Source organism: Mesorhizobium sp. LSHC420B00 (assembly GCF_000503055.1).
GTDB lineage: Bacteria > Pseudomonadota > Alphaproteobacteria > Rhizobiales > Rhizobiaceae > Mesorhizobium.
The window spans coordinates 53,501-110,225 of record NZ_AYVY01000012.1 but is presented as its reverse complement, the minus strand read 5'-3'; the positions used below and the strand labels follow the sequence as shown (position 1 = coordinate 110,225).

The 56,725-nt window shown below is 62.7% G+C and carries 56 protein-coding genes and 2 pseudogenes (2 of these 58 cut by a window edge); 29 read left to right on the top strand and 29 right to left on the bottom strand.

From position 1 onward, the window contains the following. Positions 1-536 carry the 5' portion of a TIGR00730 family Rossman fold protein gene (locus X760_RS57945; protein WP_023719853.1) on the bottom strand. The gene continues 76 nt to the left of window position 1, outside the view, so the window shows 536 of its 612 coding nt (coding positions 1-536); it begins with the start codon at positions 534-536; the stop codon falls past the left edge of the window. A gap of 114 nt (positions 537-650) precedes the next feature. Between X760_RS57945 and X760_RS57940 the strand changes: the two genes are divergently transcribed. From X760_RS57940 to X760_RS57925, 4 genes are all read left to right on the top strand, one after another. Continuing rightward, positions 651-2,150: a LysM peptidoglycan-binding domain-containing protein gene (locus X760_RS57940; protein ID WP_023719852.1), complete on the top strand. Its 1,500-nt coding sequence runs from the start codon at positions 651-653 to the stop codon at positions 2,148-2,150. Between the two features lie 60 nt (positions 2,151-2,210). Beyond that, on the top strand, positions 2,211-2,570 hold the full coding sequence (locus X760_RS57935; RefSeq protein WP_023719851.1) for a metalloregulator ArsR/SmtB family transcription factor: 360 nt from the start codon (positions 2,211-2,213) through the stop codon (positions 2,568-2,570). A 21-nt stretch (positions 2,571-2,591) separates the two neighbouring features. Continuing rightward, positions 2,592-4,478: an ABC transporter ATP-binding protein/permease gene (locus tag X760_RS57930; RefSeq protein ID WP_023719850.1), complete on the top strand. Its 1,887-nt coding sequence runs from the start codon at positions 2,592-2,594 to the stop codon at positions 4,476-4,478. Between the two features lie 88 nt (positions 4,479-4,566). Then, the gene (locus X760_RS57925) at positions 4,567-4,914 is read left to right on the top strand and encodes a hypothetical protein (protein ID WP_023719849.1); all 348 of its coding nucleotides are present in this window, start codon (positions 4,567-4,569) and stop codon (positions 4,912-4,914) included. A 5-nt stretch (positions 4,915-4,919) separates the two neighbouring features. On the opposite strand, the gene X760_RS57920 is transcribed toward X760_RS57925, so the two are convergent. Further along, the gene (locus tag X760_RS57920; RefSeq protein WP_023719848.1) at positions 4,920-5,786 is read right to left on the bottom strand and encodes an SMP-30/gluconolactonase/LRE family protein; all 867 of its coding nucleotides are present in this window, start codon (positions 5,784-5,786) and stop codon (positions 4,920-4,922) included. A gap of 265 nt (positions 5,787-6,051) precedes the next feature. On the opposite strand from X760_RS57920, the gene X760_RS57915 reads away from it, so the two are divergent. The 3 genes from X760_RS57915 (at position 6,052) to X760_RS57905 (ending at position 8,007) form a co-directional block, all read left to right on the top strand. Next, a complete protein-coding gene (locus tag X760_RS57915; RefSeq protein WP_023719847.1) occupies positions 6,052-6,750 on the top strand; it encodes a phosphatidylserine decarboxylase in 699 nt (232 codons plus the stop codon). 3 nt (positions 6,751-6,753) lie between these two features. Beyond that, on the top strand, positions 6,754-7,569 hold the full coding sequence (locus X760_RS57910; protein ID WP_023719846.1) for a phosphatidylcholine/phosphatidylserine synthase: 816 nt from the start codon (positions 6,754-6,756) through the stop codon (positions 7,567-7,569). A 174-nt stretch (positions 7,570-7,743) separates the two neighbouring features. Next, positions 7,744-8,007 (top strand): hypothetical protein, encoded by a 264-nt coding sequence (locus X760_RS57905; protein WP_023719845.1) that lies wholly within the window; start codon positions 7,744-7,746, stop codon positions 8,005-8,007. Between the two features lie 24 nt (positions 8,008-8,031). Here the strand turns inward: X760_RS57905 and X760_RS57900 are convergent, their stop codons facing one another. Beyond that, a complete protein-coding gene (locus tag X760_RS57900; protein WP_023719844.1) occupies positions 8,032-10,254 on the bottom strand; it encodes an AMP-binding protein in 2,223 nt (740 codons plus the stop codon). Between the two features lie 149 nt (positions 10,255-10,403). Then, positions 10,404-10,811 (bottom strand): 4-oxalocrotonate tautomerase family protein, encoded by a 408-nt coding sequence (locus X760_RS57895; RefSeq protein WP_023719843.1) that lies wholly within the window; start codon positions 10,809-10,811, stop codon positions 10,404-10,406. Between the two features lie 114 nt (positions 10,812-10,925). Between X760_RS57895 and X760_RS57890 the strand changes: the two are divergent. Further along, positions 10,926-11,779: pseudogene (locus X760_RS57890) on the top strand (LysR substrate-binding domain-containing protein). 201 nt (positions 11,780-11,980) lie between these two features. Here the strand turns inward: X760_RS57890 and X760_RS57885 are convergent. Next, a complete protein-coding gene (locus X760_RS57885; protein WP_023719842.1) occupies positions 11,981-12,889 on the bottom strand; it encodes a DMT family transporter in 909 nt (302 codons plus the stop codon). 324 nt (positions 12,890-13,213) lie between these two features. Here X760_RS57885 and X760_RS57880 point away from each other — a divergent pair, with 324 nt between their 5' ends. Continuing rightward, positions 13,214-13,720, top strand: a complete 507-nt coding sequence (locus X760_RS57880) for an OsmC family protein (protein WP_023719841.1) — start codon at positions 13,214-13,216, stop codon at positions 13,718-13,720. Between the two features lie 39 nt (positions 13,721-13,759). Here X760_RS57880 and X760_RS57875 read toward each other — a convergent pair whose 3' ends face one another. From X760_RS57875 to rpsF, 13 genes are all read right to left on the bottom strand, one after another. Further along, positions 13,760-13,981, bottom strand: coding sequence for a hypothetical protein (locus X760_RS57875; protein WP_023719840.1), 222 nt, complete (start codon positions 13,979-13,981; stop codon positions 13,760-13,762). A 125-nt stretch (positions 13,982-14,106) separates the two neighbouring features. After that, entirely contained in the window at positions 14,107-14,847 is a 741-nt protein-coding gene (locus tag X760_RS57870; RefSeq protein WP_023719839.1) for an SDR family NAD(P)-dependent oxidoreductase, read from the bottom strand. A gap of 220 nt (positions 14,848-15,067) precedes the next feature. Beyond that, positions 15,068-16,537 carry an amidophosphoribosyltransferase gene (gene purF / locus X760_RS57865; protein ID WP_023719838.1) on the bottom strand — a complete coding sequence of 490 codons (1,470 nt, stop codon included), beginning with the start codon at positions 16,535-16,537 and terminating at the stop codon, positions 15,068-15,070. Positions 16,538-16,663: 126 nt separating this feature from the next. Further along, positions 16,664-17,335, bottom strand: coding sequence for a CvpA family protein (locus X760_RS57860; protein ID WP_023719837.1), 672 nt, complete (start codon positions 17,333-17,335; stop codon positions 16,664-16,666). 47 nt (positions 17,336-17,382) lie between these two features. Continuing rightward, on the bottom strand, positions 17,383-18,801 hold the full coding sequence (radA, locus tag X760_RS57855; protein ID WP_023719836.1) for a DNA repair protein RadA: 1,419 nt from the start codon (positions 18,799-18,801) through the stop codon (positions 17,383-17,385). Next, positions 18,801-19,406: a hypothetical protein gene (locus tag X760_RS57850; RefSeq protein ID WP_023719835.1), complete on the bottom strand. Its 606-nt coding sequence runs from the start codon at positions 19,404-19,406 to the stop codon at positions 18,801-18,803. Before X760_RS57850 ends, radA begins: the two co-directional genes overlap by 1 nt. Positions 19,407-19,427: 21 nt before the next feature. Then, positions 19,428-20,918: a replicative DNA helicase gene (locus X760_RS57845; protein ID WP_023677714.1), complete on the bottom strand. Its 1,491-nt coding sequence runs from the start codon at positions 20,916-20,918 to the stop codon at positions 19,428-19,430. Positions 20,919-21,124: 206 nt separating this feature from the next. Continuing rightward, positions 21,125-22,093, bottom strand: coding sequence for a small ribosomal subunit Rsm22 family protein (locus X760_RS57840; RefSeq protein ID WP_023719834.1), 969 nt, complete (start codon positions 22,091-22,093; stop codon positions 21,125-21,127). Between the two features lie 3 nt (positions 22,094-22,096). Further along, positions 22,097-22,420 (bottom strand): YnfA family protein, encoded by a 324-nt coding sequence (locus tag X760_RS57835; RefSeq protein WP_023719833.1) that lies wholly within the window; start codon positions 22,418-22,420, stop codon positions 22,097-22,099. Between the two features lie 82 nt (positions 22,421-22,502). Further along, on the bottom strand, positions 22,503-23,792 hold the full coding sequence (locus X760_RS57830; RefSeq protein WP_023719832.1) for a cyclopropane-fatty-acyl-phospholipid synthase family protein: 1,290 nt from the start codon (positions 23,790-23,792) through the stop codon (positions 22,503-22,505). A gap of 152 nt (positions 23,793-23,944) precedes the next feature. Further along, entirely contained in the window at positions 23,945-24,529 is a 585-nt protein-coding gene (rplI, locus tag X760_RS57825; RefSeq protein WP_023719831.1) for a 50S ribosomal protein L9, read from the bottom strand. A 275-nt stretch (positions 24,530-24,804) separates the two neighbouring features. After that, positions 24,805-25,053, bottom strand: coding sequence for a 30S ribosomal protein S18 (gene rpsR, locus X760_RS57820; protein ID WP_006203718.1), 249 nt, complete (start codon positions 25,051-25,053; stop codon positions 24,805-24,807). Next, complete coding sequence (rpsF, locus tag X760_RS57815) at positions 25,053-25,553, bottom strand: 30S ribosomal protein S6 (RefSeq protein ID WP_023719830.1); 501 nt, start codon at positions 25,551-25,553, stop codon at positions 25,053-25,055. Before rpsF ends, rpsR begins: the two co-directional genes overlap by 1 nt. Before the next feature lie 463 nt (positions 25,554-26,016). On the opposite strand from rpsF, the gene X760_RS57810 reads away from it, so the two are divergent. Then, complete coding sequence (locus X760_RS57810; RefSeq protein ID WP_023719829.1) at positions 26,017-27,561, top strand: pilus assembly protein; 1,545 nt, start codon at positions 26,017-26,019, stop codon at positions 27,559-27,561. Positions 27,562-27,600: 39 nt separating this feature from the next. Here X760_RS57810 and X760_RS57805 read toward each other — a convergent pair whose 3' ends face one another. Continuing rightward, positions 27,601-29,526: an LTA synthase family protein gene (locus tag X760_RS57805; protein WP_023719828.1), complete on the bottom strand. Its 1,926-nt coding sequence runs from the start codon at positions 29,524-29,526 to the stop codon at positions 27,601-27,603. A 246-nt stretch (positions 29,527-29,772) separates the two neighbouring features. Between X760_RS57805 and fabD the strand changes: the two genes are divergently transcribed. From fabD to X760_RS57765, 8 genes and pseudogenes are all read left to right on the top strand, one after another. Further along, complete coding sequence (gene fabD / locus X760_RS57800; RefSeq protein ID WP_023719827.1) at positions 29,773-30,738, top strand: ACP S-malonyltransferase; 966 nt, start codon at positions 29,773-29,775, stop codon at positions 30,736-30,738. A gap of 60 nt (positions 30,739-30,798) precedes the next feature. Continuing rightward, positions 30,799-31,536, top strand: a complete 738-nt coding sequence (fabG, locus tag X760_RS57795) for a 3-oxoacyl-[acyl-carrier-protein] reductase (protein WP_023719826.1) — start codon at positions 30,799-30,801, stop codon at positions 31,534-31,536. A gap of 187 nt (positions 31,537-31,723) precedes the next feature. Then, entirely contained in the window at positions 31,724-31,960 is a 237-nt protein-coding gene (locus X760_RS57790) for an acyl carrier protein (RefSeq protein ID WP_006203723.1), read from the top strand. Positions 31,961-31,994: 34 nt separating this feature from the next. Further along, a complete protein-coding gene (fabF, locus tag X760_RS57785) occupies positions 31,995-33,257 on the top strand; it encodes a beta-ketoacyl-ACP synthase II (RefSeq protein ID WP_023719825.1) in 1,263 nt (420 codons plus the stop codon). Between the two features lie 93 nt (positions 33,258-33,350). Further along, a complete protein-coding gene (mltG, locus tag X760_RS57780) occupies positions 33,351-34,571 on the top strand; it encodes an endolytic transglycosylase MltG (RefSeq protein ID WP_023719824.1) in 1,221 nt (406 codons plus the stop codon). A 137-nt stretch (positions 34,572-34,708) separates the two neighbouring features. Further along, the gene (locus X760_RS57775) at positions 34,709-35,599 is read left to right on the top strand and encodes a YicC/YloC family endoribonuclease (RefSeq protein WP_023719823.1); all 891 of its coding nucleotides are present in this window, start codon (positions 34,709-34,711) and stop codon (positions 35,597-35,599) included. 33 nt (positions 35,600-35,632) lie between these two features. Beyond that, positions 35,633-36,289 (top strand): guanylate kinase, encoded by a 657-nt coding sequence (gmk, locus tag X760_RS57770; RefSeq protein ID WP_023719822.1) that lies wholly within the window; start codon positions 35,633-35,635, stop codon positions 36,287-36,289. Positions 36,290-36,464: 175 nt separating this feature from the next. Then, positions 36,465-37,026: pseudogene (locus X760_RS57765) on the top strand (glutathione S-transferase N-terminal domain-containing protein). Positions 37,027-37,055: 29 nt separating this feature from the next. On the opposite strand, the gene X760_RS0138195 reads toward X760_RS57765, so the two are convergent. The 7 genes from X760_RS0138195 to lptF form a co-directional block, all read right to left on the bottom strand. Further along, positions 37,056-37,553 carry a GFA family protein gene (locus tag X760_RS0138195; RefSeq protein WP_348633227.1) on the bottom strand — a complete coding sequence of 166 codons (498 nt, stop codon included), beginning with the start codon at positions 37,551-37,553 and terminating at the stop codon, positions 37,056-37,058. Between the two features lie 397 nt (positions 37,554-37,950). Then, complete coding sequence (rsmA, locus tag X760_RS57755) at positions 37,951-38,790, bottom strand: 16S rRNA (adenine(1518)-N(6)/adenine(1519)-N(6))-dimethyltransferase RsmA (protein ID WP_023719819.1); 840 nt, start codon at positions 38,788-38,790, stop codon at positions 37,951-37,953. A gap of 52 nt (positions 38,791-38,842) precedes the next feature. Further along, on the bottom strand, positions 38,843-39,871 hold the full coding sequence (pdxA, locus tag X760_RS57750) for a 4-hydroxythreonine-4-phosphate dehydrogenase PdxA (RefSeq protein ID WP_023719818.1): 1,029 nt from the start codon (positions 39,869-39,871) through the stop codon (positions 38,843-38,845). 13 nt (positions 39,872-39,884) lie between these two features. Continuing rightward, on the bottom strand, positions 39,885-40,811 hold the full coding sequence (locus tag X760_RS57745; RefSeq protein WP_023719817.1) for a peptidylprolyl isomerase: 927 nt from the start codon (positions 40,809-40,811) through the stop codon (positions 39,885-39,887). A 119-nt stretch (positions 40,812-40,930) separates the two neighbouring features. Further along, positions 40,931-43,348 (bottom strand): LPS-assembly protein LptD, encoded by a 2,418-nt coding sequence (locus tag X760_RS57740; protein WP_023719816.1) that lies wholly within the window; start codon positions 43,346-43,348, stop codon positions 40,931-40,933. Beyond that, positions 43,348-44,433: an LPS export ABC transporter permease LptG gene (lptG, locus tag X760_RS57735; protein WP_023719815.1), complete on the bottom strand. Its 1,086-nt coding sequence runs from the start codon at positions 44,431-44,433 to the stop codon at positions 43,348-43,350. Before lptG ends, X760_RS57740 begins: the two co-directional genes overlap by 1 nt. Then, a complete protein-coding gene (gene lptF, locus X760_RS57730; protein ID WP_023719814.1) occupies positions 44,430-45,632 on the bottom strand; it encodes an LPS export ABC transporter permease LptF in 1,203 nt (400 codons plus the stop codon). Before lptF ends, lptG begins: the two co-directional genes overlap by 4 nt. 354 nt (positions 45,633-45,986) lie before the next feature. On the opposite strand from lptF, the gene X760_RS57725 reads away from it, so the two are divergent. From X760_RS57725 to X760_RS57685, 9 genes are all read left to right on the top strand, one after another. Beyond that, positions 45,987-47,153 carry an NAD(P)/FAD-dependent oxidoreductase gene (locus X760_RS57725; protein WP_023719813.1) on the top strand — a complete coding sequence of 389 codons (1,167 nt, stop codon included), beginning with the start codon at positions 45,987-45,989 and terminating at the stop codon, positions 47,151-47,153. A 73-nt stretch (positions 47,154-47,226) separates the two neighbouring features. Next, positions 47,227-47,610 (top strand): VOC family protein, encoded by a 384-nt coding sequence (locus tag X760_RS57720; protein WP_031194238.1) that lies wholly within the window; start codon positions 47,227-47,229, stop codon positions 47,608-47,610. 86 nt (positions 47,611-47,696) lie between these two features. Continuing rightward, a complete protein-coding gene (locus tag X760_RS57715; protein ID WP_023719811.1) occupies positions 47,697-49,193 on the top strand; it encodes a leucyl aminopeptidase in 1,497 nt (498 codons plus the stop codon). Between the two features lie 30 nt (positions 49,194-49,223). Continuing rightward, a complete protein-coding gene (locus X760_RS57710) occupies positions 49,224-49,673 on the top strand; it encodes a DNA polymerase III subunit chi (protein ID WP_023719810.1) in 450 nt (149 codons plus the stop codon). Positions 49,674-49,691: 18 nt separating this feature from the next. Further along, positions 49,692-50,594 carry an aminoglycoside phosphotransferase family protein gene (locus X760_RS57705; RefSeq protein WP_031194236.1) on the top strand — a complete coding sequence of 301 codons (903 nt, stop codon included), beginning with the start codon at positions 49,692-49,694 and terminating at the stop codon, positions 50,592-50,594. Positions 50,595-50,991: 397 nt separating this feature from the next. Then, positions 50,992-51,651, top strand: a complete 660-nt coding sequence (locus X760_RS57700; RefSeq protein ID WP_023719808.1) for a TetR/AcrR family transcriptional regulator — start codon at positions 50,992-50,994, stop codon at positions 51,649-51,651. A 24-nt stretch (positions 51,652-51,675) separates the two neighbouring features. Next, positions 51,676-52,287 (top strand): hypothetical protein, encoded by a 612-nt coding sequence (locus tag X760_RS57695; RefSeq protein WP_023719807.1) that lies wholly within the window; start codon positions 51,676-51,678, stop codon positions 52,285-52,287. Next, positions 52,284-53,132 carry a 23S rRNA (adenine(2030)-N(6))-methyltransferase RlmJ gene (locus X760_RS57690; RefSeq protein WP_023719806.1) on the top strand — a complete coding sequence of 283 codons (849 nt, stop codon included), beginning with the start codon at positions 52,284-52,286 and terminating at the stop codon, positions 53,130-53,132. Before X760_RS57695 ends, X760_RS57690 begins: the two co-directional genes overlap by 4 nt. Before the next feature lie 125 nt (positions 53,133-53,257). After that, positions 53,258-53,710: a hypothetical protein gene (locus X760_RS57685; protein ID WP_023719805.1), complete on the top strand. Its 453-nt coding sequence runs from the start codon at positions 53,258-53,260 to the stop codon at positions 53,708-53,710. A gap of 88 nt (positions 53,711-53,798) precedes the next feature. On the opposite strand, the gene X760_RS57680 is transcribed toward X760_RS57685, so the two are convergent. Next, on the bottom strand, positions 53,799-54,101 hold the full coding sequence (locus tag X760_RS57680) for a VOC family protein (protein WP_031194234.1): 303 nt from the start codon (positions 54,099-54,101) through the stop codon (positions 53,799-53,801). Positions 54,102-54,236: 135 nt separating this feature from the next. Here X760_RS57680 and X760_RS57675 point away from each other — a divergent pair, with 135 nt between their 5' ends. Continuing rightward, positions 54,237-54,989, top strand: a complete 753-nt coding sequence (locus tag X760_RS57675) for a sulfite exporter TauE/SafE family protein (RefSeq protein WP_023719803.1) — start codon at positions 54,237-54,239, stop codon at positions 54,987-54,989. Between the two features lie 41 nt (positions 54,990-55,030). Here the strand turns inward: X760_RS57675 and X760_RS57670 are convergent, their stop codons facing one another. After that, on the bottom strand, positions 55,031-55,633 hold the full coding sequence (locus X760_RS57670; protein ID WP_023719802.1) for a TetR/AcrR family transcriptional regulator: 603 nt from the start codon (positions 55,631-55,633) through the stop codon (positions 55,031-55,033). A gap of 95 nt (positions 55,634-55,728) precedes the next feature. Between X760_RS57670 and X760_RS57665 the strand changes: the two genes are divergently transcribed. Beyond that, positions 55,729-56,259, top strand: a complete 531-nt coding sequence (locus X760_RS57665; protein ID WP_031194232.1) for a DinB family protein — start codon at positions 55,729-55,731, stop codon at positions 56,257-56,259. 457 nt (positions 56,260-56,716) lie between these two features. Here X760_RS57665 and X760_RS77250 read toward each other — a convergent pair whose 3' ends face one another. Continuing rightward, on the bottom strand, positions 56,717-56,725 hold the 3' end of the coding sequence (locus tag X760_RS77250) for a hypothetical protein (RefSeq protein ID WP_210164499.1). Its footprint extends 414 nt past the window's final position; the window shows 9 of its 423 coding nt (coding positions 415-423); its start codon lies off the right edge, out of view; it ends in the stop codon at positions 56,717-56,719.

Below are 56,725 nucleotides of genomic sequence, written 5' to 3'. Positions count from 1 at the left end.
ACGATCGCTTCCGGGTCCTCGACCACCAGCGGCTTGACCCGCTGCGCGGTGTGGATGAAGCCTTCCGTTGCCATGTGGTCGAGCAGCGCCAGCATCGGATCCCAGAACCCTCCGACGTTGCCGAAGACGATCGGCTTACGATGATGTCCGAGCTGCGCCCAAGTCATGATCTCGACGATCTCCTCGACGGTGCCGATGCCGCCGGGCAACGCCACAAAGGCGTCGGATTTCTCGAACATCCTGTGTTTGCGCTCGTGCATGTTGTCGGTGATGACGAGCTCGTCGAGCCGGTCAAGCGCGGTTTCGGTCGCCTCCCGGTTGATCAGAAAACGTGGAATTATGCCCGTTACCTTGCCGCCGGCCTTTAATGCCCCTTCAGCGACGGCACCCATGATACCTTTAGTGCCGCCGCCATAAATCAGACGCAGGCCGGACTTGGCGATCGAGCGGCCAAGCAGGTGTCCGGCCTTGATATAGGTTTCATCTCGGCCCGGGGACGAGCCGCAATAGACGCAGACAGATCGAATCGTGTTCATGTTATGATTGGTGATAGGGACTATTGGCATGGTCAAGCCCCGGAGCGGGCTTTTTCTTGTCGGCTTTGGCAAAACAGGCTAGACCGAAATTAGGTGGCTAAGGGGCAGGGAAACATGGCAATTAATCCGTTGAAGGCGTTTTTGTTCGCGGCTGGCGGCTCCGTCGCTGCGGCGGGAACCGCCTATGTATCGGGCGCACTCGACCCGTATCTCAATTCTACCCCGCCTGCGGAAGTCGCGGCGCTGACGCCGCCGGTTTCGAAACCGGTCGCTCCGGCAACCGAGGGGCGGCTGCCGTCTGCGCCCGCCGCGTCCACCGATGCGGCGACGCCCGCCGCGCCGGCCGCTGCAGGTGCGATCGTGCCGACCTTCGACATCGTGCGCGTCGAAAGCAACGGCTCGATCGTCGTCGCCGGCAATGCAGCGCCCAACGCCAAGGTCGAGATTCTCAACGGTTCGACTGTGCTCGGCTCGACGGTCGCCGGTCCCGACGGCGCCTTTGCCATTATTCTCGACGATCCGCTGAAGCCCGGCGACTATACGATCACGCTTCGCTCTACGGCCGACAATGTCGTGACCGCCTCGGCGCAGACCGCCGTCGTTTCGATTCCCCAGAATTCCACCGGTCAAGTGCTGGCAATGGTCGAGGAGCCGGGAAAGCCGTCCGAACTGCTCACTGTTCCTGCCCCTGAGGCAAAATCTGACGCCTCGCCGCCAACCGGCGAACAGGCGGCCGTTCAGCCACCCGCCACCGGCACCGAATTGCCGGCTGCCGCAGCGCCGGCCGCCCCGGCGGCTGATGTTCCAGCAGCGCCTGCTTCTGCCGCGCCGGCCGCTGTTGAAGCCGCACCGGCTCCGGCAGCGCCCGCCACACCGGCAGCGCCTGCTACTTCCACGGCGGAGCCCAAGGTCGTCGTCGAAGCCGTCGAAATCGACGGCAACAAGATTTTCGTTGCCGGGGTCGCCGATCCCGGCCGCAAGGTGCGCGCCTATGCCAATGATATCCTGCTCGGCGACGCGAAGACCTCGCCCGACCGCCACTTCCTGGTCGAAGCGACACGCGACGTCCCGGTCGGCACCTACACCATCCATGTCGACGCGCTCGACGCCGACGGGGTGACGGTGGTGGCTCGTGCCGCCGTGCCGTTCGAACGCGAGCCGGGCGAGGCGGTTGCCGCCGTCGCACCCGCCGAGCCAAAGCCTGCCGAGGTAAAACCAGCCGAGCCGAACGCTCCGGCCACCGAAGCCGCACCGGCGACAGCCGCCGAAACGCCCGCAACTGCCCCCATTCCTGCCACCGAGGCCCCGGCCGAAATGGCCGTCGCGACGCCTCCGGGCGAAGCTCCCGAGACCGTGGGCCCCAAGCTCGAACATGCCAATGGCGCAGTCATCATCCGCCGCCACGACACGCTGTGGCGGATTTCGCGGCGAGTCTATGGCCAGGGCATGCGTTACTCGACCATCTATCTCGCCAACCAGGACCAGATCAGCAATCCGAACCGCATCTGGCCGGGGCAGGTGTTCAAGGTGCCGGAGAAATCGAAAGAAGGCGAGCCCGCCGATCTCAAGGCAATGGGCGACCAGATGACGACGGCGCCAGTCAAGACTGAGTAGCCGTTCTGCCCATCAGGATAGCTTGCGGCAGGGCCAGTCATCGTTTATCGCCGATGGACGATGACCGAATCCTCCCTCGTAACGGACCGACGCCGCGCGGCAGATGAACACACGCCGGCCAACTGTACGCCGGATAGCCGCTCCGTCGCTGTCCGGCTCGCGGCCCTTTCGCATCCGGCGCGGATCGAAATTCTCAAACACCTTTCCGCAAGCCGTTCCTGCTGCTGTCGCGAGGTCGTCGAGCATCTCGACCTGGCGCAGTCCACCGTTTCCCAGCATTTGAAGATTCTGGTCGAAGCCGGGCTTATCCGCTTCGAGCCTGACCGCCAGCGCTCGCGCTATGAGCTCGACCGTGCTGCGCTCGCCGATGTTTCCGCGTCGCTGGCCGCGCTGGTCGATTCCTGCTGCTCCGGCCGCTAAGATATAAAAAGGTAAACAAGAATGGCCGAGAAAACCGTTTCCGCCGATTCCGGCTCGACCTTCAGAACGTTGCGCAATCTCTGGCCCTATATGTGGCCGGCCGACCGCGCCGACCTGAGGGCGCGGGTGGTGTGGGCAACCGTGCTGCTGGTTGCCGCCAAGCTGACCCTGGTGGCCGGACCCTATTTCTTCAAATGGGCGACCGACGCACTGGCCGGCGACGCCAAATCTCCGCCGCCGCTGCCGGCCTTCCTGCTGGCGCCGGTCATGCTGGTCGTCGCCTACAATGCCGTGCGGCTGGTGCAACTCGGCTTCAACCAGTTGCGCGACGCCCTGTTTGCACGGGTCGGCCAGCATGCCGTGCGCCGGCTCGCCTTCCGCACCTTCGTACACATGCATGAATTGTCACTGCGCTTCCACCTCGAACGGCGCACCGGCGGCCTGTCGCGTGTCATCGAGCGCGGCACCAAGGGCATCGAGACGATCGTCCGCTTCACCATGCTGGCGACGGCGCCGACGATCGTCGAATTCGCGCTCACCGCCGGCATCTTCGCCGTCACCTATGGCTGGCTTTACGTGCTGGTGATCGCGGTCACGGTCTGGCTCTATGTGTGGTTCACCGTCAGGGCGAGCGATTGGCGTATTTCGATCCGCCGAGAGATGAACGACAGCGATAATGAAGCCAGCACGAAGGCGATCGATTCGCTGCTTAACTACGAAACAGTCAAATATTTCAACAACGAAGCCATGGAGGCCGAGCGCTTCGACCGTTCCACGGCGCGCTATGAGGTGGCGGCGACCAGGACCTGGACCTCGCTTGGCTGGCTGAACTTCGGCCAAGGCGTGATCTTCGGCATCGGCATGACCGTCGTCATGGTGCTGTCGGCGCTCGAGGTGAAGGCAGGCACGCAGAGCGTCGGCGATTTCGTCTTCGTCAACGCCATGCTCATGCAGCTTTCGGTGCCGCTGAATTTCATCGGCATGATCTACCGCGAAATTCGCCAGGGCCTGACCGACATCGAAAACATGTTCGATCTGCTCGACGTCAAGCGCGAGATCGTCGATCGGGCGGGCGCCAAGCCACTGGTCGTCGATGCCGGTAAGGTCGAGTTTCGTGACGTGCATTTTTCCTACGACCCCAACCGCAAGATACTGAAGGGCATCAGCTTCGAGGTGCCGGCCGGCAAGACGGTGGCCATCGTCGGCCCCTCCGGAGCCGGAAAGTCGACCATTTCGCGGCTTTTGTTTCGTTTCTACGACATTCAGCGTGGCACGATTCTGATCGACGGCCAGGACATTCGCGACGTCAAGCAGGAGAGCTTGCGCGCCGCCATCGGCATGGTGCCGCAGGACACGGTGCTGTTTAACGACACCATCGCCTACAACATCCGCTACGGCCGCATCGGCGCCAGCGAGGAGGATGTGCGCAAGGCGGCAGAACTGGCCCAGATCGGACCGTTCATCGAGCGGCTGCCCGACGGCTATCGCTCAATGGTGGGCGAGCGCGGGCTGAAACTGTCCGGCGGCGAGAAGCAGCGGGTGGCGATTGCCCGCACCATCTTGAAGGCACCGCCGATCCTGATGCTCGACGAGGCGACCTCGGCGCTGGACAGCCACACCGAGCAGGAGATCCAGGCGGCACTGGACCTGGTCAGCCAGGGCCGCACCACCCTCGTCATCGCCCATCGACTGTCTACAGTGATTTCGGCCGACGAGATCATCGTCCTGCAGGACGGCCAGATCGCCGAGCGCGGCACCCATGCCGCCTTGATGGCCAAGCGCGGCCTATATGCATCGATGTGGGACCGGCAGCGCGAGGCAAGCGAGGCCGAGGAGCGGCTGCGCATTGCCCGCGAAAGCGACGAGTTCGGCGTCGTCGTCCGCCGCCGCACCTCGGAGGTGAGCTGAAATTCGTGCTTGACCTCAACTTAAGTTGAGATCGTAGGCCGTTTTGGATCGTAGCAAGATGCGTCGTTCAAAAACGGAGACAATCGATATGAATGGGATAAATCAGGCAGTTAGTGGCGGCAGCGTATTCCGGGTGGACAAGTTTGTCGTTCCGGCCAACGCTCGCGAGGAGATTCTTGCCAAGGTCCGGATGACGCATGAATTGCTGCGCCAGCAGCAAGGGTTCGTCCAGGATTTCCTGCTCGAGCAATTCTCGGGGCCGGGGGAGTTCAACCTCGTGACCATTGTCGAATGGGAAGGGCAGGCCGCTGTCGATAAGGTCGTGCCGATCATCAAGGCCGCGCATGAGCGCATCGGCTTCAATCCTCAGGAGACCATTGCGCGACTTGGCGTCAGGGCCGATATCGCCAATTACCAGCGGATTCCCGCGGTGTAAGCTCTCTATGGCCAGCCTGCTCCCGGCGCGGTAGCCTCGATGCTGAGCACCTGGCCGGTACGGGCATCGCTGATCATATGTTCGAAGCCGCGCCATTCGGCGGCCACGATGAACAGCGTTTTTCCCTCGCTGCCGCCGAGCATGCAGGCAAAACAGCCGCGATCGACGTCGACGCTTTCGAGCATTGTGCCGCCCTCGCGCACCCGCACGCAATGCCTGTTCGGAACGTCGGCGTACCAGGCGGCACCTTCGGCATCGAGGCAGATGCCGTCGGGAAAACCGTTGCCAAGATTGGCCCAGACTCTCCGATTGGAAAGGTGGCCATCGGCAGCGATGTCGAAGGCGGTCAGCCGGTTGGCGTGGGATTCGGCAACGACAAGCGTCTTGTTGTCGGGCGTCACTGCCATGCCATTGGCGAAGGCGAGATTCTCAGCCACCTGCCGAGCCGAGCCGTCAGGTGCAACCAGCACGACGGTGCCGGGGCCGAAATGCTGGCCGGAAGCCGGAGCCGGCCCACCACCATTGACGTAGATGTTGCCGCGCCCGTCGACGACGATCTCGTTCCATGGGCTCTTCGACAGATGTCTCAGATCGGCATGGGTGACCAATGTCCCGTCAGCCTCCTGCCTGAGGATCAGCCCTTCGCGGCCGGACACGACAAGCAGCCGCCCGTCCGGCAGCCAGTCGATGGAGTAGGGCAGGGTGGCCGGCACGATGAGCGCGATCTCGCTGTTGCCTAGGGCGTCAACGGCGATGATCTGGCCTGTGCCCCAGTTGCAGAACCACAGCCGGCCATCGTGCCAGCGAGGCGACTCGCCAAAGGCCAGACCGTTCATCACCACTTGCGCTTGCCTGGCTGCTGATTTCTGCATGGGCCGAGAACCTCCGGGTTTGCGCAAATCGTCACGGCCGAAAGGCCGATGAGAGGCGCTGTCTTGCCAAGGACGGGCGTGGGGGCTTCGTGCCGACAATCGCAATCAACATATTTCCGGTTGACCACTTCGGCAGTCCGGATGCTGCCAAGGACGCCCCTGAGGCGGCACGACCGCCAACACCCGACCGCCTGATTGTCGCGTTGCGGCGAAGGGGTGTTTCCGCTATTGAGGCCGGACTTGGAACCAAGGTTGCCCTCATCCCATGAGCCTCGTTGACACGATCAAAAATGCGTTCGTTCCGATCCATCGCGAGGGTTATCCCTTTATCGCTGCGTTCGGCGCGGCGACGCTTTTTCTTGGCTATTTCTCCTCGACCCTGTTCTGGATCGGTCTCATTCTGACCGCGTGGTGCGCTTATTTCTTCCGCGATCCCGAGCGTGTCACGCCGATCGACGACCGGCTGGTTGTCAGCCCGGCGGACGGCATCGTCTCGGCCGTCGGCCCGGCCGTGCCGCCGCGCGAGCTTGGCCTCGGCGGCGGCGAAATGACCCGCATCTCGGTATTCATGAATGTCTTTTCCTGCCACGTGAACCGCGCCCCGGTGCGTGGCCGCATCTCCAGGATCGAGCATCGGCCAGGAAAATTCCTCAACGCCGAACTCGACAAGGCAAGCACCGAGAACGAACGCAACGGGCTGGTCATAGAGAGCCCCAACGGCACGGTGGCTGCGGTGCAGATCGCCGGCCTGGTGGCGCGGCGGATCGTCTGCTGGGCCGAGACCGGCGGCGCCATCGGCACCGGCGAGCGCTTCGGGCTGATCCGCTTTGGCTCGCGCGTGGACGTATTCCTGCCCTCGACGGCGACGCCGCGCGTTGCCGTCGGCCAGACGGCGGTAGGCGGTGAGACGGTGCTGGCGGAATTCGGCGGCGTTGCCGCAACGCCGCTCGTGCGGATATCCTGACCGGTGGCCCCGCCGTTCAAGAAATTCGAGGCGCATGGCGGCGGCGGCCCGCGCATCCGTGAAATCCCGATGCGCATGGTGCTGCCCAATCTGGTCACCGTGCTTGCCATCTGCGCCGGCCTGTCCGGCATCCGCTTCGGCTTCGAAGGCCGCTTCGAGCCGGCGGTGGTGATGGTACTGCTCGCCGCCTTCCTCGATGGTATCGACGGCCGCCTGGCGCGAATGCTGAAGGCGACCTCCAAATTCGGCGCCCAGATGGATTCGCTGGCCGATATCGTCAATTTCGGCGTGGCACCGGCGCTAGTGCTTTATGCCTTTCTGCTCGACAGGGCAGGTTCGCCGGGTTGGATCGCGGCGCTGCTGTTTACCATCGCCTGTGGGATGAGGCTTGCCCGCTTCAACGTGCTCGACGAAGAGCTCGACCGTCCGCAGTGGCAAACCGAATATTTCGTTGGCGTGCCGGCGCCGGCGGGTGCGGTGCTGGTGATGCTGCCGCTCTATCTGTTCTTCCTCAGGCTTGGCCTTGAACCCAGCCGCCTGGCGGCCTTCATTGCCACCGGCTTTACAATATTGGTGGCGTTCCTGCTGGTCAGCCGACTGCCCGTCTATTCCGGCAAGAGCGTCAGGATACCGGGCGACAGAGTGCTGCCGATCATCCTCGCAGTCGTCCTCTACGTCCTGCTTTTGATGACCTATCCCTGGTATACGCTGACGGCTTCGGTTGCCGGCTATTTGCTGTTTTTGCCATTCAGCGTGCGCGCCTATTCCAGACGCGCCAAGCGCGAAGGCGAGAAGGTACCGTCCTCGGACATCGGCTGACAGATTTGGTGCCAATTTCGCACGCGGCGCTGTGGAACGCCCTTCAAAACCACGTTTTCGGAACTTGCTGGGCGCCTGACCGTTTGTGTCGGTAGGTCCGTTTGAGCGACTGCTCGTGATCGTCAACGTCGCGCAAGCTGCCGCATCGGGCCCAGAATCATCGGAATACGAGAAATGGCTGTCATCCTCATTGGCGCATTACTGACTGTCGCCGGCCTCGTATATATGGCGGTTGCAGCCATCATGCGCGGGCGGCTCAGTGAGCCGGCCGCTGTCTCCACCGCGCCGGATAGCCCGAGGCCCAATCTCGCAACACCAGGTCCGACTCTGGAGCCGCGGCGGCGCGGGCTCCGTTTTCTCGGCTTGTCACAGAATTGGCCGGGCCTGCTGATGATGGCCGTCGGCGTCATTCTGCTGTTATCGGTAGTGGTCCTCTAGAGTTTTGGAAAGGTCTGGAAAACCTCAGGCGGCAGCGCTCAGTCCCAGCCTCTCGAGCGCCAGCTTTCTTGTCGAGACATAGTCGGTCTTGCCCGAGCCCAGCACCGGGATTTCCTCGACCTTGACGATGTCGTTCGGTACCATCAGTTCGGCCGCCCCGGCCTTCTTGCCGAATTCGCGCAATTCGTCGGGATTGGCACTGTCGGCGGTGGTGACCAGGACGAGGCGCTCGCCGCGCCGTCTGTCCGGCACCGCCACCACGGCGTGATGCTCTTCCGGCCACAGCGACTGCACCAGCATCTCGACCGCACCAAGCGATACCATCTCGCCGGCGATCTTGGCGAAGCGCTTGGCGCGGCCGCGAATGGTGATGAAGCCTTCGCGATCGACCGAGACGATATCGCCGGTGTCGTGCCAGCCTTCGAGCGGCAGTAGCTCGCCCGGCCGATCGGCGGTCATGTAGCCCATCATCAGGTTCGGCCCGTCGAGCCACAGCCGGCCGGCGTCGCTAATGCCTTCGACCGGTTCGAGTTTCATGCGCATGGCCGGCAGCAGCCGCCCGACCGTGCCGTCGCGACCGTGGATGGCGGTGTTGACGGCGACCACCGGTGCGGCCTCGGTCAAGCCAAAACCTTCGATGATCTCGGCCTGGAAGCGTTCGCGATAAACCCGGCGCGTCTCCGGCTTCACCGCCTCGGCACCGGCGACGACAAAGCGCAGGCTGGAAAAATCGCCGTCCTTGGCGGTGCGGGCATAGTTGGCGAGGAACGTGTCGGTGCCGAACATCACCGTTGGCCGGACCTTGCGCGCCACCTCCGGAATAAGCTTGTAGTGGAGCGGTGAGGGGTAGAGGAACAGTTTTACGCCGGTGACCAGCGGCAGGATGGTGCCACCGGTCAGGCCGAACGAGTGGAACACCGGCAGCACGTTGAGCAGGATGTCGACCGGCGAGATGGTGATGCGGGCTTCGGCCTGCATGGCATTGGCAAGAAGGTTCCGGTGCGACAGCACAACTGCCTTGGGTGTGCCTTCCGAGCCGGAGGTGAACAGGATCACCGCCGGCTTGGCTGCATTCTGGCGCTGCAACGGCCATCGCCACAGCAAGGCGGCAGCGAGCTTGTCCAGCGCGGTCACGCTTGCGCGAACATCCTCCAGCCAGAGCAGTTTGGCTCCGCCCTTTTCCACCGCCTCGACTATGTCGGCGAGGTTGGCCTTTTCGACAAAGGCGCGTGAGGAGACCACGGTGCGGATCACCGCCGTGCGGATGGCGGCGGTGACGCTCGCTGGGCCGGCGGTATAGTTGATCATTGCTGCCACTCGCCCAGCCGACAAAACACCGACGAACGCCAGCACGAGGCCATTGGCGTTGGGCAGGAGCAGCCCAACCGCTTCGCTCGGCGCTGTCATTGCCTCGAAGCGGCGGCCCAAAACCCTGGCACCGATAAACATTTTCCGGTAGCTCAGCGCACCGCCGATGATGTCTTCGATAATTGGGTGCGAAGCGCCGACACGGTCGGCGGCATCACGCATGGCAAGGAACAGCCCTCGGTCGAGATCACTGCCAAAAAGCCTGGCCTCGGCGAAGCGATCGAACAGCGCATTGGTATTGGAGGCCTGATTGGGGTTCCGCGCCACCAACTCGGCGATGGTCATCGGCTCCAGCGCGCTGATCGACAGCTGCGGGAACCAGTGGCGCGGCGCCTTGTCTGCCGGCGTCAGCGACGCCGGCAGGCTGCGCGCGCCGGCAACGAAGATCGGCACGATGCGAGCGTCGGCCTGCATGGCGATACGGGTGATGGCGCGGAACAATCGAAACGACTTGACGTCGGGCTCGACCGCATTCGGAAGGTAAACCGCGAGCCGGCCCTTGCCCTTCAGCACCCGCACCAGTCTGCGGCTGACGAAGACGTGCTCGGCGTTGAAGGCGATGGTGCGGCCAAGCTCGCGCCATGGTTCCAGCCAGGGCGATCTGGCCGAAGCCGGGTCGAGAATGTGCAGCGTGTCCTCCGGCAGCAGCGACAGCATCAATGCCGGCTCGAGGCGCGACTGATGCCAGACGACGTAGATGACCGGAGCCGCCGACTTGCGGGCAATCTTGATTCGCTCGTCGTTGATCCGGTAGGCGAGCTTGAACGGCACGTAGAGCAGCGCCTGGCTCAAGCGCAGGCCGAGGCGGAACTTCTCCACCACGCCGATCAGCAGCCAGGCCGTGACAAGACCCGCAAGCAGCGCCAGTGTCAGGATCATCGCCGCATCTCCCAACAATCTCACGTCGCGGCTCTTCAGTGGCCGCTTCGGGTGAGAACCTAGCCGAAGTTGGATCAACGTCAATGCGGCTTCATTTTTCCGTCTCTCCTGCTATCAGTGGGCTCGGCTGCCTTCTCCACAAATCGCAGCTACGCCGCCTTCATCCTCCCGCTGATGAAGCGGAATTCCTGCGTCTTGCCGCCAAAGCCATACGCGGCCGCCGGCACTTCGTGCACGAGGGCATAGCTTTCCTCATGGACCTTGCCTAGCAGCCGGCCGAATGCTGCAAAGATTGCCTGGAGATAGGCCTCCAGTTCGAGCTTGGTATTGGTGCCGTCGACGACCTTGATGTCGAGCCAAGCCGTGTTGGCGCCGTGCTCGGCCAGCGACTTGCCGCCGGCGAACCAGTGCTCGGGGTCGAGATAGGAAATCGCGACAGCTGTGATCGTCGCGTCCTTGCGCAGATGCGTGGCCGTCAGTTCGGTCACCTCCTTGGCAATAGCGGCGGACAAAGCGGCATCGGGCTTGCCGGTAACGCTGACATTGATGATCGGCATGTTTCTTCTCCTCGGTTTCAAGCGGCGTCTCTTCGCCGTCGAGAAAATCATGCCATCGTTCTTGAGTCAGAAAAATCGAATTGTTTTTGATAAACACTTAGATATTATCGAATTATGCAGGCGCTCGATCCCGACCTTCTCAAAACTTTCCTGGCTTCGTCGATAGCGGCTCGCTGGCGCAGGCGGCGTCGATCGTCGGCCGCTCGCCGTCGGCGGTGACCGCGCAGATGCAGCGGCTGGAGGATATAGTTGGCGAACCGCTGCTGGTGCCGCAGGGGCGAGGGCGTGGCCTGACGCCGGCAGGCGAGGATCTGGTCGGCCACGCGCGGCGCATTCTTGCTGCGCACCGCGAGGCGTGGCTGGCCCTCAAAGGGGCGCATGCCGATGGGCGCGTCGCCATCGGCACGACGCAGGATTTCGCCGACAGCGGCTTGCCGCAGCTTCTCAGGGCCTTCGCTGTCAGCCATCCGCGCGTCAGGATCGAATTGCGCGTCGGCCGCTCCGCCGAACTGGCGCAGGCTTTGCAAGCCGGCACCCTTGATCTGGCCATTGCCATGCGACAGGCGCCGACGCGGGACGAAGTCGGCGTGCTCAAAGAGCCAATGATCTGGCTTTGCTCACAAAACGGCTTGGCCACCCGCCAAGAGGAATTGCCCTTGGCGCTGCTCGATCCCCATTGCGGGTTTCGCGATGCAGCGACCAGTGCACTGGATGCGGCCGGCCGCCGCTATCGCATTGCTGCCGGCAGTGCCAGCCTTGCCGGCCTGCGTACGGCGGTACACGCTGGCATCGCTTTGACGTTGAGGACGGCGCGCTTCGCTCATTCCGGCATCGTCGAGGCGCCGCGCGATCTTGATCTGCCGCCGGTGCCGGTCGCCGAATTCGCCATCCGCTTGCGTGAGGATGCCGACCGGCCGGCGCAGGATCTGGCCGCGTTATTCAGCGGCAACCTGGGCTTGGCCAGTTGAGTCAGCAAAGAAAAAGCCGACCTTGCGGTCGGCTTCTGAGTAGGACGGGCCGAGGGGTTTGGGGGGACTTGGGGGTGGCCCGTCGCAGCCATAATGCCTGAGCCCGATGATGGTTCCATGACTTTTCAAAATTTATTTTCAGGCACGGATTTCGCGTGATCGGACCCTCCAACTCGCCCTCGGGCGTGGCGAGGATTTTGGTCATGCATCCGCTGCGCGCTGCCTGGCCATCAGCCAGTCACGGCCGGCGTGAGCGAACACCGCGCAAAGCACGATTGCGCCGCCGACCATGCTGGCCGCCGGCGGGATCTCCGCCAGGAACAGGAAGGCGAACAGGATCGCGAATGGCACTTCGGCCGAACCCAGCAGTCCAGACTCGGCCGCCGGAATGAGCCGGGCGCCCTCCGTCCACAGGATCGAGGCAAGCGCGAACGAGGAGCCGAAGGTGGCTAGAAGCAATGCGTCCCTGGCCGAGACGGCCAGCGGATCGGTGACGAACCAGCCGAGCACGAACAAAAGGAATGCCGACACCGCACCCGCCCACACCACCGGCGTATCGCGGAAGGTGCGCACCATGATCATGTAGAGGGCGCTGCCGATCGTCATCAGCAGCGCCAGCCCGTCGCCGAACAGATGGCCGGTGCCGAAGCCCGACCAGACCATGATCGCCACCCCGCATAGTGACACGGCAGCGGCAGCAAGCGTCTGCAGCCGGAACGGTTCGCGGACCAACAGGAGGGCCAGCAGCGCGGTGACGAAGGGGGCGGTGGCATAGATGATGGCGACATTGGCGACAAAGGTGAACTTGAACGCCGAGATGAAGGCGATGCTGGCGAGCGCGCCCTCGATCGCCAGCAGCCAGCCGCGCCAGCCGAGCCGCAGGCTGTCGCGACCGCCGGAGCGCTGGCGGCGCCATAGCACATAGAGGCTGATCAGGATCGAGCCGACGAAGCCGCGCCAGCAGGTGATGGTCAGCGGGTCGGAATGGATCGATTTGGTCAGCACGCCGGTGAGGCCGAAGACGGCCGCCGACGCCGAGACCAGGATGATGCCAAGGGTACGTTCGCGGGCGCTTTCCACTGTGCCTGACATGTCCAGCGATTCCGTCATTTCACCAGCCTACGCTGCCCCGTCCTGACACCATAGTGTCAGCTTGATCGAGGCGTCGTGCATCGAAACAGCAGACCGGCAGCCCCGGTGAACAGGCTGCCGGCGAAGCCCTTTCGCGGGTTTCCAGGATGGCGTTATCGGCCATATGTCCGGCGGCCTTACGAATGTGTTGCGAGAGAGGGTGTGAAGGCGTTGGATGCTCCCCGTATCGTCAGGCTATACGGGCGAAACCCTGCCAAGCGCTACGCCAGCGGGGACTTGCGTTTGGGGCAGGCGACACCGCCGTTAAGCAGCGAAGCCAGGCAACTATGGGAGAGAAATGAAATGGACGCGATTGCATTGAAGGCCATGCAGGCGCCGCTGAAGGAGGCCTATCGCGACGACGCCTCGCGCGCGCTGATTACTCTCCGCGCCAAAGGCTCGATCGACGACCAATCGATCGCCTGCAAGGTCGAGACGGGCAGGGCGATCGCCATTGCCGGGCTGCATCCGGCGACCGGCGGCACCGGGCTCGAACTCTGCTCCGGCGACATGCTGCTGGAGGCGCTGGTGGCTTGCGCCGGCGTCACGCTGAAGGCGGTGGCCACGGCGCTGGAATTCAAGCTTGGGGCCGCCACAGTGGAAGCCGAAGGCGATCTCGACTTTCGCGGCACGCTTGGCGTGGCGAGGGATGCGCCTGTTGGCTTCCGCGCCATCCGGCTGACATTCGGCCTCGACACCGACGAGCCGCAGGAGCGCATCGATGCGCTGATCAAGTTGACCGAGCGCTACTGCGTGGTGCTCCAGACCATCAGCCAGAAGCCCGAATTGACGGTAAGCGCGCGACGCTGATGTGCCAATCTCTCCCCCTCAAGGGAGGAGATGACGCTCCTACTGCGCCGACGGCTCCTCGGCGTCGCCCTCGTCCGCGAACGGCGAGGCACTCGGCACGCACTGCACCGACCAGCCGGCCGGCGTCGGCTGCTTCTGGTATTCGGTGACGGCGGAGGTGCACTGTTCGCGGGTGTCGAAGGTGCTGGGCAGCACGACCATGCCGCCTTGCGGGCCGGCGATCACCAGATACCAGACCAACGCTACGCTCGGTGCCGCCATGGGTGTTTCCTCGCTCTGCTTGTTTTGGGAGTCGGTGCGATCCTAGCAACTCCGGCCAAGCGGCGAAAGCTGGGCCGAAGCGCGGCGTTAAGCCACGGCATCACAGCCGCGTGATGCAAGGCCGCTTACTCCGGCTGCCGGTAGGCGACAAAGCGGTTGTGCTTGGCCTGGAAGATCAGCCCCGTCTCCTTGAGCGCAGGGCTGGCCAACGGCACGATACGCTTGGCGATCTCCGAAGGGTGCGGCAGCGTTTCCGGATACTCGCCGGGTACGGCCTGCGCCCGCATCGCGGTGCGCGTTGCCCCGGGATCGGCGGCGTTGACCCTGAGCGGCAGGTTTTCGGTCTCATGGGCCCACGAACGCGTCATGGCCTCGACCGCCGCCTTCGACGCCGCATAAGGCGCCCAGAAGGCGCGTGCGGAGTGGGCCAGGCTGGAGCTCAGCACGATAGCGCGGCCGGCATCGGAAAGCCTCAGCAGCGGGTCGACCGAGCGGATCAGCCGCCATGTTGCGGTGACGTTGATGGTCATCACCTTCTCGAAGGTCTTTGCCTCGACATGGCCGATCGGGGCGATGACGCCGAGCACAGCGGCGTTGGCGACCAGTATGTCGAGCTTGCCCCAGCGCTCGTGGATGGCGCCGCCCAGCCGGTCGATCCCCGCCATGTCGGCAAGATCGAGCGGGACGAGCGTCGCTTGTCCGCCGCCTGCTTTGATCTGGTCGTCGAGCTCTTCCAGCCCGCCGACGGTGCGGGCAACCGCAATCACATGAGCACCGGCTGCGGCAAGCTCCCTGGCGATGAAATAGCCGATACCGCGCGAGGCGCCGGTGACGACCGCAACGCGGCCGGAGAGATCGAGGGTCATGCTTGAACTTCCATGAGGTCGGCGTGAAGCACCCCCCTCTGCCTTGCCGGGCATCTCCCCCTCAAGGGGGGAGATTGGCCCTCATCAGGCTCAGCGCCTGTTCTGCGACCGTCGCGATTGGCGAAAGTCGACAGTTCAGCCGATCTCCCCCCTTGAGGGGGAGATGCCCGGCAGGGCAGAGGGGGGTAACCTGGCGAAGACAAATGGCGATCCGGCAACCTTACGACCCGCCCGCCGCCAAGAGCGAAAGCGTGCGGACATTGTCGGAGCCTTCGAAATCGGCAAGCCGGGTCGGATACTGGCCGGTGAAGCAGGCGTCGCAGAATTGCGGCTGCTCGTTGTCGCGGCCGGCTTCGCCGACGGCCCGGTAGAGCCCGTCGATCGAGAGGAAGCCGAGCGAATCGACGCGGATGAACTCGGCCATCTCCTCCACCGACATGCGCGAGGCCAGCAACTTCGACTTTTCCGGTGTGTCGACGCCGTAAAAGCACGAGGCGCGCGTCGGCGGCGAGGCGATGCGCATATGCACCTCCTTGGCGCCGGCATCGCGCACCATCTGCACGATCTTCTGGCTGGTGGTGCCGCGTACGATCGAATCGTCGACCAGCACCACACGCTTGCCTTCGATCATGCGGCGATTGGCGTTGTGCTTGAGCTTGACGCCCATGTGGCGGATCGAATCGCCGGGCTGGATGAAGGTGCGGCCGACATAGTGATTGCGGATGATGCCGAGCTCGAACGGAATGCCCGCGGCCTGCGAAAAGCCGATCGCCGCCGGTGTGCCCGAATCCGGCACCGGCACGACAATGTCGGCCTCGACCGGGCTCTCCAGTGCCAGCTCGGCGCCGATGCGCTTGCGTACCTCGTAGACATTGCGGCCTTCGACCGAAGAATCCGGCCGGGCGAAGTAGACATATTCGAAAATGCAGAAGCGGGTCTTCTGCGGCTCGAACGGGAACAGGCTTTCGATGCCCTTGCTGGTGACGACGACCATTTCGCCGGGCTTCAGGTCGCGCACGAAACGCGCCCCGATAATATCGAGCGCACAGGTCTCCGAGGCGAGAATCCAGGCGCCGTCGAGATCGCCTAGCACCAGCGGCCGGATACCGAGCGGGTCGCGGCAACCGATCATCTTCTTGGACGTCATTGCCACTAACGAGAAGGCGCCTTCGACCTGGCGCACCGCATCGATGAAGCGCGAATTGAGGTCGCGCTCCTTGCTGGTGGCGACCAGATGCAAGAGCGTCTCGGTGTCGGAGGTGGAAGAGAAGATGGCGCCCTGCTTCTGCAGGGCGCGCTGAACGGTCATGGCGTTGGTGAGATTGCCGTTATGGGCGACGGCAAAGCCGCCATCGGCAAGTTCGGCGAAGAAAGGCTGGATGTTGCGCAAGCCAGCGCCACCGGTGGTGGCATAGCGTGTGTGGCCGATGGCACGGTTGCCTTGCAGGCTGTCGATGACACGCTGCTTGGTGAAGGTGTCGCCGATCAGGCCGACATGGCGTTCGACATGGAATTGGGTGCCGTCATAGGAAACGATGCCGGCCGCTTCCTGGCCGCGATGCTGCAACGCATGCAGGCCGAGTGTTACGATGGCTGCGGCGTCCTGCCGGCCGAAAATGCCGAACACGCCGCATTCGTCGTGGAAATGGTCGTCGGCTTCGGCGGAAAGCACGTCGTCTGCGTCTGCCACTGAGGCTGCCATTGGGGGCTCAAGCTCCGCTAAAGTCGCCATATAAGGTCATAGCGCATCGAAAGCAACGCACGTCGTGCGACGTTCACATGATCGACAGTCTCGAGGCGAGCAAGTCTGCCGAAATCAGTTTGCCGGCGCCGGGTTTGCAGGTGCCGGCGTCGCGGGCGCATTGTCGGCCGGCGGAGCGTCGCTGTCATCGGGTGCCGGAGCAGTGGCGTCGTCGCCGGCGGCAGGTGCTTCCGCTGCAGGCGCGTCGGGGGCCAGAGGCGTCTCGGTGGCCGGCTGATTCGGATTGAGCTTGTTGAGGATGGCGTTTTCCGGATCCTCGGGCAGCAGGCTTTCCAGCTTGGCACCGATCGATTCGAGCAGCGGCTTTGACTTGGCGTTGGCAATCCAGCCTGGAGCTTTGGCGCCGGCCAGCCAATTGAAAAACAGCAGTGCGACCGCGACCACCAGGATGCCGCGCGCCGCGCCATAGAGGAAGCCAAGTGTGCGATCGAGCGCGCCGATCCTGGAATCGATGATCCAGTCGGCGAGCTTCATGGTGATGACGGAAACGACGATCAGCGCGACAATGAAGACGATACCGGCGGCCGCCGCCATGGCTGCCTTTTCGTTGTCGATATAGGGCTGAATGTAAGGCAGCACCGGCTTGTAGAAGAAGAAGGCCGCCGCAGCGGCAACTGCCCAGGAGATGATCGACAGGATCTCGCGCGAAAAGCCGCGAACCATGGCGAGCATCGCCGAGACCAGGGTGAAGCCGACGAGAATTCCGTCAAGCAGCGTAATCGGCATGTTTTTCGCCCCGCTCCGATCTCTTTTTCACGACTCGACGAGCCGCATCAGTCTTGCTCGTCGGCGCGGCTGCGCCGAGAGCCGGCTATGCGCGCCACGAGATCGGCAAGCTCGGTGGGCTGGAAAGCGCCGGCTCCGATCCCCCCGGCCCCATTACCACCAACAAGTTCCTCGCTGCCCAAGGGCAGAACCGCGCTTCCGAAACCCAGCTTTTCGGCTTCCTTGAGGCGCTGCTGCGCATGCGCAACCGGCCTCACCGCCCCCGAAAGGCTGATTTCGCCGAAATAGACGCAATCGGCGGGAAGGGCAAGACCGGTGAGCGAGGAAACCAGTGCCGCCGCCACCGCCAGGTCGGCCGCCGGCTCCGAAATGCGGTAACCGCCGGCAACGTTGAGATAGACGTCGTGCGTGCCGAAGCGAACGCCGCAATGGGCTTCCAGAACCGCCAGGATCATCGACAGCCGGGCGCCGTCCCAGCCGACGACGGCGCGGCGTGGCGTGCCGAGCGTCGAAGGTGCTACCAGCGCCTGGATCTCGACCAGCACCGGCCGTGTGCCTTCCATGCCGGCGAAAACCGCGGCACCCGGCGACTTCGCGTGACGTTCACCGAGGAAAAGCTCGGACGGGTTGGCGACTTCCCGCAAGCCCTTGTCCGACATTTCGAAGACGCCGATCTCGTCGGTTGGCCCGAAGCGGTTCTTGACCGTTCGCAGGATGCGGTAGTGGTGGCCGCCTTCGCCCTCGAAATAGAGCACCGCGTCGACCATGTGCTCGACGACGCGTGGGCCGGCGATCTGGCCCTCCTTGGTGACATGGCCGACCAGAACGATCGCCGCCCCTGTGGATTTTGCATAGCGGATCATCGCTTGGGCGGCGGCACGCACCTGGGTCACCGTGCCGGGCGCTGAATCGGCCATGTCGGTCCATAGCGTCTGGATCGAATCGAGAATGACCAGGTCCGGCCGCTTGCCATCGGCAATGGTGGCGAGGATGTCCTCGACGTTGGTCTCGGCGGCGAGTTCGACCGGGGTGTCGGCGACGCCGAGCCGCTGGGCGCGCAGCCTGATCTGGGCGACCGCTTCTTCACCGGAGACGTAGACGATGCGGTGGCCCTTTGCCGCCAGTGCGGCTGCAGCCTGGGTGAGCAGCGTCGACTTGCCGATGCCGGGATCGCCGCCGACCAAAAGCGCCGATCCGCGCACGAAGCCGCCGCCGGTGGCGCGGTCGAGTTCGCCGATGCCGGAGACGATGCGCGGCGCGTCCTCGATGTCGCCGGAAAGGCTGGTCAGCACCACCGCGCGGCCTTTGCGGGCGTTGCGGGTGTTGGCCGGGCCGGAGCCGATGCCGCCCGACGTGCCTTCCTCGACCAGCGTGTTCCACTCGCCGCAGGCATCACATTTGCCGGCCCAACGCTGATGCACCGAACCGCAATTCTGGCAGATGAACTGGATACGGGATTTGGCCATCAGTTTATTGGTTCCAAGAGGTATTTGGGACGATCCCAGTAAACCGGCAAAGCATCTTCGATCGTATCGAAATGAGTGCGGCGCTGGCCGTTTCTCAGAGCCCAATTGTCGTATGCCGACCAACACGCATATCTGAACAGACCGACCGCGAAGTCGTTCTCTCGCCCGACTTCATCGTGCAACGTCTCCAGCAATCTCATAAGGGCAGTCGAGAGGCGACGATCATTGAGCCGGTGCATCAAAAGGAATGCGCACCCGATCGCCGCCAGAGAGGTGTCGTGCCGAGTTTCGTCCAACGAAAGGGCCAAAAAACTCAGCAGATCGTCGATGTCAGCTGTCGCTCCCAATTTCCAAACTCGATAAAGACCGGTCACTGCCGCGCTTCGCGTATAGTCTTCGACATGCTTGGCAAGGAATTTCCTCACCAATTCAACGTTCTCGGGCGTAGGTTCGCTTGAGTAGCAGAACACCAGCAAACCGGCGTGCGATTCCGTGCGAGAAATTGACCGGGCAGATCTCAAATATTCAGTGAGTTGCGCGCGTTCATCCTCGGAGATGTTATACTCTTCGAATTTTATCCTTTGGTAGATATCTCTAAAGTCCAATCGGCTGCTCCGCGACAATGCCTACTCGAACCGATCCGGCAAATGATGCTCTTCCGCAAGGTCCGAGAAGCGGGTGAATTCGCCCTGGAAGGCGAGGCTGACCGATCCCGTTGGGCCGTGGCGCTGCTTGGCGACGATTACTTCGGCCTTGCCGCGCATCTCGTTCATCTCGTGTTCCCACTTGATGTATTCGTCGGTGCCCGGCTTCGGCTCGCGGTTCTTCAGATAATATTCCTCGCGGTAGACGAACAGCACCACGTCGGCGTCCTGCTCGATGGAGCCCGATTCGCGCAGATCCGAAAGCTGCGGGCGCTTGTCGTCGCGGCTCTCGACCTGGCGCGACAGCTGCGACAGCGCGATGATCGGCACCGCCAACTCCTTGGCCAGTGCCTTGAGCCCGGTGGTGATCTCGGTGATTTCCTGGACGCGGTTTTGCGATGATTTCGCGCTCGATCCCTGCATCAGCTGGATATAGTCGATGACGATGACGTCGAGGCCGCGCTGGCGCTTCAAGCGACGCGCGCGGGCGGACAGCTGAGCGATGGAAATACCGCCGGTCTGGTCGATGAACAGCGGGATTTTCTGCATGGTCTGCGAACAGGCGACGAGCTTTTCGAAATCCATCTCGCTGATCTCGCCGCGGCGGATTTTCGACGACGGGATTTCGGTCTGTTCGGAAATAATGCGGGTGGCGAGCTGTTCGGATGACATTTCGAGCGAAAAGAAGCCGACGACGCCGCCATTGGCCGCCTTGAACGAGCCGTCGGCCTGCTGCGCCGGGACATACGCCTCCGCGATATTGAAGGCGATGTTGGTGGCGAGCGAGGTTTTACCCATGCCGGGGCGGCCGGCAATGATGATCAAGTCGGACGACTGCAGGCCGCCCATGCGACGGTCGAGGTCGCGCAAGCCGGTGGCGACGCCCGACAAATGCCCGTCGCGCATATAGGCGGCATTGGCCATGTCGACCGCCGTCTTGACAGCGTCGGTGAAGCTCTCGAAGCCGCCGTCGTAGCGGCCGGTCTCGGCCAGCTCGAACAGCCGCCGCTCGGCGTCCTCGATCTGGTCGGAGGGCGACATGTCGACCGGCGCGTCATAGGCGATGTTGACCATGTCCTCGCCGACGGTGATCAGCGCGCGGCGCGTGGCCAGATCGTAGATGGCGCGGCCATAGTCGGTGGCGTTGACGACGGTGACGGCCTCGACCGCCAGCCGCACGACATATTGCGCCACCGTCATGTCGCCGACCTTCTCGTCGGCCGGCAGGAAGGTCTTCAGCGTGATCGGCGTCGCGATCTTGCCCATGCGGATGAGCTCGGCCGCGACCTCGAAGATCTTCCTGTGCAACGGCTCGTAGAAATGGCCAGGCTTCAGAAAGTCGGAGACGCGATAGAAGGCATCGTTGTTGACCAGGATGGCACCGAGCAGCGCCTGCTCGGCCTCGATGTTGTTCGGCGCCTCGCGATAGAGCGGTGTTTCCGCCACGCCGAATTTTCGTGCTGCCTCTGCCATGATGTCCCCGGTCCTGATCCCGGTCTCTCGATATCAGAACGAGACAAGTCGGTGATGACTTATCTGCATCAGTCCCCAACCAACCAACTTTGATGCCCGCGATTCACAGCCAAGATACTTCGGTGGAAAGAATCTCGATTGACTCGAATCAAGATGGCGAGCCTAACCGTTCTTGGGCGAGAACAAAACAGGAAAATAGCTGCCGATCATTCCGGCAAGGCGTCACCCCAGTCCAGTCGCCGCGCGGCCTTGAACGTCTCGCCGTCGCGCTTCGTGAACAGTCGCTCGGCGGCATGACCATCCTGTTGGCAAAGCTTCAGCAAGACCTTGCCGGAGCCCGATTTCGGCGGTGCGATCACCCGCGCGCGGGGCGGAGCGGCCGGATGACGGGAAGCGGCGACAAAGATGAACTTTTCGTCCTCCCACGGCACCTCGGCATCCTTGGCCAGACGGTGCAGGCGCGAGCGGGCGACGCGGCGGGCGAAATGGCACCAGTCGGGAGCGACAAGTGGGCAGGGCGCCTCATGCGGGCAGGGCGCGAGCACGTGCGCCCCCGCCTCGATCAGCTGCCGCCGCACGGCAAGGATGCGCTGCCAGCCGGCCGGCGTGCCTGGCTCGACGACCAGCAGCGTGTCGGCGGTCAGCTGCCAGAGCCGGTCGATTAGTTTTGCCAGCGATGCCGGCGCGATCTCATCCAGCACATAGGCCGAAGTCACCAGCTCGGCCGGCTCCAGATCGACCAGGTCGATGGTGACGTCGCCGGTCAGCCAGGCGGTCTTGGCATGGATTGTCTCGGCGGCAAGCGCCTCGCCGACCCGCCGCACCGCGGCACCGGCCTCGAGCAGCACTGCCTGTTCGAGATCGGGCCAGAGATCGATTGTGGCCCAAAGCACCGTGCCAGGGCCGGCGCCGACATCGAGCAAGGTCTTCGGAGCATAGTCGGGCCGAGACTCGCCCACCGCATCGAGGCTGGCACGGACGGCCGCATAGGTCGCCGGAAGCCGCGTTGCCAGATAGGCCTTAACCGCCATTTCTTCGGCCATGTGCAGGCGGCCATCGCGCAACTCGGCGCGGTAGCGGTCCGACAGCGTCTTGGCCGCTTGCTTGATCATCGGCAACGGCACCTGTTCGAGAAGGCGGTCGACGCCTTGTCTAAGCGGGGCGGGCAGTTCCATGGTCTACGCAGCCCGAGGTGCGAGCACGATGACCGAGGCGCCAATGATGCACATCGTGGCACCGGCAAGATCCCAACTGTCGGGGTGCACGCCTTCCGCCAACCATAGCCAGACCAGCGAGGCGGCAATGTAGATGCCGCCATAGGCGGCATAGGCCCGGCCCGCCGCACTGGTGTCGACAAGCGCCAGCAGCCACGCGAATAGCACCAGTGAGACGAGACCGGGCGCCAACCACAGCGGCGACTTATCCAGCCGCCACCACGCCCAGAACGAGAAGCAGCCGGCGATCTCGGCAAGTGCGGCGGCGACGTAGAGGAGGTAGGTCATGAAAAAAGGTCCCGCGTTGACGAGACCTTTTTCAGCGTGCCAGCCGGCAATGGCAAGCGGCAATGGCGCGATCGCCGGCAGTCTACTCCGGATCTGCCACCTTGCGGCGGCGAGTGGGCTTGGCGGCAGGAGCCTTTTCACGACGTCCAAGATCGCGCATCTCCAGCGCCTTCTCGCAACTGGCCATGTAGTCGCGCGTCACCGGCAGCGTGTCGTTCTTCTTGGCGATCTGGATCTGGAAGATCACCAGATCCTGCCATCGGAAGGCAGCTTCCGAGGCGGCAAGATAGAACTCCCACATGCGGCAGAAGCGCTCGTCATAGATCGCCTTGGCCTTGTCGCGGTTGGCGGCAAAGCGCTCGCCCCAATGCTTCAGCGTCTCGGCATAATGCAGCCGCAGAACCTCGATGTCGGTGACGACGAGCCCCGACTTTTCGATAGCCGGCATCACTTCGGAGAGCGACGGGATATAGCCGCCCGGGAAGATGTATTTGCGAATGAAGGCGCTGGTCGCCCACGGCACACCGGAACGGCCGATCGTGTGCAGCAGCATGACACCGTCCGGCTTCAGCAGCGTCGCCGACTTGTCGAAGAAGGTACGGAAATGATTGACGCCGACATGCTCGAACATGCCGACCGAGACGATGCGGTCGAAACGCTCATTGAGCTCGCGATAGTCCTTGAGGTCGAAATGCACCCGGTTTTGCAGGCCTTGCGCGTGCGCGCGGTCGGTGGCGACGCCGTGCTGCTCGGTCGACAGCGTCACGCCTTGCACGTCGACGTCGAACGCCTTGGCGAGATAGAGGCCAAGCCCGCCCCAGCCGGAGCCGATGTCGAGTACCGTCTGGCCCGCTTTCAACCTGAGCTTGGCGGCGATGTGGCGCTTCTTGGCTGCCTGGGCCTCATCGAGCGTCATGTCCGGCTGCTCGAAATAGGCGCAGGAATACTGCATGTCCTCATCGAGGAAGAGGCGATAGAGGTCGCCCGACAGATCGTAGTGGCGCTGCACGTTGCGGCGCGCCCGCGACGCCGTGTTGATCTGCTGCAGGCGCCGGAAGGCGTGGCGCAGACCCTCGATCGCCTTCGACCAGGTGGCATCGATGCCGCCGCTGCCCATGTTCTGGAACGCAATGCGCATCACCCCCAGCACGCCGCCCTCGATAATGTCGAGTTCACCGTCCATGTAGGCTTCCGGCACCGCCAGCATCGGATCAAAAGTGATGGCGCGCTCGGCATGCCTTGTCTTGATGTGCATGTGCACCGGCTCGCCGCTGCCGTCACCGAAAGTCACCATCGAGCCTTGCGGCCCTGTCACCTTGAGATTGCCTGTGCGGACCAGGCGGTCGAGAACGCGCTTAAGCAGAATATTCATGACCAATTGTCCCCTCTCGGCCAGACATGCTGTCCTATTCTGCATCAAGATATAGGGGTTCGAAAAGTTCCATTTGGCATAAAAATGCCCGGGTGCGAGGCCCGGGCATTGGTCCAGATAGGTATTAGCCGACGAATGCCGGCGAACAACGATCAGCCGTTGTCTTCGCCGCCCTCGAACTCCGCGTTCGGATCGAAGAAATTTTCCGGCCGCGCATTGTCGTTGATGTCTTCGCCGTAGATGGCTTCGGCGGTGGTCAGCGTTTCGCCCTTGGCCTGGCGTTCGGCTTCGTCGGCCGTGCGGGCAATGTTGAGCGTGATGGTGACCTCGACTTCCGGGTGCAGCGCGATCGCCACGTTGGTGACCCCGATGGTCTTGATCGGCTGATTGAGAAGGATCTGGTTGCGGTTCACCGAAAAACCTTCCGCCGTCAACAGCTCGGCGATGTCGCGCGTCGAGACCGAACCATAGAGCTGGCCGGTCTCGCCGGCCGAGCGCACGGCGATGAAGCTCTTGCCGTCGAGCTTTTCAGCAATCTGCGCGGCCTCGGACTTGCGCTCCAGGTTGCGGGCCTCGAGTTGGGCGCGCTGTCCCTCGAACTTCTTCTTGTTACCTTCGTTGGCGCGCAGCGCCTTGCCCTGCGGCAGCAGGAAATTGCGGGCGAACCCGTCCTTGACCTTGACGGTGTCGCCCATCTGGCCGAGCCGGGAAACGCGTTCGAGAAGAATGACTTCCATGGTTTTGTTCCTTCGCTTGGGCACCTATCCTCAGGATCGGCGCCGAATTGTCTGGAACAGGTCAGGAAGCTGGGGCGTCGCCGCCTGTGTCGCTGTCCTGCCTGTCGCGGCAGTTAGGATCTCTTGTCGAAATCCAACCCGGGATTTGGTGTTCGATCCAGCTACGCCCGTCGTGGCCGGTGAAAAAAGCGGGCGGCGAACCGCCCGCTGGCTAGACCATGATCCCGAAAACTGGAAACCGGTTTTCGGATAAGATCATGGTCAACTAATCAGTCTTAGCGGACCACGTAGGGCAGCAGGCCGAGGAAGCGGGCGCGCTTGATCGCCTTGGCGAGTTCGCGCTGCTTCTTCTGGCTGACGGCGGTGATGCGCGACGGCACGATCTTGCCGCGCTCGGAAATGTAGCGCTGCAGAAGCCGCACGTCCTTGTAGTCGATCTTCGGCGCGTTGGCGCCGGAGAACGGGCAAGTCTTGCGGCGACGGTGGAAGGGGCGCCGGGTTGGGATCTGGTTGATGTCGACCATTATTCTGCGGCTCCTTCAAAGCCTTCGCGCGGACGGCGCGGGCCACGATCGGCACCGCCATCGCCGAAGCTGCGCGGCGGACGATCAGCACGGTCACCGCGATCGCGGTCGCCGAATGAGCGCGGGCCACGATCGCCACGGTCGCGGTCGCCGAAGCCGCCGCGTTCCGAGCGCTCTTCGCGCTTCTGCATCATTGCCGACGGGCCTTCCTCATGCGCATCGACCTTGATGGTCAGGAAACGCAGCACGTCCTCGGACAGGCCCATCTGGCGCTCCATCTCATTGAGCGCGGCCGGCGGGCAGGTGATGTCCATGAGTGTATAATATGCCTTCCGGTTCTTGTTGACCCGGTAGGTGAGGGACTTCAGTCCCCAGTTCTCGACCCGGCCGACGGACCCGCCATTCGCGGTGAGGACGCCCTTGTACTGTTCGACAAGCGCATCGACCTGCTGCTGCGAGAGGTCCTGCCGGGCAAGAAACACATGTTCGTATAGAGCCATAGTGTTCGTGCCTTTCTTCGTTTCTCTCCCGGTTCCCGGCGGCAAAAGCCTCTGCAACTTCTCTGACCCGCAATCCTTGCGAAGACGGGGAAGAAAGGAGCATGACGAGACGGTCGAGAGCGGAGACACGGGAGGCGGAAGCGCTTCTGGCTCCACGCGAAGGTTCGAAAACCTCCGGCCCTCCGTTCAGCCCCCAGCAAGGACCGGCAGATTGCGGGCGTCTATACAGGAATTTGACCGCAAAGCAAGGCCAAACGACAGGCCAAACGGCTCGACTAGCGTCCTATCTTCCAGAGCACAACGGACCTCGATGGCAAGGTTTTACGGATTTCCTGAAACCTGACCTTAACCATCATGCGAAGTTCCCCGTGCCGGCGGGCGTGGCGGCAACCCGCCGTTCATCATGCGAATGCAAAACGAACAGTTCGCGCGCGGCCGCCAGCAAGGCGGTTTTGGGGATAAAATGCTGTTCGACAAATTCTGCCGTTCGAAGAGCGGCAACTTTGCCCTGATGCTGGCGTTCGGGCTGCCTGCGGTTCTGACGGCCGTCGCCTTTGCCGTGGACGTGTCCACCTTGATGAGGGCCAAGGTCAGCTTGCAGAACGCGCTCGATGCCGCGAACCTTGCATCTTCGCATCTCGGCGACATCGAGGCTTCGCGCAAGGACGTCTTCGACCGCTACTTCCAGGCCAATGTCGCCGGCCACAGCGAGTTGAGGAACGCCGAAGCGACGCTTACCGTCGAAAGGGGCCTCAATTACATCCAGACAAAGGCTGTCGCCGCGGCCGATGTCAACTTGAACTTCGCCTTCCTGTTCGGCAACGACAAGCGCATCACCGTCGATGCCGGCGCCGTCGAATCGACCAATCAGCTCGAAGTCGTGCTGGTGCTCGACAATACCGGGTCGATGGCCAGCAACGACCGCATCGGCGCATTGCGGACGGCGGCGACGGGCTTGATCGATATGCTCCAAGCCGCGAAGTCGCCGACGCGCAGCGTACGTGTCGCAGTGGTGCCGTTCGTCACCGCGGTCAATGTCAAGGGCGAGGACTACGATCCGGCCTGGATCGACATGGCCGGCAAATCGCCGAACAATGGCGCCAATTTCCCCTTGGTCGGCGGCAAGCGCGTCAACCATATGGACCTGTTCAAGCAATTGGGCGTCGAATGGAGAGGCTGCGTCGAGGCGCGGCCCGGAATCAACAATGTTTCCGACATTTCGCCCGACCAAAACAAACCGGACACCCTGTTCGTACCCTATTTCGCGCCGGACGATCCAGGTAACGCCAAAAATCCGAACAGCTCCTATGGCAATTCGGCGGCCGGCTACAACAATTCCTATCTCGACGATACGGTTATCACCCTGCTTCCCGGCCTCACCGGCGACATCGCGAAGTACAGTGTTTCGACGATGAAGCTGATCAACGACAAGAAAGGCCCCCTGACCATCGGCCCAAACCGGGCCTGTCCGACGCCGATAGTGCCGCTGACCGACGATTTCGACAAATTGCGTAAGGCCGTCAGTGAGATGATCGAATGGAACGGCTCGGGGACCAATGTTTCGGAAGGGTTGTCATGGGGGATGCGGGTACTCTCGCCGGAACCGCCCTACAGTGACGGCGCGCCGTTCAGGGCGTCAGGCACGACCAAAACGGTGCTGCTGCTCACCGACGGCGAAAATGTTGTCTATGGCGCGAAGGATACGCCACAGAAGTCGGACTATGGTTCTTACGGGTTCCTGGCTTCGGGTCGGTTCGGATCCAGCGACCAGACCGCGGCCGCGCGCAATGTCGACGACTGGACAACCAATGTCTGCAACACGTTGAAGAAACAGGACGTGCAGATCTTCACAGTACTGCTGCAGGCCGACACCGCAGCCAACCGCAAGCTCTACGAGGCCTGCGCGTCGTCGCCGTCGGATTATTACCCGACCAACGACGTCACCCAGCTCGAAAGCGTGTTCCTGAAAATCGGAAGCTCGATTTCGCACCTGCACTTGACGAACTGAACGACGTCAGTCGCCCAACGGCCGTTCCGCCGCCGCTGCTCAACTCGTGTGCGCAGCCACTTTGCGTGTGGTTTCGGGGAAGAAATCGGGCGCCGCATGGCGCTTGCCGAACATCATGTCGTACTGCAGCAGACGGAAGTCGCGGATTGCCGGGTCGATCTCTTTCTGACGCGACCAATCGGGGGTGGCGTCGCCCGCCGGTGCCAACAGCAAATTGCGGTCGATGACGCGGTAGTGCTCCCGCAACTGGCCGAGGAAGCCGGTGTAATAGGGATGACTGATGCCGGCAGTCTTCAGGATATGATAGGGCAGGAAGGCTGGGCTGACGGCGCCGAGATCCTCGGCCGGGCCGCTGCGGTTTGACCAGACGATCAGCGGCGTCTGGTGGTGCAGCAGCATCTGGTCGGCCGCCTCCTTGCGCGGCGCGACATTGTCCTTCAGGAAACCGGTCTCGACGTAGACCGGCCCAAGCGGCGGCAGATGGTCGCCGAAGAAGGCGATGACCGTCGGCCGCTGGCGTTTCTTCGCCCATTCGATCAGCCGCTCGAGGCCACGGTCCGCGTCGGAAGAGCCTTCGGCGTAGCTCAACAGCGATTCACGTGCCCATTGGCTGATCGGCGCCTGCACCTTATGGGTCGGATTGTTATAGCGATAGGGCTCATACGGCCCGTGGTTCTGCAGGCTGACGGCGAAAAAGAAGACCGGCTCGGCGCTGGTATCGGCCTCGTGGATGATCTCGTCGGTCATCGCTGCGTCCGACGCGAGCGGTCCGCGTTTTTGCATGGGCGGCAACGTCTCCTCGGATTTGAAGTCGTTGAAGCCGAAATCGGCATAGACGGCTCCCCGGTTCCAGAACCAGTTGGTGCCGGGATGGATGGCGCGCGCCCGGTAGCCCTGACTTTTCAGGAAGGTCGCCAGCGACGGGGTCGGTGTCCGCACATATTGCTGGTAGGGAATACTGCCCGCCGGCAGGAAGGCGTTGGAAAAGCCGGTCAGGGCCTCGAACTCGATGTTGGCCGTCATGCCGCCGAATTCGGGCGAGAACATGTAGCCCGTGCGCAGTGCCCGCACATTGGGGATAGGGTCGGGCGTGATGGTGACGCCGGGCAGCTTGGTCGGATCCCAGAAGGATTCGCTCATGACGACGATGATGTCGGGCTTCTCGGCGGGTACCGACGCCGTCACCTGCGGTTTGCCGATCGCTTCGATCGCCTTGCCGGAATAGCCGGGCGGCGCCGAGACATGGGCCATCGGGACGTTCAGCGCGAATGCGAGCGCAAAACCGTTCGAGGCATAGTTTTCCTTCTGGTCCCACATGATCGGGATGATCTGCAGCCGGTCGCGCGTCCATGAGAAAGTGGCATAGTCCATGATGGAGACGAAGAAGGCGATCAGCGGCACTGTCAGCGTCAGTCGGGCAAGGCGGCCCTTGTGGCTGAGCGCCGGAACGCGGCGGCGCCATAGCCGCCAGCCATAGACGAGAAGCGACAGCCCGCCGACGACGCCGATCGCCAGGGCAATGGCGGTTCCCGGGCGATCGCGTACCAGGAGCGGCATCAGCGCCACGATCTGCCGAGAATAGAGGAAATCAGTCGGATAGAGCGGATCGCCGAGATAGAGCGACTTCTGGTGGCCGACGAACGCCAGCGACAACGTCAGCGGCGCGAGGATCATCAGGCTCTGATGGCTGCGGCCGAGCACGGCGTCGAGCCCTATGAGGATCAGCGCAAAAATGATGATTGTGGTCCAGCCGGGTTTGAAGGGCTGCAGAAAGAAGTCGACGGTGCCGGCAAAGTTGCCGCGCACGATCAATTCGATAGAGAACACCAGGATGGCCGCGGCCAACAGGCTGATGAAGCCATAGCGGATGACAGGCCATTTGCGCCCCGGCAGATAGCCGGTGGCCGGATCGCCTTCGAGAAACTGTGGCGCGGCCTCGGCTGCGCTCTTCTTGGTCTTTGCCACTGCAATAGTTCCCCGGCCCGCAACAAAAGCGTCACTCGACTGTCATCGAACTGTCACGCAAAGCTAGCGCCTGTGGCGGAAATAAGAAGAGCCAGCAAACAAATCGTGAGCGGTTTTCATCATGAGTGATCGCCAAAAAGCCTGCCGAAACAGGCACTCGGCCGACGTTGCGCGGTCAAGGTTGGACTTGACTCGGCCGCACGCCTTGCGTCACAGGCAACGAGAACCAGCAGCTGGGAGCCGCCGATGGCCATCGCATTCACCTTTCCGGGGCAGGGCAGCCAGGCTGTCGGCATGGGCAAGGACCTCGCCGATACCTTTGTTGAATCGCGGCGGATCTTCGAGGAAGTCGATGAAGCGCTCGGCGAAAATCTATCGAAGCTTATCTGGGAAGGCCCGGAAGAGACGCTGACGCTGACCGCCAATGCCCAGCCGGCGCTGATGGCGGTGTCGCTTGCCGCAATCCGGGCGCTGGAGGCGCGCGGCTTCTCCCTGAAAGGCAAGGTCACCTATGTGGCCGGCCACTCGCTCGGCGAATATTCGGCACTTGCGGCCGCCGGTTTCGTTTCGGTCGCCGACGCCGCCCGGCTGTTGCGCATCCGGGGTAACGCCATGCAGGCGGCGGTACCGGCCGGCGAGGGCGCCATGGCGGCGATCATCGGGCTGGAACAAGCCGACGTCGAAGCCGCCTGCGCAGAGGCTGCCCAAGGCGCGGCCAAAGATCCCGCGCAAGCCTTGGTTTGCCAGATCGCCAATGATAATGGCGGCGGCCAGCTGGTAATCTCCGGCGCCAGGTCGGCGGTCGAACTGGCGGCGAAGCTATGCACGGAGAAGGGCGCCAAGCGGGCGCTCATGCTGCAGGTTTCCGCGCCCTTCCATTCGGCATTGATGAAGCCGGCGGCCGAGATCATGCGGGAGGCACTGGCCGCCGTGACGAAGAGTGCACCGGCCGTGCCGCTGGTCTCCAATGTTACGGTGACCCCGACGAGCGATCCCGACGAGATCGCCCGCCGCCTCGTCGAACAGGTGATCGGGCGCGTGCGCTGGCGCGAAACGGTGGAGTGGTTCGGCGCGAATGGCGTTGCGACGCTATATGAAGTAGGCGCCGGCAAGGTTCTGTCGGGGCTGGCGCGGCGCATTAACCGCGATATTGCCACCAGTGCAATCGGATCCGCGGCGGATGTCGAGGCGGCGCTGGCGGCGCTTGCATAATCAACTGGCGATTTGACCCCGCTCCGTGCGAAGGGTGTTCGCTCAGATCAGGAGACAAAAATGTTCGAATTGACCGGCCGCAAGGCGCTCGTCACCGGCGCATCGGGGGGCATCGGCGAGGCGATCGCCCGCGTGCTGCATGGCCAGGGCGCCATCGTCGGCCTGCACGGCACGCGTATCGAGAAACTGGAGGCGCTGGCCGCCGAACTGGGCGACCGGGTCAAGCTGTTTCCGGCCAATCTTTCCAATCGCGACGAGGTCAAGGCGCTTGGCCAGAAGGCGGAGGCCGATCTCGAAGGCGTCGACATCCTCGTCAACAATGCCGGCATCACGAAGGACGGGTTGTTCGTACGCATGGCTGATGCCGACTGGGATAGCGTGATCGAGGTCAACTTGACCGCCGTGTTCCGGCTGACCCGCGAGCTTACCCATCCGATGATGCGGCGCCGCCATGGCCGCATCATCAACATCACTTCAGTGGTCGGCGTCACCGGCAATCCCGGCCAGGCCAATTATTGCGCCTCCAAAGCCGGAATGATCGGCTTTTCCAAATCGCTGGCGCAGGAGATCGCCACCCGCAATATAACCGTCAACTGCGTCGCCCCGGGCTTCATCGAATCGGCGATGACCGACAAGCTCAACGACAAGCAGAAAGAGGCGATCATGGCGGCGATCCCGACGCGGCGCATGGGCACGGGCGCCGAAGTCGCCTCTGCCGTCGCCTACCTCGCTTCCAATGAGGCGGCCTACGTCACCGGCCAGACCGTTCATGTCAATGGCGGCATGGCAATGATCTAACACTTGGGAAAACGCTTCATTCCGTCTTGGATGCACGGGATTTTTCGTGTAATGCCGCCCGCAACCCGGCGGTTCGGGCAAAAACCGGTCCTGTTCCGCTGCGTTTCCGGCAGGACCATCTTTCAGCTTGATTAGCGGCATTCTGCCCGCTAACGAAGACAGACAACCAAAAGACGAGGATGCCCAAATGAGTGACACCGCAGAGCGCGTCAAGAAGATTGTCATCGAGCACCTTGGCGTCGATGCCGACAAGGTGACGGAGCAGGCGAGCTTCATCGATGATCTGGGCGCGGACAGCCTCGACACGGTCGAACTTGTCATGGCGTTCGAAGAAGAGTTCGGCGTCGAAATCCCCGACGATGCGGCCGAGACCATCCTGACTGTTGGCGATGCGGTGAAATACATCGACAAGGCCTCGGCCTGACGCTATTTGCAGTCATCACCGGGGAGGACCTGCGATGAGGCGTGTCGTCGTCACGGGCCTTGGGCTGCTTTCGCCGTTCGGCATGGGCTTCGAGCACAGCTGGAATGAGCTTCTGACCGGCCGCAGTGCAGCCAAGCGCATCACCGAATTCGAGGTGGAAGACCTTGCCTGCAAGGTCGCCCACGTCATTCCGCGCGGTGACGGCTCCAATGCCACTTTCAATCCTGAAGCCGTTCTCGAGCCGAAGGAACTGCGCAAGATCGGCGACTTCATCCTGTACGGGATCGCGGCCGCCGACGAGGCGCTCAAGGATTCCGGCTGGCAGCCGAAGACGCATGAGGAACAGTGCGCCACCGGCGTGCTGATCGGTTCCGGCATCGGCGGCATCGAAGGCATCGCCGAGAATGCGATGATCCTCAAGGAACGCGGTCCGCGCCGCATCAGCCCGTTCTTCATCCCCGGCCAAATCATCAACCTCGTGTCCGGCCAGGTCTCGATCCGGCATGGGCTGAAAGGCCCCAACCATGCCGTCGTCACCGCTTGCTCGACCGGTGCGCACGCCATCGGCGATGCCGCCCGGCTGATCATATGGGGCGATGCCGACGTTATGGTCGCAGGCGGCGCCGAAGCGCCAGTGACGAGGCTTTCGATCGCTGGGTTCGCGGCTTGCCGCGCGCTCTCCACCGACCGCAACGACGCGCCGCAAACGGCCTCGCGCCCCTATGATCGCGATCGCGACGGTTTCGTCATGGGCGAGGGCGCCGGTGTTGTCGTGCTCGAGGAACTCGAACACGCCAAGGCCCGCGGCGCCAAGATCTATGCCGAGGTCACCGGCTACGGCCTGACCGGTGACGCCTATCACATCACCGCGCCAGCCGAGGACGGCGACGGCGCTTTCCGTTGCATGACGGCGGCGCTGAACCGGGCGAAGCTGACGCCCGCCGATGTCGACTACATCAACGCCCACGGCACCTCGACCATGGCCGATACGATCGAACTCGGCGCCGTCGAGCGGCTGGTCGGCAACGCCGCCTCGAAGATATCGATGTCGTCGACGAAATCGTCGATTGGCCACCTGCTGGGCGCGGCTGGTGCTGCCGAGGCGATCTTTTCGATCCTCGCCATTCGCGACAACATCGCGCCGCCGACCATCAATCTCGACAATCCGGAGCGCGAAACGGCGATTGACCTTGTGCCGCACAAGCCGCGAGCCCGGCAGATCGACGTGGCGCTGTCCAACTCCTTCGGCTTCGGTGGCACCAACGCCTCGCTCGTCTTCCAGCGCTACAATGGCTGACCGCTCCGCCGGTTTGCGTCTGCCGTCAATTTTGCCATATTCGCCCCTACTCTGCCCGAGGGGATTCGTCGCAAGATCAATTGGTAGGGCGCTATGAACACAAATCCGGCCGATAACGGGGAATTCGGGCAACGGGCAGCAACCCCCGGCCCGATCGTGCCGAAGACGGCCAGCGAGGCGTTGCGGCCCGAGGCCGGCACGCCGCCGCCGAAGCGCTCGCGTGCCTCGCGCAGCCAGTTCGTCGTGTTCATGAACTTCGTCATCTCTTCGGTGATGCTGATGGTTCTGGCGGCAGGCGTTGCGCTGTATTTCGGCAAGCAGGAATTCAACGAGCCGGGCCCGTCGGCCAATGGCGACACTTTCCTGGTCAAGCCGAATAGCGGCGTCCAGGAGATCGCCGACCAGCTTGAGCGGCGAGGGCTGATCAGCGACGCCCGCATCTTCCGCCTTGGCGTACGCGCCTTCGGCAATGATTCCGCCCTGAAGGCTGGCGAATACGAGATCAAGCCGCAGGCTTCGATGCACGATATCATGGAACTGCTGAAGAGCGGCAAGTCGGTGATGTATTCGCTGACCATCCCCGAGGGGCTGACGGTCGAGCAGGCACTGCAACGGATCGCTGAGCAGGACGCACTGGCCGGCGATATGCCGTCGACCACTCCACCCGAGGGCAGCCTCGCCACCGACACGCTGCGCTTCACCCGCGGCGCAACACGCCAGCAGATGGTCGACAAGCTTCTGGCCGACCAGAAAAGACTGGTCGACGAAGTCTGGCAGCGCCGAGCGCCGGATCTGCCGATCGCCAACATTGAGGATTTTGTCACCCTGGCCTCGATCGTCGAGAAGGAGACAGGTAAGGGCGATGAACGCTCGCGGGTAGCGGCCGTCTTCCTCAACCGGCTGGCCAAGGGTATGCGGCTGCAGTCGGACCCGACCATCATCTACGGCCTGTTCGGCGGCAAGGGCAAACCCATCGACCGCCCGATCTATCAGTCGGACATCCAGAAGCCGACGCCCTACAACACCTATCTGATCAACGGCTTGCCGCCGACGCCGATCGCCAATCCCGGCCGTGCGGCGCTGGAGGCAGTCGCCAATCCGTCGAAGACCAGCGATCTTTACTTCGTCGCCGACGGCAGCGGCGGCCACGTCTTTGCCGCGACGCTCGATGAGCATAACGAGAATGTCGCTCGCTACCGGGCACTGCTGAAAAAGCAGGCGCAGGACGCCGCCAAGGCCGGGGCAACCAATACCGGAGCCGACACGCCGGCGGGAGCCATCGTTGACGATGCGGGGGCTACCGCCGCCCAGTAGGGCCAGACGCCATCAGGTCGGCCCTGTGCATGTCCGGGTGGATGTGCAAGGGCTGCTATGGCATTGAAATTCACATGATCCTGTCCGGAGCAATCGTTCCGGCTTGAGGGGCATTCGGCAAGGGGACGCACGGCAACATGAACTTGCAGAGTATGACCGGTTTTGCGCGCAGTGTCGCCGAACACGAAGGCACTTCGATTGCCTGGGAAGCCAAGTCCGTCAACGGCAAGAGCGTCGAGGTCAGGCTGCGGCTGCCGCAAGGTTTCGACCGGCTGGAGCCGGCAGTCAGGCAGACGGTGCAAAAGCGTTTTGGGCGCGGTAATTTCCAGATGACGCTGACCATTGGCCGCGCCGCCGGCGCGCAAGCGCAACCCGTGGTCAACGAGGCTTTCCTGAAGGATCTGGCGGGGTTGGCCAAGCGGCTGCAGGAGCAGTTCGGAGTAGCGCCTGCGGCGGCCGACGGACTGCTTGCGCTGCGCGGCGTGCTCGACATTCCCGAAGCCATCGAAACCGAAGAGGCGCGCAGTGCGCTCGATACCGCGATATTGTCGGCGCTGGAAGCAGCACTGGACGGGCTGCAGCAGGCGCGCCAAGGCGAAGGTGCGGCGCTTCGTTCCCTGCTGTCCGGCCATATCGATGCCATCGAGGCGCTGACACTGCGGGCCGAGGCCGATCCATCACGCGAGCCGGCCACGATCCGCGAAAGGCTTGCAGAGCAGATCCGGCTGCTGATGGACGCATCAGCCAATCTGGATGCCAGCCGGCTGCATATGGAAGCGGCGTTCCTGGCCACCAAGGCCGACATACGCGAGGAGATCGACCGGCTGAAGACGCACGTGGCGTCGGGCCGGGCGCTGCTCGCCGGCGGTGGCGCCGTCGGCCGCAAGCTCGATTTCCTGGCGCAGGAATTCAACCGCGAATCGAATACGCTGTGTTCCAAGTCGAATGCTGCCGCGGTCACCGCCATCGGACTGGAACTGAAGGCGGTCGTCGACCAGTTTCGCGAACAGGTCCAGAATCTGGAATGATCCCGATGCCAAGCCACATGACTGCCAAGCCCCATGACCACTAGGGATGTGGGTTCCCGCATTCGGCGCCGCGGGCTGATGCTGGTGTTGTCGTCGCCCTCAGGCGCCGGCAAGTCGACGATCGCGCGCAACCTGCTGGAGAGCGATTCCAGCCTGGAATTGTCGGTCTCGGTCACCACGCGGCCACGCCGCGGCAGCGAGATCGAGGGTGTCCATTACCACTTCCGCACGATGCGCGAGTTCGAGCGGCTGCGCGATTCCGATGCGCTGCTCGAATGGGCGGAGGTGCACGGCAATTGCTACGCGACGCCGCGCGAGCCGGCCGAACAGGCGCTGGCAGAAGGCCGCGACATGCTGTTCGACATCGATTGGCAAGGCGCTCAGCAGCTCAAGGAGAAGATGCGCGCCGACATCGTCTCGATCTTCATCCTGCCGCCGTCGATGAAGGAATTGAAGGCGCGGCTGAAGCGTCGCGCCGAGGACCAGGAAGCGGTAATCGAGACGCGGCTCAAGAACGCCCGTAATGAGATCGAGCACTGGAAGGAATATGATTTCGTCATCGTCAACGACGATCTTGACCGCGCTTTCGCCGAGGTGCGCGGCATCGTCACGGCCGAACGGCTCAGACGCGATCGCCGGCCGGGCTTGTTCGATTTCGTCTCGGGGCTGCTCGATGAGAAGACGGATTGAGCACCTTTATCGTAAGCGTCCGGCCTGCGGCGTCTTTCGGGACGGTGGCGATCACACGAAGATAGTGTCCACTTGTCGGGATAATTGACATTTGCCGATGTTGGTTGACGAGAGAGACGCCCTCGTACCAGCGATCAACGTCGGCATAAAACGCGATAGAGAGTTGGCATGCCGATTGAATTATGGGGCTTTTGACACACCGAATGGCCGAAAGATCAGCGTCGCGCTCGAGGAGATGGGGCTGCCCTACACGGTGAAGGTGGGTCGACATCACGAAGGGCGAACAGCATGCCTCTGGGTTTCTGCGTATTAGCCCCAACAATCGCATCCCCGCCATCGTCGATCCCGCCGGACCGGACGGTAGACCGATCAGCGTGTTCGAGTCGGGTGCCATCCTAATTTACCTAGGCCAGAAGACCGGCCACTTTTGGCCGTCCAGACTCAGCGCGCAAGTCCCTGTGTTGGAATGGCTGATGTGGCAGGTGGGTGGTTTCGGTCCGATGCCGGGCTAGGTGCACCACTTTCTTGGCGTGACCGACGACCAGGACCGCCGCTACGGACTGGCACGCTATAGCGCAGAGACCCGACGCCTGTACGGAGTCGCCGATCGGAGGCTGGCGGAGGTCGAGTATTTCTCGGGCGAGCTGTCGATCGCCGATTTTGCTATTCTCGGCTGGGCATGGCGGCACGAGCGGCATCAAGTCGATCTTGCCGAATTTCCGAATGTTGAGCGCTAGTATGGGACTATGATGGCACGGCCGGGGGTTCAACGCGGCTTTGCGGTATCGCTCTCCTGATGGAACGACACGAAGCTCGACGCTTCCGTGAATTCGCTCCTGTCTTCGACAATATTTTCGTCATATTGCGGCAGGTCGTCTGTAATGGTGAACCAAGGTGCCTTGGAGCCGACGAAAATGTGCGCGCTTGGGCGAATGTTTGGGTCGTCGACGAGGGTCCCCATAGCGATGTGGGCGAACGCGCCGTCACGAACAACCGCAAAAAGGAACGACCCGCATAGCTTGCATCGCTCGTCATGCCAGCTATTGCCGTCGACGATCTGGATTTTGTCCTCCCCACTCGTGATGCGCAATTTGACACGCTCTATGCCTGCGAGTGGCTTGAACGCTGCGCCGGTTGCGCGACGGCAGATCGAGCAATGGCAATTCACGGCAAATATGAACTCGTCCGTCACCTTATAGGTGACTGCACCGCACTGGCATGATCCACCTAGCGTGCGGGTGTTGGTCGGCTCCTGCAGCGTCACGACTGGCATTCCTCTGTGCGATCGAAGTTTGCCAGATAGCGCACTTTTATCGGACTTCAGGCGGGTAGTCGGGGCGACGCTTTGTCTGGGCGGGTGTCAAGTGTTCAATGATCTGTACAATGTCGGTCCGTCCGATCTGCGGATAGTGCTCTCGCATCCCCGTGACCTCTTGGGGCCATTCCGATTCTCTCCAAGGAACGTTGCCGCCTCGGACAGGCGCAGATCGGTGCAGCGCGTGACCCACACAATCGCGATCCTGCTGGCATCGCCGTCACAAACATAGCGCATATAGCCCGGCAAAATCGATATTTCGCGCCAGCGTATGGTGGATATTTTCTCGCCTGCCTCGATAAGTGGGAAAAGCCGAGCGACCACTCCAAGTTCCTGCATCACAGCCTCACACCGCATTCGTCAGCCGCACGAATTCCTCGACGCTGAGCGTCTCCGCACGCCTGGTCGGATCGATGCCGGCGCGGGTGAGCAGCGCCTCGCCGCCAAGGCTTTTCACGCTCTGCCGCAGCATTTTCCGGCGCTGGCCGAACGCCGCTTCGGTGACGCGGCTGAGCCGTTTCACCTCTGCCGGCAAGGGGCTGGCGCGTGGCACCAGATGCACAACCGAGGACGTCACCTTGGGTGGCGGCGTGAACGCCTGCGGCGGCACGTCGAAGGCAATCCTCGCCTCCGTCCGCCACCCTGCCAGCACGCCGAGCCGGCCATAGGCCTCGCTGCCGGGGCTGGCTGCAATGCGTTCGGCGACCTCGCGCTGGAACATCAGCGTCATCGATGTGTAGAAAGGCGGCCACTCGGTGACGGTCAGCCAACGGATCAGCAATTCGGTGCCGATATTGTAAGGCAGGTTGGCGACGATTTTCGCCGACCCGCTGCTTCCCGGCACTCCTTTGGCAAGCGCTGCAAAATCAGTTTTCAGCGCATCGCCGGCCACGATTTCGAGCCGACCCGGATAGTGGTTCGCGATCTCGGCCAAGGCCGCCAGGCAGCGCTCGTCGCGCTCGATCGCGACGACCCGCCGGGCGCCGTTGAGGAGCAGGGCCCTAGTCAGCCCGCCCGGACCGGGACCGACCTCGATAACCGTAACGTCGCTCAGGTCGCCGGCGGTCCGCGCAATCTTGCTTGTCAGGTTAAGGTCGAGCAGAAAATTCTGGCCGAGCGCCTTTTTCGCCTGCAGCCCATGGCGCTCGATCACCTCACGCAGCGGCGGCAGCCCGTCTATGCTCATCGGGCTGGGCTCATCGGGCTGGGCTCATTGGGTTAGGATCATCGGATTGGGCTCATTGGCCTGCAGTTTTTGTCCCAGTATCGGCAAGTAGGCGAGCGAGCTTCAGTGCGCCAATCAGACTGTCGGCGCGGGCGATGCCCTTGCCGGCGATGTCGAAGGCGGTGCCATGGTCGGGCGAGGTGCGGATGAAGGGCAGGCCAAGCGTGACGTTGACAGCCTCGTCAAACGCCAGCGCCTTGGCCGGGATCAGCGCCTGGTCGTGATACATGCAGAGCGCCACGTCGTAGCCGGCGCGGGCGCGAGCATGAAACAGCGTGTCGGCGGGCAATGGCCCGAAGGCGTCGATCCCTTCCTGCCTCAGCCTGTCGACCGCCGGGCGTACGATGCGCTCATCTTCGGTGCCCATCGCGCCGCCTTCGCCGGCGTGCGGGTTGAGGCCGGTAATGGCGAGCCGCGGCTTGGCAATTCCGAAGCGGTTTGCAAGGTCGGCGGCGGTGATGCGGCCGGTGGTGACGATCAGGTCGGTCGTCAGCGCCTTCGGCACCTCGGCCAGCGCGATGTGGATGGTGACCGGCACGGTGCGCAGGTCCGGTCCGGCAAGCAGCATCACCGGCGTCACCTCGGTACCGGTATGAAGCGATGCCAGATGCGCCAGATATTCGGTGTGGCCGGGAAAGCCAAAGCCGGCATCGTAGAGCGGCTTCTTGGCAATGGGGCAGGTGACGACCGCGGCAGCGCGGCCGGCCAGGCAGTCGGCGACGGCGCGGTCGATCGCCTCGACGATGCCGGCGGCGTTGGCTGGATCAGAGCGGCCGGGACTGTCGATGAAACGGGCGGCAAGCGCCACCACCGGCAGCGCGCGCGAAAACATCTCCGGCGCTAGCGCCGGCGTTGTCTCGGCCATCGCAATATCGGCGCCGAGCCTGTGCGCCCGCGCGGCAATCAGTGCCGGATCGGCAAGAAGATAGAAAGACGGAACGCCGGCGGTATCGCGGGCCTGCCAAGCGGCGATGGCGATGTCCGGCCCCACACCGGACGGATCGCCGACGCTCAGCGCCAGCGGAAGCTCTGCGTGAGGCACGGCTATCGCGACTTCAGCGCTCGATGATGCGGGCTTTCTTCCGCAACTCCTCGACATATTTCTTCGAGAGCTCGTCGGCGTTCTTGTCGCTCGAACCTTCATTCTGGAACACCATCTGCGCGACTTTGTCGTCTGACACCTCGCGCGACGAGCAGATGCCGATGAATTCGACGCCGCGGTCGGTTTCGCGCGTCGTGGTGGCGCCGCCAACCTTTGTAGCTTTTATCTGCTCGGCCCAGTCCAGCGGCAATTGCGGCGCCAGCACCCGGCCGAGATCGCGAACGGTGACATCCATCAGGCCCTTGGCGAATTCGCGCGTGGTGTTGCAGCCGTTGAAGCGGGCGCGCATGGCGTCGGCTTCGCGTTTGCGCTTGGCCAGCGTCGCGCTTCGCTCGGCGGCCGGCACCACGAAAATGACCTGCTGCAGCATGTACTCGGTGGCACTCGGTTTGCTACCGCCTTTCTCGAGCATGCGCTTGACGAGGTCCTGCTCGCTTATGGCGCCGCCGCCGTCGCTAGAACGGTGACGCGCGGTCAGCGCCTGGTTCCAGGCCATCTGCGCCCGGATAAACTCCTTGAAATGCTCCTTGGAGACGCCGGATTGCGCCATGGCGCCGTCAAGCTGCTTGAGCGGCATCTTGTTGCTCGTGGCGAAACGCTGATAAGCGGCATCGACCTGCGCGTCGCTGATGCGGATGCCGAGCCGCCTGGCTTCGGCCATGCGCAGCGTCTGGTCGATCATTTCCTGGCCGGCATCGCCCTTTTTGTGCTGCAGGCGGAGGAAAGCCGCGCGATGCTGGATGTCGCCGGTGGTGATCGGTATATTGTTGACGACGTATTTGATCTCGCTGGCGAAAACCGGCCGCGTCACTGCGGTGATCGAGACCGCCACCAGCAGCGCGAAGCCTGCCGAAAAGAGGTATTTCCTCATCGAAAGCATCCCAATTCCATCTCGATTCGGCCCAACCTGTCCCAGTTCAGGCCGCGGAAATTCGTGCCTGCTCTATGCGGCGAAACAATGTCGTCCGCCAGCCGCCCCGTTGCCGACTGCTGCTCCCCTTATTGGATGGTGTCGATGGAGCGTTGCGACGAGCCGAAATCGCCGAGCGTGCGGAACGACAGGTTGAAGCCGACGTTCTGCGATACTTCCTTGGTGTTCAGGTCACGTCTTTCCGAAAACGTCATCAAATAGGTAAAGCACGAATCGCTATAGGCAAAGCCGACCCCGTCCTTGACCAGGATGCTCTGCTCCAGATCATACGTGCCGGTGCCAAAGACGCGCCAATTCTCAGCAAGATGCGTCGAGGCGCCGAGCGTGATCTCATGGCGATCCGTGGAGAAGCCATAGAGCGGCTGCGCCTGGATGAAGGCGTATTTGGCGCTCAGCGATACGGGCAGGCCTGAAAAGGCGGCCTTTACCTCAGCGCGGCGGACCTCGAAGCTTTGCTCGTCGAAACGGCCGCTGACCGAGCCGGAAAATCCGCTGGGGCTATTGAAGCCGACAAGGCCGACATAGTCGGAGGTTGCGGTTTCAAGACCCGAATAGGCGCCGACATTGACCAGATCCGGCGTGCCGAACGAGTTCTGGCCGCCGAGTTGGTAGGATTGGCCGAACACCGCATTGGTGCTCCAGCCATTGTCGTACGCGCCGGAATAGCGCAGCCCGACATTGGCGCGCGTGCCGCCTTCCATGCGGTCATAGCCGGAGAATTTGTCGCGCTCGAACAGCGTCGTGGCGTCGAAGACGAAGCTCTGGGCGTCCTCGTTGGGGACCGCCAGCCCGCCGACATATTGCTCGTTCGGACGCATGAACACTTGCGCCATCGGTTCGAAGACATGGCTGGAACTGGTCATCGAGAACAGTACCGGCCAGCGCATCTCAAGGCCGGCGGTCGCCATGTAGCGGGCAAGCGACGAACGCATGTCGTCGTCAACGCCGAGATTGGTCGCCATCTGGTTGACGGCGTCGAGCGAGGCCGAGGAGGCGTTGACATAGCCGGCGTCGCCGCGCAGCGCCAGCAGCGGCGTCAGCAGCAGCCCGCCATCGGTGGTGAAGGTGCGCTTCCATTCGGCCTCAGCGGTAACGCGGCCGGATTGACCGTCGATGCCGCGGACGTTGTTGACGGACGAAGGGATGCCCGAATCTGCAAGAGCCGTATCGAGCCTGTCGCGGTCTATGATCCGCGCGTTGACGTCGAACGACAGCTGCCCGCCGGCCACCGGCATGTCGGGGATATAGGCGTAGTCGAGCGAGGGCAGCACCCAGGGCTGCTTGGCGGCGCGGGCGGTCGGATCGCTAGCGAGGGTGTCTTCTTGAACGTCGAAGTGCATGGCGCGCACATCGAAATAATTGCGATCGTTGAGCCCCGTCAGGTACACCTCGGAGCGGTGTACGCTATCGTTGAAGCCATCGATATCGTAGGTGCGCGAGAAACTCTTGTCGCTCTGCAGCAGGATGTCCCAGCCGAAGTCCCAGCGCGGGTTGATGGCGAACTGGCCTTGGGTGCCCATCATGCCGCGGAACCTGTTCGGATCGCCCTCGGTACCCGAACTGACGTTGTGGCCATTGTCGTCGATGAAGGCATCGGGATTCTCTTGACGGATGCCCGCAATCTTCAGGCTGTACTGACCGTTGTTGAAGCGCTGCCTCCACTCGGCCTCACCGAGGAAACCCTGTCTGGTATAGCCGCTGCCGGTGACAGTTAGATCGTAGGTCGGCGAGAGCGCGAAATAATAGGGAACTCTAACACCGACGCCGAGATCGCTCTTGTAGGCGACGCCGGGGATCAGGAAGCCGCTCTTGCGCTTGACCGTCGGGTCGGCGATCTCGAAAGCCGGCAGATAGGCCAGTGGAAAGCCGAAGAACTCGAAATTCGAATTCTCGAAGCGAACCGTCTTCTTCTCGCCGTTCCAGATGATCTTCCTGGCCTTGATACGCCAGGTCGGCGCTTTGTCGGGCTTGTCCTCGCACGGCTCGCAGGCGGTGTAGACGCCATTGTGGAACGTCGTCAGCACGCCGCCCATGCGCTCCGCGCTTTCGGCGGCGAAATACGCCTTGTCGACGGTCTCGACACGCAGCGCGTTGACGAAGCCTTCGGCGAAATCGTCGGTGATGTCGGCATGCTGCGAATAGATTTTGGTGCCGTCGCTGTTGACGAGCTCGACATTGCCGCTGGCGACGAGGCGTTTGGTGTTGCGGTTGTATTCGACCCGCTGGGCGACGAGACGGTTGCCGCCATAGTCGATCTGGACGCCGCCGACGGCCGTCACAGTCTGCTTGTCGTTGTCGTAGACCAGCGTATCGGCTGCCAGCAGCATCTGCGTGCCGCTCGGAACCTTCGTTGCCAGCTCACTGACGTCCTGGGCGAAAACCGGAGCAACCGGGGCAGCGCCGGCAAGCAGGCATGCCAAGGCGCTCGCCGCAGAGAGGCGTGCCAAACCGGCGTGCCTATGGCTGCGCAAAACCGCCTCCCTCACTAGCCGTCTTCCTTGTATAGCAGGAATGTCACCCCGAAGAACATAGCCACGACAACCGGGACCCAAGCCGCTACGGCAGTGGGTACGAATCCCGCTACGCCGAATGCCTTGACCAGCACCGAAACGACATAAAGCAGAAAGCCGGCCACGATGCCACCCAGAATCATCGTCGCCGACTGCCCCATCCTCGCAAATCGCATTGATACCGTTGCCGCAATCAGCGTCATCGCGACGAGCAGGAAGGGCAGCGCAATCAGGGAATCGAACTGCATGGCGAAGGCATTTGCCTTGAGGCCGAAGGAGCGGGCCACCTCGATCTTGCCGGGCAGATCGTAGAAGGGGATGGTCTCAGGGCGCGCCAACCGCTCTTGCACGAATTCCGGCTTGAGATCGGTCGGCAGCCGATCGCTGGGTAACGACTGGATGGTGCCGTCCCGGAACACCTTGACGTCCCGCAATTCCCAGTAGCCGTCCCGCAAAAAGGCGTGCGCGGCATCCTTGCGCTCGATGATGTCGCCTTGCGGGCTGAAACTGAAGAAGACCGCGTCGGCCATCTCCAGGCCTTGATTGAGAATGGCGCGCGCGCCGATGATGGTATCGCCGGAGCTGGTTTTCTGCCTGATCCAGGGCGCGGCGTCGGCCGAGACGGTGTTCGACTTGCCCGAACGGAGCTGGGTCTCGATCTGCTCGGACCAGGAATAGGCGTGCGCGGCTATCGGATTGATGACGCCAACCGACAAGGCCCCAAACAGCAGCGCCCCGATGCAGCACGGCAGCAGGAACTGCCATGCGGAAACCCCGGCGGAACGGGCGATGACCAATTCATATTTGCGGTTGAGCGACACCAGGGTCGCCATCGCCGAGAACAGGCCGACGAACGGCACCGTCTGCAGCATGATCATCGGCATCCGGAGCCCCGAAATGGCGAACGCAGTTGCGTAGGTGAAGCCCGGCACGCCGGTCGTGCGGCCGGAAAGCTCGGTGAAATCGATCAGGAACACCAGCGCCAAAAGGCCGATGAAGAACCAGATGGTGATCGTCACATAGCGAAAGAAGAAGTACCGACCCAGAGTCCAGCCCATCAGCCGGCTCCCTGTCCGGATGCGCCACGCCGGGCAAAGCGGAGCTTGACGGCGCTCCAGCCGTCATTGAAGCGGCCGGCAAGATTGGTTATCCAATCGGCCCAAGCAACCGGCAGTTCCATCGTCCGGTTGGAAACGATGAACCAGATAGCGATCGCCGATGCCAGGATCGGGACGCCGTAGACCATATAGGCATATTGCGGCACCTTGTCGGCCTTGCCGGCGGCAAAGAACCCGAGCCAGCGCACGAACAGCGCGATCGCGATTGCCGTGATCAGCGGGTGCACGCGCGCCTCGCGATGCGAGCGCGCATCTCCGGCGACCGCAAGCGCGATCAGCGCAAAGACGAGCGAATAGGACCACTCGGAAAAACGCTGGTTGAGCTCGGCCAGGTACCTGTTCGGCTTTTGCTGGTACATCTTGTCGTTCGGACTGGGATTGAGCAGGTACTGGGTCGTCCGGTCCTTCGGCAAAAGCAGAATGTCAGATGACGCCGACAAGAAAGCGGACAAGTCGAAGGCGTAGGAGGTGAACCGGATTACCGAGAGGTCGCCGGTCATGGTTTTGCGATGGATGACGCCGTCATTCATCATCAGCACCTTCTCGTCGCCGCGTTCGATGATGCTGCCGGTCTTGGCATAATAGATGAGATTGACGCCTTCTTCGCGCGAGTCGGCGACGAAGATGCCGCCGAGGCGATTGTCGGGAAGCCGTTCGCCAACCTGCAGGAACAGGCCATCATCGATCTTGCGGAAGGTGCCTTCCTGGATGATCAACGACAACAGATCGGCACGCGACGAAGCAATCAACTCGCGGTTCTTCTGGCGTGCGTAAGGGTCGACGCCATTGTCGACAGCAAACGAAAAAACGCTGGCTGCGAGTGCCAGAAGCATGATCGGCCTGACGATGGTCCAGCGTGAAGCGCCGGCGGCATTGATGACGGCCAGCTCCGAATCCGAATTCATCACGCTGAGGATCTGCGCGACCGCGACGACTAGGGCGAACGGCACGACGATCGGAACGATCGACGGGACGATCAGCGCTGCGACTTCGAAGAAGGTGAGGGCCGACTGACCGCTATCGGTGACGAGGTCGATGCGGGCGAGCACCTGAGTCGTCCAGACGATCGCCAGCGTCCAAACGAGCGCCAGCGCGAATACCGCGAAAGCACGGCGCATGATGTAACGTTCAACGACCTTCATGAAGGCTTTTCTCGGCGGTTTCGAACGGCATCATGCCTTGGAATAAGGTAGTCGTCCGGCGCCGGCTGCACAACTGGCTCAGTTTGGCGGTTCGATCTGGGTTCTGTCCCGTATCGCAAATTCCGCTGGGCCGGAGTGTCGGCGGCAATGGATAAGAAAGGGCGAACATTGTTGGTTAACAACAGGTTGCGGCGGGAAGCGGGGCCGTGCCGCGACGAATCGTGGATGGTTCAATGTCGCATATGGGAGCGATTTCGGCCAAAGTCTTGTCAAATGCGGCAAAACGACCAAATGTCGCGCCGATCGCCGCCGCGGCGGCGTGATAAGACGGGTCAGGATCTGTTGAGCCCCAGCATGGAAGCGGAAAAATTGCGCAGTCAAACCGGTTGGGAAGCGGTCTTTGATGGCGCGATTGTGATCGGCGCCGGCGCGGCCGGCCTTGCCGCCGCCCACGCCCTGATGAAGGCCGGCGTACCGACGCTCGTCCTGGAAAAGGAGAGCCGGCTTGCCGAGCCCTGGCATCGGCGGCACCAACGTCTGCACCTCAACACGCATCGCGATCTCTCGACGCTGCCCGGCATCGGCTATCCCGCAGGCACCCCGGCCTTCCCGCACAGAACCGCCGTCATTCGCCATCTGAACGATTTCAGCCAAGTGCACCGGCTGCCTGTCACATTCGGCGTTGCCGTCGAAGAGATCACGTTCGATGGCGATCACTGGACCGTACAGACCAATTCCGGATCCCGTCCGGCGCGCCATGTCGTCGTCGCCACCGGGCGCGACCGGCAGCCGTTTATTCCCGCATGGAAAGGCATGAAGGATTTTGCCGGCCGGATCGTCCATTCGGCAGATTTTGGCGAGGCGAAAGACTATGCCGGCAAAAAGGTGCTGGTGGTCGGTGCAGGCAATTCGGGTTTCGACGTCCTCAATCATCTTGCGGATGCAGACGCCGAAAGCATCTGGCTGTCGGCCCGCAATGGTCCGTCATTGCTGCCGAAACGCATCTGCAAGATCGCCGTCCACAGGCTTTCGCCTTTCATGGCGCGCTTGCCGGTACGGATTGCCGATGCGGTGATGGCGACAACCCAGCGCCTGGTTTTCGGCGACCTGACGAAATTCGGGCTTCCGCCGGCCTCCATAGGAGGTGCGAGCCGTCTGAGCGCCGACTACACCGCGATCGCAGCCGATGACGGCGCGGTTCGCGCCATCAAGGCAGGCATGATCGTGGTGGTGCCGCCATTGCGAGAATTTACTCGCGACGGCATCATATTGAACGACGGCAGGTTTATCACGCCCGATATCGTCATCTCAGCGACCGGCTACCGGACCGGGCTGGAGCAGATGGTCGGCAAGCTCGGCGTTCTCGACGGCAAGGGCGTTCCGCTTTTCAACGGCGGCGAAGCCGACCCGCGATTGCCCGGTCTGTGGTTTACCGGCATGCGGCCGAGCATTCGCGGTTGTTTCGCCAATGCCCGCATTCAGGCTAGGGCGATAGCGGCGCGGATTGTCAAGCAGCGATAATGAGCAGGACTATGCCGACTGTGCGCCCCGCAATAGATACGCCTTGTTGGAACGTTCTCGAACCGAAAGGTCAATGATCATGACGCCAGTCAGCATTCGCTACATGGTCGATGATGTCGCCGCCTCGATCGACTTTTATTGCGGACATCTGGGCTTCACCGTCCAACAGGACGCGCGACCGGCTTTTGCCTCCGTCACGCGCGGCGCGTTACGGCTCCTTCTAAGCGGACCCGGCAGTTCGGGTGCACGGGCGATGCCCGACGGCCGGCAGCCGGTGCCGGGAGGCTGGAACCGCATCCTGCTGGTGGTGCCGGACCTGAAAGAAGAGGTTGCGCGTCTCAAGAGTGCTGGACTTGTCTTTCGCAACGATATCATAACGGGCGTCGGCGGTTCCCAGACCCTGCTCGAAGACCCATCCGGCAATGTCATCGAGCTGTTTCAACCCGCCGCTCACTGACGCAACAACACGGCATCTTAGGTCCGATCTGCCCAATCGAACGCCTCTCCCGACAATCCAACGCATTTCCCCGAAAGCAGGACATGATGAATTCGAGACCCTCGATCGCCTTCGCCAAATTCGCCGCGCCCAAAAAGGGCAGCGTTTTCGTTCTGGCGGCCGACGAGGGCGGCCTCGGTGATGCCGTCAGGGCCTGCGATCCGGCAAAGACCCTCGAGCGGGCCTTTCCCGTCGCCGACTTCACCGGCAAATTCGCCAGCCAGGTCGAAGTGCTGGCACCGGAAGGGACGTCGCTCGAGCGGCTGGTGGCGGTCGGCGCCGGCAAGGGCTCCAATCTCGATGACTACGCCTGGCTGAAGCTCGGCGGCACGATTGCCGCATCCTTTCGCAAGGCAACCGAAGTGGCCGTCGTGCTCGATCTTCCCGGCGCCGCCGTCAGCGGCAGGCAAGCCGTTCAGCTTGCCGCGGGCATCCTGCTGCGCAGCTATTCCTTCGACAAGTACAAGACCAAAAAGGACAATGGTGACGGCAAGCGTGAGCCAAAAAAGCCGGTAAAGGTGACCATTCACACGGCCGATCCGGCGGCCGCAAAGAAGGCCTTTGCCGATGAAGCGGCGGTGATCGACGGCGTCTTGCTGGCGCGCGATTTGGTCAATGAACCGGCCAATGTGTTGGGACCGGTGGAATTCGCCGCCCGCATCGCCCAACTGGAGGCGCTCGGCGTCACGGTCGAGATCCTGGCCGAGAAGGAGATGAAGAAGCTCGGCATGGGTTCGCTGCTGGGCGTAGCGCAGGGCTCGCCGCGTGGCGCCCGCATCGCCGTCATGCGGTGGGACGGCGGCAAGGCCAAGGAAAGCCCGGTCGCCTTCGTCGGCAAGGGAGTCACCTTCGACACCGGCGGCAATTCGATCAAACCGGCCTCCGGTATGGAGGACATGAAGGGCGACATGGGCGGCGCTGCTGCCGTCACCGGGCTGATGCACGCGCTGGCCGCGCGCAAGGCGAAGGTCAATGTCGTGGGCATTGTCGGGCTGGTCGAAAACGCCGTCGACGGCCACGCTCAACGACCGGGCGACATCGTCACCTCGATGTCTGGCCAGACCATCGAAGTGCTCAACACCGACGCCGAGGGCCGCCTCGTGCTGGCCGATGCGCTGTGGTACTGCAACGACCGCTTCCAGCCGAAATTCATGATCAATCTGGCGACGCTGACCGGCGCCATCATGGTCGCGCTCGGCCAGCATTATGCCGGCCTGTTCTCTAATAATGACGAGCTGGCGGACCGGCTGACGGCGGCCGGTCAGGCGACGCAGGAGCGGTTGTGGCGCATGCCGCTCGGCGCCGAATACGACAAGCTGATCGAGTCCAAGAATGCCGACATGAAGAATATTGGCGGCCGTTATGGCGGCGCCATCATCGCCGCGCAGTTCCTGCAGCGCTTCGTCAAGGACACGCCCTGGGCGCATCTCGACATTGCCGGCACCGCGATGGGCTCGCCCTCCAACGAGATCAACCAGTCATGGGCTTCCGGATTCGGCGTCAGATTGCTCGACCGATTGGTGCGCGATCATTACGAGCAATGAGCGGCGCGCTAAATGATTTAGACTGAAGTCATGGCCGAAATCCTGTTCTATCACCTGACCGAATCGACCCTGGAGGACGCGCTGCCCGGCCTCCTGGAGCGCAGCATCGATCGCGGCTGGCGCGCCGTGGTGCAGACCGGCACCGAGGAACGGCGCGACGCGCTGGACCAGCATCTGTGGACTTTCCGGGACGATTCGTTCCTGGCCCATGCAACGGACCGCGAAGCCCATCCCGCCGAGCAGCCGGTGCTTCTGACCGTCGGACCTGACAATCCGAACCAGGCGCAGATACGCTTCCTGGTCGATGGCGCGGTGCCGCCGGAGCTTGGCGGCTACCAGCGCGCCGTGTTCCTGTTCGACGGCCACGATGCAGCCCAGCTAGAGGCGGCACGCACGCACTGGAAGACAATGAAGGAGGCCGGCCACACCGTGACCTACTGGCAGCAAACACCGGACCGGCGCTGGGAACGCAAGGCTTAGAAGACCTGAGCAAGCCCGATGCCGCCTGATGATCAAACACCAAGCATATCGATAGATGCCGCACTTGTTCGCCGCTTGATTGCCGCGCAGTTCCCTGAATGGGCGGACCTGCCGGTAGAGCCGGTCGAGCCTGGCGGCTGGGACAACCGCACCTTCCGGCTGGGCGATCGAATGTCGGTGCGGCTGCCCAGCGCTGCCGCCTATGTTGCCCAGGTCGAGAAGGAGCATCGCTGGCTGCCTCGCCTCGCGCCTCACTTGCCTCTGCCGATACCGGTGCCACTGGCCAGAGGCGCGCCCGGTGAAGGCTATCCATGGCCTTGGTCCGTCTATCGCTGGCTTCGCGGTCGGCCGGCGGCTGGTGGGCTGATTGCCGATCTCAATGAATTCGCTCGTTCGCTGGCCGGCTTTCTGGTTGCGCTCTACCGGATCGACGCCGCTGGCGGACCACCGGCAGGTCAGCATAATTTCCACCGCGGTGGCCAGCTTTCAGTCTACGACGCCCAGACCCGAGCCGCGCTTTCGGCGCTCGGCGGCCGCATCGACAAGGCAACCGCCGAGGCGGTGTGGGCGACCGCGCTCGGCTCGCGATGGCAAGGGCCGCCGGTCTGGGTCCATGGCGACGTTGCCTCAGGCAATCTGCTCGTCCAAGATGGCAAGCTCTGCGCGGTCGTCGATTTCGGCAGTTCGGCTATCGGCGATCCTGCCTGTGACCTGGTGATCGCATGGACGGAATTTTACGGCGAGAGCCGCCAGGCGTTCCGCGACGCCATTTCCCTTGACGAGCACAGCTGGGCGCGCGCTCGGGGCTGGGCGCTCTGGAAGGCGCTGATCGTCGCTTCGGGACATGACGGCAACCAGCGCGAGGCGGAAAAATCGTGGCGGGTTATCAATGAGGTGCTGGCGGATCACACAAACAGTTAGAGCGGGATGGAGAATTCAGTTTGAACGCATCCCGCTCCAAAAACGAAAGCATTACTGACCGCCCGTCTCCCTCCTGAACGTATCGAAATCGACCTGCATGCCGTTGAAGATCGAAATCGACCTGCATGCCGTTGAAGATAGAGCTCCAAGCGCCCATGGTCGACTGGATGTCCTTGATGGTTGCGTCATAGTCGTCGGCACGGGCCGGTGCGGAGGCCAGCGTCAGGGTCAGCGCGTGGACCGTGGAGGCGAGCAAGGATGCATGATGAAGCGAAGAGGGCGTGGAATGAAAACGATATGGAAGCTGTTCATGGCGTTCTCCTCTGGTTTTGGTTGGCCTTACGATGTAAGGTAATGTCGAAAATTAACCTTACAGCGTAAGTTGTCAAGCGGCACCATGGACATATCAGTCAAAAAAAAGCGAACGCGCGGCCGGCTGTCTCGCGAGATGATCGAGGATGCGGCTTTCGAGGTAATCGAGAGGGAGGGGCTTTCCGGCTTTTCGATGCGCAAGCTGGCGGCAGAACTCGGCTGCGAAGCGATGAGCATCTACCATCATTTCCCCTCCCAGGCGCATCTTTACGAGGCACTGGTCGATCGACAGATCAGCTCGATCAAGATTCCTGACGACGGCATGCGTTGGCGCCAGCGGATCCACGTCGCCGTGAAGGAATACCGCCGGGTCGCCACCGAACATCCGGCCTTTGCGCCGTTCATTGTGGTCTACCGCATGAATTCGCCGACATGTCTCGCCAAGCTGAACGACGTGATCGGCCTGTTCGAAGCCGGCGGTTTCGGTTTGGAACTCAGCGCCCGGTTGTTCCGAGCCACGAGCTACTATCTGATGGGCGCGATCCTTGACGAGACGGCCGGCTACGCCAAAGGGCCTTCGGCGGTCACCACGGTGAGCGATGAAGCGCTAGCGCGGGATTTCCCCGGCGTCATGGCTGCCGGGGCATATTTCGGCACAGCCGGTTTTGACAAGACCTTCGATATAGGCCTCGACATGTTGCTGGACGAGATGGAGCGTATCCGCGACGGTGCCAATGCGAGGTAGTTGCATCAACGGGGCATTGTCCGCATGCGCTTTTTGTTTCTTCTGATCCTGCTCATCGGTACCGGCATCGGCGTCGTCTATCCCTGGGCGATGACCAATTTCTCCGGCCGTGAGATCGGCACCTGGCGGGTTTACGACCAGGGCCGGTTCAAGCCGGTGACGGTGGCCCTGAGCGCACGCGACGGGCCGCTACGCGTGCTGGTCGATCTCACTGCAAGAGCCGAGCGCATCGTCTCGCAGCAGCGCACCGTGCTGACCCTGACCGCCGCCACCGGCGGCAGGACGGTGCTCGCCTCGACGCTGCAGTTCAATCACTCCGACAATCCGCGCCAGGTCAGCCCACAGCTGCCGGACAGGATCTTTCGCGACGAGGCCGGCCTGATCCCGAGCGTTACCCCCGGTTCCTACATCTTCACCGTCGGTCCGGGCGACGCCGAGGGCATTCCGATGCGGGCCGTCGACCTCGTCCTGCGCTCGGCTGCCGGCGAGGTCGACCGCCGGGCGCGGCCGGTCGGTTTTTCCCTGATGGCGGCCGGCCTGGCCGGGCTGGCGCTGGCATTCCGTTTCGGCGGCCGCCGGCCGGAAAATCCGAACTCGCAGCCGCCACCGCCGCGCTGGGGCAGGGGCTCCAATTGAACTATCGCCACGCCTACCATGCCGGGAACTTCGCCGACGTCGTCAAGCATGCCGTGCTCAGCCGGCTGATCGAATATCTGAAGCAGAAGGACAAGGCGTTTCGGGTCATCGACACCCATGCCGGCATCGGCCGCTACGATCTGTCCTCAACCGAAGCGCAAAAGACGGGCGAATGGCAGGGCGGCATCGGCCGGCTGGCCGATGCCGCCCTCGACGCCCCGGCGGCGGCATTGCTGGCACCGTATCTTGGAGCCGTCCGTTCGCTCAATCCGGACGGCGGCGTGAAAAAATACCCGGGTTCGCCGCTGATCGCCCGGCACCTGCTGCGCAAGCAGGACCGGCTGTCGGCGGTCGAGCTGCACCCTAAGGATGCTGCCAGGCTGAAGGCGCTGTTCGACGGTGACTTCCAGACCCGGGTGATCGAGCTCGGCGGCTGGCTGGCGCTCGGCGCGCATCTGCCGCCAAAGGAGAAGCGCGGCCTCGTGCTCATCGATCCGCCTTTCGAGGAAGAGGGCGAGTTCGGTCGCTTGGTCGACGGGCTGCAAAGAGCCCATCGGCGCTGGCCAGGCGGCATTTACGCGCTGTGGTATCCGCTCAAGGACCGCAAGGCGGTCGCCGCCTTCCGAAAGGCGCTGAAGCAAACGGGCATTCCCAGGCTGCTCGACGTCGGCTTTGAGATTAGGCCGGCCTCGGTCGAGCCGAGCCTCGACGGCTGCGGCATGGTGATGGTCAATCCGCCCTTCACCCTGGAGGGCGAGTTGCGGACGCTGCTGCCGGCGCTGCACCGGCTGCTTGCTGTCGAGCAGCCATCGCATTGGACGCTGGACTGGCTGGCGGGAGAGTAGTTTGAGGTGCGGTCCTTGCCGTTCCCTCAGCGCAACCTTCGTCACCGTAACCATCGTCACTACAACCGCTTGACCGCGCGTCAGCGAATCCGCACAGTGCGCGCAGTCGACCTTGAGAGGCTGCCATGACTCGCTTCGCCCAATCCGCCCTTGCCGCACTGCTCGCCGTTTGCACGCCGCTGGCTGCGCCTCTCGGCGTTACTCAGGCGGTGCAGGCCGCCGACCTTGCAATCTATACCGATGAGGACAGCGGCGTCTGCGGCGAGGCCTGGGTGCTGAACAAAATCACCGACCGCTTCTCGTATCAGGTGCATCACGTGCCGCATCTGCCGGATGTGCAGATCGTCGATTTCCAGCGCATCCACCAGCATCGCTATCTGCCGGCCGACGACACCTGGCCGATCGGCCGCCGTTATTGCGGCGCCACCGTCAGCCTCTCCGACGGCCACGCCCGCACCATCTGGTATCTGATCGAGGAAGGCCAAGGCTTTGCCTCGATAGGCGACAATGTCGAATTCTGCGTCTCGGGCTTCGACCGCTGGATGGTCTACCACGGCCGCTGCCGCGTCCTGCGCTGAACCAGTGCCTTCCGATTCCCGATGGATTGTTGCGTCACTTAGGTGGTCGAGAAAAGAAACACCTGACGGCCGTCAGGATCGCGGACGATCACACGCCTGCCATAGCCGTCGCCTTGACATCCGCAATGATTCCAAAACCATTGGCCTTCGCGGCAGAAGCCGCTTCGTCCGCGTCGGTGACCTCGAAGCCGATCATCGTTCCCGCTCCTTCCGCCGTCGTTCCTTCGTTTGCCGGATAGAGTTCGATCGCGAGCCCTTGACCTTGGAACGCGAAATGTATCGGACCGGAGCCGTGCTGCTCTTGCCTGAAGACAATTCCGAAATTCGCATAGAAAGCCGCGGCTGATCTGGGGTCAGCCGAAAACCATGTGACAAATGCCAAGCTCGGCAAGGGGGGCATTCATACCTCTTTGGTGTGTGGACTGTCCGGCGCTCAAGGTCGGACGGAGGTTGCGAAAATCGTAGATTTCCATGCAGGTCAACGCCAACCGGCCACATCGATCACTTTGCGGGGAAACAGCACTACATGGATTCGCTTGTTTATATTGTTGCAATTGGGGCGGTCGTTGCAGGTTTCGTCCAAGGGCTGTCCGGGTTCGCTTTCAGCCTGGTTGCCATGTCGTTTTGGGTTTGGACCGTGGAGCCCCAGCTTGCTGCTGCCATGGCGGTCTTTGGGGCGCTCACCGGCCAAATCATCGCCGCCGTCACCGTCCGCCGGGGTTTCGACCTCAAGCTTCTGCTGCCATTCCTGATCGGCGGGACCATAGGAATTCCGGTCGGTGTCGCCATCCTGCCCCTGCTGGATGTGCACTTGTTCAAGTTGATCTTCGGCGCGCTGCTGGTCGTTTGGTGTCCCTTGATGCTTTTTGCCCGTCGCCTCCCTCCCATCACGTTCGGGGGTCCTGTTGCAGACGGTGCAATAGGTCTGGTTGGCGGCATCATGGGCGGGCTTGGCGGCTTCACCGGCCCGGTTCCAACGTTGTGGTGCGTGCTGCGGCAATGGGAAAAGGACAGGCAGCGCATTGTCATCCAGAATTTCAACCTTGTGACCCTCTCCATGACGATGGCCGCCTATCTTGCGACCGGAAAGATCAAGCTCGAAATGCTGCCGATGTTTGCCATCGTCGCGCCGGCGATGTTGATACCGACACTCCTTGGCGCGAGACTCTACATCGGCATCAGCGAAGCAACGTTTCGAAAGATCGTCCTCACGCTCTTGGCCGCATCAGGTGCGGCATTGCTGGCATCGGCCTTGCCGCATCTCATGAGCCGGGTTTGAATCCGACGTACAGAAATCCCCGACTTCCGCCGTGCCCTGCGCTATCGACCGATGCGGCCCGCGCCCGATAGGTAGGCGCAGATCAGTTCGACGAGTTGCTTTTGCAGCTCCGGCGCGGCGAGCATGTTCCGGCGTGCCGCGTTATGGATCACACCTTCGATCGCCGACGACAGCACGCGCGCGACGGTCTCCATGTCGGCGCCTTTCCTTGGCTTGCGATAGGCGGCGACGGCGGTCGCGTAGTGGTTGAGATATTGTGTCTGGAACGAAGCGTGGGCGGCCCTGGAGCCGCGATCGCCCGGCGCCTCGTCGAGCAGCACCTGATGCAGTGTCGGGTGAATGCTGTGCGCCGCGATCATGCCGCGCACCAGCTCCTGCGCGAATTTCCTGAGCGGCTTTTGGCCTTCCGCCGAATCGCGAATGACCGACAGCACATGATCGAAATGACGGCGCCGGACGGCTTCGAGCAGGGAAAGCTTGTCGGGAAAATACTGGTAGAGCGTGCCGATGCTCACGCCCGCAGTCTCGGCCACCTTGTTGGTGGTGAAGCCGGCCCAGCCCAGCCCGCTCAGAACATGAGCCCCTGCCTCGACGATCGCCTCTACGGTCGCCCTGGAACGCGCCTGGCGCGGCTGCTTGCGCATGCGCGGATACGGTTTTGCAATGCGAGTAGACACGCCCGCCCATTCTCCTGAAAATATGAACAACATACTCGCATTTCCAGAAAAGGACACCGACCATGAGTGCGCACGCCCTGCTTCGCAGCCTGTTTGCCTATCAGGCCTGGGCAAATGACGAACTGCTGGAAAGGCTCGTCAGTCTCGACCCGCCCGTTCACGGCAAGGAACGGCAGGCCGTGATACGGCTCATCGATCACAGCCATGTGGTGTCGCCGATATTCTCAGCCCACCTGGTTGGTGCAAGCCATGGCTACTCCGCCGACGCCAGCGAGGACACGCCGGCCCTCGACGAACTTCGTGCCGCAGTCGCGGCGACCGATCGGTGGTATCTCGATTATCTCGAAACCGTTTCGTCGCAACAGCTCTCCGAGCCCGTCGCATTCGTGTTCACCGACGGGGATAAGGCATTGATGTCGCGACAGGAAATGCTGACCCACGTCGTACTGCACGGCGTCTATCATCGCGGTGAAGCGGGGCGCATCCTGGCGCAGATTTCCGTCACGCCGCCATGGGATACCTTCGCCGTCCATCTCCACAGGGCCGAGCCTTCGCGCCGGCTGCAGAAGCAGCGCGAGCCGCTCGGCGCCTGAACGGCCGAGCGTTTTCGATTAGGAGATCGGCTCGACCGGATCTATCGAGCGATATCCTGTCTTTCAGAAATGCGAGCTATCTGCTTACTTTCATCGCGTCGTGCAAGATAGTGCAGCGGCGTGCTCGTCGCGTTGCTTCGTACTTACCTGTAGTTTATCGTTTCGGACAAGACGAGGCGGGCGACCGCCTTCGCTCTTGACAATGTTCGCGCTGAGCGTCGGACGTTGAAGCGCAGAGCTGGTCGAAAAGGTCCTGAGCTTGACGCGAAGACCGGTCGAGATAGAGCGAGCAGAATTTCTGTCGCAGAATTTCGCTGCGCGACACAAAGATTCGCAGCCGATTTTTGCACCGGTAAAATGGTCGCGCGCTCGCCGTAACCGAAACTTAAGCTGCAGAAATCATTCTAATGCTTCGCTGGCTAGCAAGCCGCGAGTCAGATATGCATTGCGCGCCGGGTCAATAACG

Coding starts and splice junctions, on each gene's coding strand:
- X760_RS57940 (WP_023719852.1), top strand. CDS start 651: ATGGCAATTAATCCGTTGAAGGCGTTTTTGTTCGCGGCTGGCGGCTCC.
- X760_RS57935 (WP_023719851.1), top strand. CDS start 2,211: ATGACCGAATCCTCCCTCGTAACGGACCGACGCCGCGCGGCAGATGAA.
- X760_RS57930 (WP_023719850.1), top strand. CDS start 2,592: ATGGCCGAGAAAACCGTTTCCGCCGATTCCGGCTCGACCTTCAGAACG.
- X760_RS57925 (WP_023719849.1), top strand. CDS start 4,567: ATGAATGGGATAAATCAGGCAGTTAGTGGCGGCAGCGTATTCCGGGTG.
- X760_RS57920 (WP_023719848.1), bottom strand. CDS start 5,786: ATGCAGAAATCAGCAGCCAGGCAAGCGCAAGTGGTGATGAACGGTCTG.
- X760_RS57915 (WP_023719847.1), top strand. CDS start 6,052: ATGAGCCTCGTTGACACGATCAAAAATGCGTTCGTTCCGATCCATCGC.
- X760_RS57905 (WP_023719845.1), top strand. CDS start 7,744: ATGGCTGTCATCCTCATTGGCGCATTACTGACTGTCGCCGGCCTCGTA.
- X760_RS57900 (WP_023719844.1), bottom strand. CDS start 10,254: ATGATCCTGACACTGGCGCTGCTTGCGGGTCTTGTCACGGCCTGGCTG.
- X760_RS57895 (WP_023719843.1), bottom strand. CDS start 10,811: ATGCCGATCATCAATGTCAGCGTTACCGGCAAGCCCGATGCCGCTTTG.
- X760_RS57885 (WP_023719842.1), bottom strand. CDS start 12,889: ATGACGGAATCGCTGGACATGTCAGGCACAGTGGAAAGCGCCCGCGAA.
- X760_RS57880 (WP_023719841.1), top strand. CDS start 13,214: ATGGACGCGATTGCATTGAAGGCCATGCAGGCGCCGCTGAAGGAGGCC.
- X760_RS57875 (WP_023719840.1), bottom strand. CDS start 13,981: ATGGCGGCACCGAGCGTAGCGTTGGTCTGGTATCTGGTGATCGCCGGC.
- X760_RS57870 (WP_023719839.1), bottom strand. CDS start 14,847: ATGACCCTCGATCTCTCCGGCCGCGTTGCGGTCGTCACCGGCGCCTCG.
- X760_RS57860 (WP_023719837.1), bottom strand. CDS start 17,335: ATGCCGATTACGCTGCTTGACGGAATTCTCGTCGGCTTCACCCTGGTC.
- radA (WP_023719836.1), bottom strand. CDS start 18,801: ATGGCCAAATCCCGTATCCAGTTCATCTGCCAGAATTGCGGTTCGGTG.
- X760_RS57845 (WP_023677714.1), bottom strand. CDS start 20,918: ATGGCAGAGGCAGCACGAAAATTCGGCGTGGCGGAAACACCGCTCTAT.
- X760_RS57840 (WP_023719834.1), bottom strand. CDS start 22,093: ATGGAACTGCCCGCCCCGCTTAGACAAGGCGTCGACCGCCTTCTCGAA.
- X760_RS57835 (WP_023719833.1), bottom strand. CDS start 22,420: ATGACCTACCTCCTCTACGTCGCCGCCGCACTTGCCGAGATCGCCGGC.
- X760_RS57830 (WP_023719832.1), bottom strand. CDS start 23,792: ATGAATATTCTGCTTAAGCGCGTTCTCGACCGCCTGGTCCGCACAGGC.
- rplI (WP_023719831.1), bottom strand. CDS start 24,529: ATGGAAGTCATTCTTCTCGAACGCGTTTCCCGGCTCGGCCAGATGGGC.
- rpsR (WP_006203718.1), bottom strand. CDS start 25,053: ATGGTCGACATCAACCAGATCCCAACCCGGCGCCCCTTCCACCGTCGC.
- rpsF (WP_023719830.1), bottom strand. CDS start 25,553: ATGGCTCTATACGAACATGTGTTTCTTGCCCGGCAGGACCTCTCGCAG.
- X760_RS57810 (WP_023719829.1), top strand. CDS start 26,017: ATGCTGTTCGACAAATTCTGCCGTTCGAAGAGCGGCAACTTTGCCCTG.
- fabD (WP_023719827.1), top strand. CDS start 29,773: ATGGCCATCGCATTCACCTTTCCGGGGCAGGGCAGCCAGGCTGTCGGC.
- fabG (WP_023719826.1), top strand. CDS start 30,799: ATGTTCGAATTGACCGGCCGCAAGGCGCTCGTCACCGGCGCATCGGGG.
- X760_RS57790 (WP_006203723.1), top strand. CDS start 31,724: ATGAGTGACACCGCAGAGCGCGTCAAGAAGATTGTCATCGAGCACCTT.
- fabF (WP_023719825.1), top strand. CDS start 31,995: ATGAGGCGTGTCGTCGTCACGGGCCTTGGGCTGCTTTCGCCGTTCGGC.
- mltG (WP_023719824.1), top strand. CDS start 33,351: ATGAACACAAATCCGGCCGATAACGGGGAATTCGGGCAACGGGCAGCA.
- X760_RS57775 (WP_023719823.1), top strand. CDS start 34,709: ATGAACTTGCAGAGTATGACCGGTTTTGCGCGCAGTGTCGCCGAACAC.
- gmk (WP_023719822.1), top strand. CDS start 35,633: ATGACCACTAGGGATGTGGGTTCCCGCATTCGGCGCCGCGGGCTGATG.
- rsmA (WP_023719819.1), bottom strand. CDS start 38,790: ATGAGCATAGACGGGCTGCCGCCGCTGCGTGAGGTGATCGAGCGCCAT.
- X760_RS57745 (WP_023719817.1), bottom strand. CDS start 40,811: ATGCTTTCGATGAGGAAATACCTCTTTTCGGCAGGCTTCGCGCTGCTG.
- lptF (WP_023719814.1), bottom strand. CDS start 45,632: ATGAAGGTCGTTGAACGTTACATCATGCGCCGTGCTTTCGCGGTATTC.
- X760_RS57725 (WP_023719813.1), top strand. CDS start 45,987: ATGGAAGCGGAAAAATTGCGCAGTCAAACCGGTTGGGAAGCGGTCTTT.
- X760_RS57720 (WP_031194238.1), top strand. CDS start 47,227: ATGATCATGACGCCAGTCAGCATTCGCTACATGGTCGATGATGTCGCC.
- X760_RS57715 (WP_023719811.1), top strand. CDS start 47,697: ATGAATTCGAGACCCTCGATCGCCTTCGCCAAATTCGCCGCGCCCAAA.
- X760_RS57710 (WP_023719810.1), top strand. CDS start 49,224: ATGGCCGAAATCCTGTTCTATCACCTGACCGAATCGACCCTGGAGGAC.
- X760_RS57705 (WP_031194236.1), top strand. CDS start 49,692: ATGCCGCCTGATGATCAAACACCAAGCATATCGATAGATGCCGCACTT.
- X760_RS57700 (WP_023719808.1), top strand. CDS start 50,992: ATGGACATATCAGTCAAAAAAAAGCGAACGCGCGGCCGGCTGTCTCGC.
- X760_RS57695 (WP_023719807.1), top strand. CDS start 51,676: ATGCGCTTTTTGTTTCTTCTGATCCTGCTCATCGGTACCGGCATCGGC.
- X760_RS57685 (WP_023719805.1), top strand. CDS start 53,258: ATGACTCGCTTCGCCCAATCCGCCCTTGCCGCACTGCTCGCCGTTTGC.
- X760_RS57675 (WP_023719803.1), top strand. CDS start 54,237: ATGGATTCGCTTGTTTATATTGTTGCAATTGGGGCGGTCGTTGCAGGT.
- X760_RS57670 (WP_023719802.1), bottom strand. CDS start 55,633: ATGCGCAAGCAGCCGCGCCAGGCGCGTTCCAGGGCGACCGTAGAGGCG.
- X760_RS57665 (WP_031194232.1), top strand. CDS start 55,729: ATGAGTGCGCACGCCCTGCTTCGCAGCCTGTTTGCCTATCAGGCCTGG.